Annotated in this window: 55 protein-coding genes (1 of these 55 running past the window's edge); 33 read left to right on the top strand and 22 right to left on the bottom strand. The window is 71.4% G+C overall.

Annotated features, from left to right (window positions below):
* The 6 genes from ACZ6ZP_RS07635 to ACZ6ZP_RS07610 form a co-directional block, all read left to right on the top strand.
* Nucleotides 1-480, top strand: the end of a protein-coding gene (locus ACZ6ZP_RS07635; protein ID WP_469405956.1) for a pyridoxal-phosphate dependent enzyme. Its footprint begins 510 nt before the window's first position; the window shows 480 of its 990 coding nt (coding positions 511-990); its start codon lies beyond the left edge, outside the window; it ends in the stop codon at nt 478-480.
* Between the two features lie 80 nt (nt 481-560).
* On the top strand, nt 561-1,388 hold the full coding sequence (locus ACZ6ZP_RS07630; protein WP_351158425.1) for a Rossmann-like domain-containing protein: 828 nt from the start codon (nt 561-563) through the stop codon (nt 1,386-1,388).
* Nucleotides 1,385-2,704 carry an MFS transporter gene (locus tag ACZ6ZP_RS07625; protein WP_469405953.1) on the top strand — a complete coding sequence of 440 codons (1,320 nt, stop codon included), beginning with the start codon at nt 1,385-1,387 and terminating at the stop codon, nt 2,702-2,704. The genes ACZ6ZP_RS07630 and ACZ6ZP_RS07625 overlap by 4 nt, the downstream gene beginning before the upstream one ends.
* Nucleotides 2,705-2,900: 196 nt before the next feature.
* Nucleotides 2,901-4,043 carry a FecCD family ABC transporter permease gene (locus tag ACZ6ZP_RS07620; RefSeq protein ID WP_469405951.1) on the top strand — a complete coding sequence of 381 codons (1,143 nt, stop codon included), beginning with the start codon at nt 2,901-2,903 and terminating at the stop codon, nt 4,041-4,043.
* 73 nt (nt 4,044-4,116) lie between these two features.
* Nucleotides 4,117-4,896, top strand: a complete 780-nt coding sequence (locus tag ACZ6ZP_RS07615; RefSeq protein ID WP_361468128.1) for an ABC transporter ATP-binding protein — start codon at nt 4,117-4,119, stop codon at nt 4,894-4,896.
* 51 nt (nt 4,897-4,947) lie between these two features.
* Nucleotides 4,948-5,970, top strand: coding sequence for an ABC transporter substrate-binding protein (locus ACZ6ZP_RS07610; protein ID WP_469405950.1), 1,023 nt, complete (start codon nt 4,948-4,950; stop codon nt 5,968-5,970).
* Between the two features lie 39 nt (nt 5,971-6,009).
* Here the strand turns inward: ACZ6ZP_RS07610 and ACZ6ZP_RS07605 are convergent, their stop codons facing one another.
* Entirely contained in the window at nt 6,010-6,501 is a 492-nt protein-coding gene (locus ACZ6ZP_RS07605) for a MarR family winged helix-turn-helix transcriptional regulator (RefSeq protein WP_469405948.1), read from the bottom strand.
* Between the two features lie 120 nt (nt 6,502-6,621).
* Here ACZ6ZP_RS07605 and ACZ6ZP_RS07600 point away from each other — a divergent pair, with 120 nt between their 5' ends.
* The 3 genes from ACZ6ZP_RS07600 to ACZ6ZP_RS07590 all read left to right on the top strand — a co-directional run bounded on the left by ACZ6ZP_RS07600 (nt 6,622) and on the right by ACZ6ZP_RS07590 (nt 9,158).
* Nucleotides 6,622-7,032 (top strand): organic hydroperoxide resistance protein, encoded by a 411-nt coding sequence (locus ACZ6ZP_RS07600; protein WP_351158413.1) that lies wholly within the window; start codon nt 6,622-6,624, stop codon nt 7,030-7,032.
* A gap of 103 nt (nt 7,033-7,135) precedes the next feature.
* Nucleotides 7,136-7,597, top strand: a complete 462-nt coding sequence (locus tag ACZ6ZP_RS07595; protein WP_351158411.1) for a hypothetical protein — start codon at nt 7,136-7,138, stop codon at nt 7,595-7,597.
* Nucleotides 7,598-7,829: 232 nt separating this feature from the next.
* Nucleotides 7,830-9,158 (top strand): M28 family metallopeptidase, encoded by a 1,329-nt coding sequence (locus ACZ6ZP_RS07590; RefSeq protein ID WP_351158409.1) that lies wholly within the window; start codon nt 7,830-7,832, stop codon nt 9,156-9,158.
* Nucleotides 9,159-9,236: 78 nt separating this feature from the next.
* On the opposite strand, the gene msrB is transcribed toward ACZ6ZP_RS07590, so the two are convergent.
* The 4 genes from msrB to ACZ6ZP_RS07570 form a co-directional block, all read right to left on the bottom strand.
* The gene (gene msrB / locus ACZ6ZP_RS07585; protein WP_249587096.1) at nt 9,237-9,644 is read right to left on the bottom strand and encodes a peptide-methionine (R)-S-oxide reductase MsrB; all 408 of its coding nucleotides are present in this window, start codon (nt 9,642-9,644) and stop codon (nt 9,237-9,239) included.
* A 45-nt stretch (nt 9,645-9,689) separates the two neighbouring features.
* Nucleotides 9,690-11,087 carry a UDP-N-acetylmuramate--L-alanine ligase gene (gene murC, locus ACZ6ZP_RS07580; protein ID WP_351158406.1) on the bottom strand — a complete coding sequence of 466 codons (1,398 nt, stop codon included), beginning with the start codon at nt 11,085-11,087 and terminating at the stop codon, nt 9,690-9,692.
* 107 nt (nt 11,088-11,194) lie between these two features.
* Complete coding sequence (locus tag ACZ6ZP_RS07575) at nt 11,195-11,668, bottom strand: indole-3-glycerol phosphate synthase (protein WP_351158404.1); 474 nt, start codon at nt 11,666-11,668, stop codon at nt 11,195-11,197.
* A gap of 144 nt (nt 11,669-11,812) precedes the next feature.
* A complete protein-coding gene (locus ACZ6ZP_RS07570; protein WP_351158402.1) occupies nt 11,813-12,577 on the bottom strand; it encodes a pyrimidine reductase family protein in 765 nt (254 codons plus the stop codon).
* Nucleotides 12,578-12,614: 37 nt separating this feature from the next.
* Between ACZ6ZP_RS07570 and zapE the strand changes: the two genes are divergently transcribed.
* Nucleotides 12,615-13,706 carry a cell division protein ZapE gene (gene zapE / locus ACZ6ZP_RS07565; RefSeq protein ID WP_469405944.1) on the top strand — a complete coding sequence of 364 codons (1,092 nt, stop codon included), beginning with the start codon at nt 12,615-12,617 and terminating at the stop codon, nt 13,704-13,706.
* Nucleotides 13,707-13,799: 93 nt separating this feature from the next.
* On the top strand, nt 13,800-15,164 hold the full coding sequence (locus ACZ6ZP_RS07560; protein ID WP_361467914.1) for an alkaline phosphatase PhoX: 1,365 nt from the start codon (nt 13,800-13,802) through the stop codon (nt 15,162-15,164).
* A 69-nt stretch (nt 15,165-15,233) separates the two neighbouring features.
* Here ACZ6ZP_RS07560 and sph read toward each other — a convergent pair whose 3' ends face one another.
* The 5 genes from sph to ACZ6ZP_RS07535 form a co-directional block, all read right to left on the bottom strand.
* On the bottom strand, nt 15,234-16,229 hold the full coding sequence (gene sph / locus ACZ6ZP_RS07555; protein WP_469405942.1) for a sphingomyelin phosphodiesterase: 996 nt from the start codon (nt 16,227-16,229) through the stop codon (nt 15,234-15,236).
* A gap of 240 nt (nt 16,230-16,469) precedes the next feature.
* The gene (locus tag ACZ6ZP_RS07550; protein ID WP_351158392.1) at nt 16,470-17,048 is read right to left on the bottom strand and encodes a TetR/AcrR family transcriptional regulator; all 579 of its coding nucleotides are present in this window, start codon (nt 17,046-17,048) and stop codon (nt 16,470-16,472) included.
* A gap of 55 nt (nt 17,049-17,103) precedes the next feature.
* Nucleotides 17,104-17,520 carry a RidA family protein gene (locus ACZ6ZP_RS07545; protein WP_351158390.1) on the bottom strand — a complete coding sequence of 139 codons (417 nt, stop codon included), beginning with the start codon at nt 17,518-17,520 and terminating at the stop codon, nt 17,104-17,106.
* A 59-nt stretch (nt 17,521-17,579) separates the two neighbouring features.
* Nucleotides 17,580-18,773, bottom strand: coding sequence for a Cmx/CmrA family chloramphenicol efflux MFS transporter (locus tag ACZ6ZP_RS07540; RefSeq protein WP_366462135.1), 1,194 nt, complete (start codon nt 18,771-18,773; stop codon nt 17,580-17,582).
* Nucleotides 18,774-18,916: 143 nt separating this feature from the next.
* Entirely contained in the window at nt 18,917-19,324 is a 408-nt protein-coding gene (locus ACZ6ZP_RS07535) for a VOC family protein (RefSeq protein ID WP_351158385.1), read from the bottom strand.
* Nucleotides 19,325-19,426: 102 nt separating this feature from the next.
* On the opposite strand from ACZ6ZP_RS07535, the gene ACZ6ZP_RS07530 reads away from it, so the two are divergent.
* Nucleotides 19,427-19,894: a YunG family protein gene (locus ACZ6ZP_RS07530; protein ID WP_469405939.1), complete on the top strand. Its 468-nt coding sequence runs from the start codon at nt 19,427-19,429 to the stop codon at nt 19,892-19,894.
* 96 nt (nt 19,895-19,990) lie between these two features.
* Nucleotides 19,991-21,247, top strand: coding sequence for a PucR family transcriptional regulator (locus ACZ6ZP_RS07525; protein ID WP_469405937.1), 1,257 nt, complete (start codon nt 19,991-19,993; stop codon nt 21,245-21,247).
* A 163-nt stretch (nt 21,248-21,410) separates the two neighbouring features.
* Here the strand turns inward: ACZ6ZP_RS07525 and ACZ6ZP_RS07520 are convergent, their stop codons facing one another.
* Nucleotides 21,411-22,721 carry an NAD(P)/FAD-dependent oxidoreductase gene (locus ACZ6ZP_RS07520; RefSeq protein WP_469405936.1) on the bottom strand — a complete coding sequence of 437 codons (1,311 nt, stop codon included), beginning with the start codon at nt 22,719-22,721 and terminating at the stop codon, nt 21,411-21,413.
* Between the two features lie 184 nt (nt 22,722-22,905).
* Nucleotides 22,906-23,472, bottom strand: coding sequence for a TetR/AcrR family transcriptional regulator (locus tag ACZ6ZP_RS07515; RefSeq protein WP_454429257.1), 567 nt, complete (start codon nt 23,470-23,472; stop codon nt 22,906-22,908).
* A gap of 105 nt (nt 23,473-23,577) precedes the next feature.
* Between ACZ6ZP_RS07515 and ACZ6ZP_RS07510 the strand changes: the two genes are divergently transcribed.
* The gene (locus tag ACZ6ZP_RS07510) at nt 23,578-24,789 is read left to right on the top strand and encodes a metal-dependent hydrolase family protein (RefSeq protein ID WP_469405935.1); all 1,212 of its coding nucleotides are present in this window, start codon (nt 23,578-23,580) and stop codon (nt 24,787-24,789) included.
* Nucleotides 24,786-25,640, top strand: coding sequence for an alpha/beta hydrolase (locus ACZ6ZP_RS07505; protein ID WP_351158373.1), 855 nt, complete (start codon nt 24,786-24,788; stop codon nt 25,638-25,640). Before ACZ6ZP_RS07510 ends, ACZ6ZP_RS07505 begins: the two co-directional genes overlap by 4 nt.
* Before the next feature lie 62 nt (nt 25,641-25,702).
* On the opposite strand, the gene ACZ6ZP_RS07500 is transcribed toward ACZ6ZP_RS07505, so the two are convergent.
* Nucleotides 25,703-27,145 carry a serine/threonine-protein kinase gene (locus ACZ6ZP_RS07500; protein WP_469405933.1) on the bottom strand — a complete coding sequence of 481 codons (1,443 nt, stop codon included), beginning with the start codon at nt 27,143-27,145 and terminating at the stop codon, nt 25,703-25,705.
* A 299-nt stretch (nt 27,146-27,444) separates the two neighbouring features.
* Between ACZ6ZP_RS07500 and ACZ6ZP_RS07495 the strand changes: the two genes are divergently transcribed.
* On the top strand, nt 27,445-28,389 hold the full coding sequence (locus ACZ6ZP_RS07495) for a polysaccharide deacetylase family protein (RefSeq protein ID WP_469405932.1): 945 nt from the start codon (nt 27,445-27,447) through the stop codon (nt 28,387-28,389).
* A gap of 28 nt (nt 28,390-28,417) precedes the next feature.
* Nucleotides 28,418-28,570 (top strand): hypothetical protein, encoded by a 153-nt coding sequence (locus ACZ6ZP_RS07490; RefSeq protein WP_351158366.1) that lies wholly within the window; start codon nt 28,418-28,420, stop codon nt 28,568-28,570.
* Between the two features lie 49 nt (nt 28,571-28,619).
* Here ACZ6ZP_RS07490 and ACZ6ZP_RS07485 read toward each other — a convergent pair whose 3' ends face one another.
* Nucleotides 28,620-29,288: an ABC transporter gene (locus ACZ6ZP_RS07485; protein WP_469405930.1), complete on the bottom strand. Its 669-nt coding sequence runs from the start codon at nt 29,286-29,288 to the stop codon at nt 28,620-28,622.
* Entirely contained in the window at nt 29,285-30,295 is a 1,011-nt protein-coding gene (locus ACZ6ZP_RS07480) for an ABC transporter ATP-binding protein (RefSeq protein WP_469405928.1), read from the bottom strand. Before ACZ6ZP_RS07480 ends, ACZ6ZP_RS07485 begins: the two co-directional genes overlap by 4 nt.
* Before the next feature lie 156 nt (nt 30,296-30,451).
* Here ACZ6ZP_RS07480 and ACZ6ZP_RS07475 point away from each other — a divergent pair, with 156 nt between their 5' ends.
* Complete coding sequence (locus ACZ6ZP_RS07475; RefSeq protein ID WP_351158357.1) at nt 30,452-31,198, top strand: aminoacyl-tRNA hydrolase; 747 nt, start codon at nt 30,452-30,454, stop codon at nt 31,196-31,198.
* Nucleotides 31,199-31,219: 21 nt separating this feature from the next.
* On the opposite strand, the gene ACZ6ZP_RS07470 is transcribed toward ACZ6ZP_RS07475, so the two are convergent.
* Nucleotides 31,220-31,585 (bottom strand): darcynin family protein, encoded by a 366-nt coding sequence (locus tag ACZ6ZP_RS07470; protein ID WP_351158355.1) that lies wholly within the window; start codon nt 31,583-31,585, stop codon nt 31,220-31,222.
* A 97-nt stretch (nt 31,586-31,682) separates the two neighbouring features.
* The gene (locus tag ACZ6ZP_RS07465; RefSeq protein ID WP_469405925.1) at nt 31,683-32,576 is read right to left on the bottom strand and encodes an NAD(P)H-binding protein; all 894 of its coding nucleotides are present in this window, start codon (nt 32,574-32,576) and stop codon (nt 31,683-31,685) included.
* A gap of 129 nt (nt 32,577-32,705) precedes the next feature.
* Between ACZ6ZP_RS07465 and ACZ6ZP_RS07460 the strand changes: the two genes are divergently transcribed.
* The 10 genes from ACZ6ZP_RS07460 (at nt 32,706) to ACZ6ZP_RS07415 (ending at nt 42,614) form a co-directional block, all read left to right on the top strand.
* Nucleotides 32,706-33,665 carry a LysR family transcriptional regulator gene (locus ACZ6ZP_RS07460; protein ID WP_469405924.1) on the top strand — a complete coding sequence of 320 codons (960 nt, stop codon included), beginning with the start codon at nt 32,706-32,708 and terminating at the stop codon, nt 33,663-33,665.
* A gap of 152 nt (nt 33,666-33,817) precedes the next feature.
* Complete coding sequence (locus ACZ6ZP_RS07455) at nt 33,818-34,570, top strand: TetR/AcrR family transcriptional regulator (RefSeq protein WP_399973025.1); 753 nt, start codon at nt 33,818-33,820, stop codon at nt 34,568-34,570.
* Between the two features lie 88 nt (nt 34,571-34,658).
* Nucleotides 34,659-35,108, top strand: coding sequence for a hypothetical protein (locus tag ACZ6ZP_RS07450; protein ID WP_469405922.1), 450 nt, complete (start codon nt 34,659-34,661; stop codon nt 35,106-35,108).
* A gap of 7 nt (nt 35,109-35,115) precedes the next feature.
* Nucleotides 35,116-35,808, top strand: a complete 693-nt coding sequence (locus ACZ6ZP_RS07445) for a TIGR03086 family metal-binding protein (protein WP_351158342.1) — start codon at nt 35,116-35,118, stop codon at nt 35,806-35,808.
* 99 nt (nt 35,809-35,907) lie between these two features.
* Nucleotides 35,908-36,675 carry a DUF4142 domain-containing protein gene (locus ACZ6ZP_RS07440; RefSeq protein WP_351158340.1) on the top strand — a complete coding sequence of 256 codons (768 nt, stop codon included), beginning with the start codon at nt 35,908-35,910 and terminating at the stop codon, nt 36,673-36,675.
* A gap of 109 nt (nt 36,676-36,784) precedes the next feature.
* Nucleotides 36,785-38,098 carry an MbnB/TglH/ChrH family RiPP precursor modification enzyme gene (locus ACZ6ZP_RS07435; protein WP_361467960.1) on the top strand — a complete coding sequence of 438 codons (1,314 nt, stop codon included), beginning with the start codon at nt 36,785-36,787 and terminating at the stop codon, nt 38,096-38,098.
* Nucleotides 38,099-38,108: 10 nt separating this feature from the next.
* Entirely contained in the window at nt 38,109-39,086 is a 978-nt protein-coding gene (locus ACZ6ZP_RS07430; RefSeq protein ID WP_366462143.1) for a TIGR04222 domain-containing membrane protein, read from the top strand.
* A 145-nt stretch (nt 39,087-39,231) separates the two neighbouring features.
* Nucleotides 39,232-40,086: a DUF4142 domain-containing protein gene (locus ACZ6ZP_RS07425; protein WP_468612374.1), complete on the top strand. Its 855-nt coding sequence runs from the start codon at nt 39,232-39,234 to the stop codon at nt 40,084-40,086.
* 41 nt (nt 40,087-40,127) lie between these two features.
* Nucleotides 40,128-40,889 (top strand): TIGR04222 domain-containing membrane protein, encoded by a 762-nt coding sequence (locus tag ACZ6ZP_RS07420; RefSeq protein ID WP_399973013.1) that lies wholly within the window; start codon nt 40,128-40,130, stop codon nt 40,887-40,889.
* A gap of 105 nt (nt 40,890-40,994) precedes the next feature.
* The gene (locus ACZ6ZP_RS07415; protein ID WP_383823670.1) at nt 40,995-42,614 is read left to right on the top strand and encodes an alpha/beta hydrolase; all 1,620 of its coding nucleotides are present in this window, start codon (nt 40,995-40,997) and stop codon (nt 42,612-42,614) included.
* A 3-nt stretch (nt 42,615-42,617) separates the two neighbouring features.
* Here the strand turns inward: ACZ6ZP_RS07415 and ACZ6ZP_RS07410 are convergent, their stop codons facing one another.
* The 3 genes from ACZ6ZP_RS07410 to hemG form a co-directional block, all read right to left on the bottom strand.
* The gene (locus ACZ6ZP_RS07410) at nt 42,618-43,019 is read right to left on the bottom strand and encodes an RNHCP domain-containing protein (protein ID WP_469405918.1); all 402 of its coding nucleotides are present in this window, start codon (nt 43,017-43,019) and stop codon (nt 42,618-42,620) included.
* Between the two features lie 159 nt (nt 43,020-43,178).
* A complete protein-coding gene (hemQ, locus tag ACZ6ZP_RS07405) occupies nt 43,179-43,898 on the bottom strand; it encodes a hydrogen peroxide-dependent heme synthase (protein WP_351158322.1) in 720 nt (239 codons plus the stop codon).
* Nucleotides 43,899-43,902: 4 nt separating this feature from the next.
* The gene (gene hemG, locus ACZ6ZP_RS07400) at nt 43,903-45,354 is read right to left on the bottom strand and encodes a protoporphyrinogen oxidase (RefSeq protein WP_469405916.1); all 1,452 of its coding nucleotides are present in this window, start codon (nt 45,352-45,354) and stop codon (nt 43,903-43,905) included.
* A gap of 141 nt (nt 45,355-45,495) precedes the next feature.
* On the opposite strand from hemG, the gene ACZ6ZP_RS07395 reads away from it, so the two are divergent.
* Both ACZ6ZP_RS07395 and ACZ6ZP_RS07390 read left to right on the top strand, forming a co-directional pair.
* Nucleotides 45,496-46,440, top strand: a complete 945-nt coding sequence (locus tag ACZ6ZP_RS07395) for a DUF4349 domain-containing protein (RefSeq protein ID WP_469405914.1) — start codon at nt 45,496-45,498, stop codon at nt 46,438-46,440.
* A gap of 37 nt (nt 46,441-46,477) precedes the next feature.
* Nucleotides 46,478-47,860, top strand: a complete 1,383-nt coding sequence (locus tag ACZ6ZP_RS07390) for an FAD-dependent oxidoreductase (protein ID WP_469405912.1) — start codon at nt 46,478-46,480, stop codon at nt 47,858-47,860.
* A 22-nt stretch (nt 47,861-47,882) separates the two neighbouring features.
* On the opposite strand, the gene ACZ6ZP_RS07385 is transcribed toward ACZ6ZP_RS07390, so the two are convergent.
* Nucleotides 47,883-48,860: a hypothetical protein gene (locus ACZ6ZP_RS07385; protein ID WP_361467983.1), complete on the bottom strand. Its 978-nt coding sequence runs from the start codon at nt 48,858-48,860 to the stop codon at nt 47,883-47,885.
* Nucleotides 48,861-48,925: 65 nt separating this feature from the next.
* Nucleotides 48,926-49,993, bottom strand: coding sequence for a uroporphyrinogen decarboxylase (hemE, locus tag ACZ6ZP_RS07380; RefSeq protein ID WP_351158308.1), 1,068 nt, complete (start codon nt 49,991-49,993; stop codon nt 48,926-48,928).
* Nucleotides 49,994-50,114: 121 nt separating this feature from the next.
* Between hemE and ACZ6ZP_RS07375 the strand changes: the two genes are divergently transcribed.
* The 3 genes from ACZ6ZP_RS07375 (at nt 50,115) to ACZ6ZP_RS07365 (ending at nt 53,145) form a co-directional block, all read left to right on the top strand.
* On the top strand, nt 50,115-50,783 hold the full coding sequence (locus tag ACZ6ZP_RS07375) for a DUF3000 domain-containing protein (RefSeq protein WP_351158305.1): 669 nt from the start codon (nt 50,115-50,117) through the stop codon (nt 50,781-50,783).
* A 328-nt stretch (nt 50,784-51,111) separates the two neighbouring features.
* A complete protein-coding gene (locus ACZ6ZP_RS07370; RefSeq protein ID WP_160507754.1) occupies nt 51,112-51,774 on the top strand; it encodes a response regulator transcription factor in 663 nt (220 codons plus the stop codon).
* A gap of 78 nt (nt 51,775-51,852) precedes the next feature.
* Nucleotides 51,853-53,145: an HRDC domain-containing protein gene (locus ACZ6ZP_RS07365; RefSeq protein WP_469405909.1), complete on the top strand. Its 1,293-nt coding sequence runs from the start codon at nt 51,853-51,855 to the stop codon at nt 53,143-53,145.
* Nucleotides 53,146-54,698: the final 1,553 nt, after the last annotated feature.

Genomic DNA, 54,698 nt, shown 5'->3' with positions numbered 1-54,698 from the left:
TCGACCGGCGCCATCGCCGGATATCTGCGGGAAGCGGGCCGCGATGTCTCACTCGTCGGCGTGCAGCCTTTCGGCAGCGTCACCTTCGGCTCGGAGCACGTGGCCGACCCGGACATGATCATCGCGGGTATCGGCAGCGCCATCGCTTTCGAGAACGTCCGGCACGACGCCTACGACCGCGTGCACTGGGTGAATTTCGACTGCGCGGTGTCCGGCGCGGTATCGCTCCTCAGAACCAGCGGCATCTTCGCCGGTCTCTCCGCCGGAGCCGCCTATCTGACGGCTCTCTGGGAACAGCGCCGCGACGATTCCCGTACGTACGTCTTCATCGCGGCGGACACCGGTCACCGCTATGTCGAGAGCGCCTACGCGAAACACGCGTCGGCGCCGGACATCGACACCTTGAAGCCGCATGAAATCACCTCACTCGACGAGCTGAGGCATCCCTGGTCGACCACTTCCTGGCGCGATCTTCCCTGACCGCGATCTCCACCGACCCCGATCTTCCCTGCCCGCGATCTTCCCTGCCCGCGTCCACCATCACACCGAAAGAACTCCCCATGTCTCTCCCCGAGCCGCGCACGCCCCACAACGTCGCGGAGCTCGTCGACGCCGTCCTGGCGGGCGACTACGGCCCCGATCCCAAGGACCTCTCCGTCACCAGCGCGTTCTGGCTGTACAACACCACCCGCCTCGCCGGCAGCCAAGTGACGTACCACAACCACTACTTGCTGCTCCGCGTCGGCACGGCCTTCGGCGCCTGCTCCTTCGAGGCCGGTGAACTCTCCCCGGACTTCTGCGAGAACGCGTCGGGCCACACCCTCGACAAGCTGCTGCGCGCCGAGTCCACCCCCGTCCGCATCGCGGCGCTCGACGCCTACCTCGCGCAGGTGAGCCCGCACCGGGACGCCGCCGACGCCGAGCGCGTCACGCTGCCCACCGGCACCCCCGAGGTCCGGGCGAAGGCCCGCGACGCCGCCATCGCCGGGCTGCTGGACATCGAGCCGGGCGCGAAGGTGGCGCTCATCGGCGTGGTCAACCCCCTCGTCGCGGCGATACGCGAGCGGGGCGGCGTCTGCCTGCCCTGCGACCTCAATCTCCGTACGACCCAGTGGGGCGACCAGATCACCGACGACATGACCGAGGTCCTGAAGGAAGCCGACGCCGTGGTCGCCACCGGCATGACGCTCAGCAACGGCACCTTCGACCTGATCCTCGCGCACTGCCGCGAGCACGAGGTGCCGCTGGTGGTGTACGCGCAGAGCGGCAGCGCCGTGGCCCGCGCGTTCCTGCCCGCGGGAGTCACCGGACTCTCCGCCGAGCCCTTCGCGTTCTCCCAGTTCAGCGCCGACGAGACGCCGCTCTACCGCTACAAGGAGGCGGCGTGAGCGTCGACTCCAAGGGCTCGACGGCCTCGGGTCCCGGCATGTCGGACACCTCAGAGGAGCAGACCTCCGAGGAGTACACCTCTGAGGAGCACACCTCCGAGGACGCGCTGCCGGGCGACCTGCGAATGGCCCGTGCGCTGTGGCCCGTCCTGGTCGCTTCCGCGGTCGGCCTGCTGCCCTTCACCGTCTTCAGTACGTATCTCGTGCCGATGGCCGAGGACGCCGACAGCAGCGTCGCCACGCTGGGCGGTCTGCGCGGACTCGGCGGTCTCGCCGCCCTGTTGGTGGGCACCGCGCTCGCCCCGCTGATCGACCGGGTGCGCAAGGAGTGGGCCGCCGCGGGCGGTCTCGCCGCGCTCGGCGTCTCCGCCGCCCTCGGCGCGAGCGGGGACTTCATCCTGCTCGCCGTGTTCTGCCTGCTAGTCGGCGCCAGTACGTCGGTCCTGAACCCGGCCCTGACGGCGGCCGCCGCCGACCGCTTCGGCTCCGGGAAGGCCGCGGGGCGCGCGGCGACGCTCGTCACGGCCACCCAGTCGATGACCGCGATGCTGGCGGCGCCGGTCATCGCGCTGCCCGCGCTGTTCTGGGGCTGGCAGGGCGACCTGTTCGCCGTGACCGGGGTGTCGCTGCTCCTCGCCGCCGTCTTCTTCGTACGCGGCAAGGACAAGCCCGTCGAGGAGAAGGGTGAAGCCCAACGCCTGGGCTACATCGCCTCGTTCAAGGCACTCGGGGCGATCCCCGGTGTCGTGCCGCTGCTGCTCATCGCGCTACTGCGCACCGCCGTGTTCATGGGCTACCTCTCCTATCTGGCGGCCTACTACGACGACCGGTTCGAACTCGACCCCGGGCTGTTCGCGTTCGTGTGGACGCTCAGCGGCGCGTCGTTCTTCGTGAGCAACCTCCTCACGGGGCGGATCACGAACTCCGCCGAGCCGAAGATCGGTACCGAGCGGATGCTGGCCATCGGCCTGGTCGCCGCGCTCGTCTCGGTCGTGGGCTTCTACTTCACGCACTGGCTGCCGCTCGCCCTTGCGATGACGTCCCTGCACGCGGCCAGCCACGCCGTCGTGGCCGCGTGCGTGGTCAGCCTGCTCGTGCGGCGCTGCGGGACCCAGCGGGGCGCGGCCCTGAGCGTGAACGCCGCGGGGATGAGCCTCGGGGTGTTCGTGGGCGCGGGCCTGGGCGGCCTCGGGCTCGGACTCGCCGGATATCCGGGGATCGCGGCGGCCTTCGGGGCGCTGGTCGTCGTGGCGCTCGTCGCGGCGGGGCTCGTGCTGAGGGCCGGACCGGTGGAAGAGGCGGAGCCCGCGGGCTGATCGGCCCGCTGGGAGGGCCGTGGTGGAACCCCCCGCGGGCCGGTGGGGGCTGGTCGCGCCCACGCGTCGGAGCCGTATATGTCACAGCCTCGCGCCCCCTGCGGGGCGCGACACGCGCCGACTTCGTCGATCCCTCCCAGCCCCTCGCTTCTCCCAACGCATCCGCCCCCACGCCGACTTGAAAGGACCGACCGCCATGCCTCCACCCGCGCTCTCCGCCACCGCAGCCGTCGCCACGGCGCCCGACGCACCCCCTCCCGAACGGCCGGCCAGGGCCAAGGGCATACGGAACCGACTCTCCTCCCGGGCGGGCCTGGCGGCGACCTGCGCCGCGCTCCTCCTCGCCCTCCTCGTCTCCGTCGTCGTGGCCATCGGCCTCGGCTCCGCCGTCGTCCCGCCGGGCGACACCGCCCGGCTGCTGTGGGCGGCGCTGAGCGGCGGGAGCATCGACTCCGACGAGGTGACGACGTATCAGATCATCTGGCAGATCCGCACACCGCGCGTGCTCCTGGCGGCACTTGTGGGGGCGGGCCTCAGCGCGGTCGGCGTCGCCATCCAGGCGCTGGTGCGCAACGCGCTCGCCGACCCCTTCGTCCTGGGCGTCTCGTCCGGGGCGTCGGTCGGCGCGGTCGGCGTCACGGTGACGGGCGGGCTCGCGGCGCTCGGCATCTACGCGGTGTCGGCGGGGGCGTTCATCGGCGCGCTCGTCGCCTCCGTCCTCGTGTACGTCGCCTCGGCGAGCCGCGGTGGCGGGCTCTCGCCGCTGCGGCTCGTCCTGACGGGCGTGGCGATGGCGCTCGGCTTCCAGGCCGTGATGAGCGTGATCATCTACTTCGCGCCGGACAGCGAGGCGACCAGCATGGTCCTGTACTGGACGATGGGCAGCTTCGGCGCCGCGAGCTGGGGCGCGCTGCCCGTCGTGGCCGCCTGCGTACTGCTCGGCCTGGCCGTGCTCTACCGCTACAGCAGGGCCCTCGACGTCCTGGCGCTCGGCGACGAGACCGCGACGAGCCTGGGCATCAGCCCCGACCGGCACCGCAAGGGCCTGCTCCTGCTCGCCTCGCTGATCACCGGGGTGATGGTCGCCGTGAGCGGGGCGATCAGCTTCGTCGGCCTGGTCATGCCCCATCTCGTACGCATGGTGGTCGGCGCCACGCATGCGCGGGTGCTCGCCGTGGCGCCGCTGGTCGGAGCGGTGTTCATGGTCTGGGTCGACCTGGTGTCGCGCGCCCTCGTGGCGCCGCGCGAGCTGCCGCTCGGGGTCATCACGGCGCTCGTCGGGGTGCCGGTGTTCATCGCGCTGATGCGGCGCAAGGGCTACATGTTCGGGGGCCGTTGAGATGAAGCCCACGGAACCCACCGAAGCCGCGGCACCCGCGGCGCCCATGGAGCCCGTGGAACCCGTGGAACCCATGGATCTCGTACTCGATGGCCTGTCCGTGACCATCGACGGCAAGCTCCTCGTCCGGGACCTGTCCCTGGAGGTGGGCGGCGGCCAGATCGTGGGCCTGGTCGGCCCGAACGGCAGCGGCAAGTCCACCGCCCTCAAGTGCGTCTACCGCGCGCTGCGCCCGAGCTCCGGCGTGGTCAGGGTGGGCGACGACGACCTCTCCCGGCTCGCGCCGCGCCGCAGCGCGCAGCTCGTCGCCGCGATGGCCCAGGACGGCGCGGTGGACCTCGACTTCACGGTGGAGGAGGTCATCGCCCTGGGCCGCGCGCCCCATCTGCGCGGGAACCAGGCACTCAGCGCGCGCGAACGTGACCTGTGCGCGCGGACGATGGCCCGTCTCGACCTGACCCGCCTCGCCGACCGCGGGGTCCTCACCCTCTCGGGCGGGGAGCGCCAACGCGTGCTGCTGGCACGGGCGTTGGTGCAGGAGCCGCGGATTCTGGTGCTCGACGAGCCGACCAACCACCTCGACGTACGCCACCAGATCGAGCTCCTCTCGCTGTTGAAGGGCTCGGGCCTCACCGTCCTCGTGGTCCTGCACGACCTCAATCTCGCGGCGGCCGCGTGCGACCGCATCGGGGTCCTTTCCGGCGGCGAGCTGGTGGCCGCGGGAACGCCGCACGAGGTGCTCACCACGGGACTCGTCGACGAGGTGTTCGGCGTCAAGGCCAGCGTGATCAGCCACCCCCTGACCGGCGACCCCCAGCTTCTCTACGCACTGACCCCGTCAACTCCCCTCTGACCTCAGCCCACCTCTGACTCCTCTGACCCCTCTGAAAGGCACCACGACGTCATGCTCAGAACACCACGTACATCCGCCGCCGTCGGCTCCGCGCTCGCCGTCACCCTGCTACTCGGCGGCTGCGGCGCGGAGGTCGACGCGGACTCCGGGAAGTCCGGGGACTCCGCGGGCTCCAAGGCGTCCGAGAAGGCCACCGTCAAGCGCTGCGGTGAGCCGGTCACGTACAAGACCCCGCAGCGCGCGGTGGTCTACGAGGGCGGCAGCGCGGACAAGATGTTCAGCCTCGGCCTGACCGAGCACGTCCACGGCTATGTGATGCCTCCGGCCAATCCGCCGGTCAGCGAGTCCCCTTGGGCGTCGGAGTACGCCAAGGTGAAGATGCTCAGCGACGACCTGCTCAACAAGGAGCTCGTCGTGGAGGCCAAGTCCGACTTCGTCGTCGCGGGCTGGAACTCGGGCTTCAGCGACCAGCGGGGCATCACCCCGGAGATCCTGGACAAGCTCGGCGTCCAGAGCTTCATGCACACGGAGAGCTGCTTCAACTACCCCAAGTACCCGGAGAAGGTAACCCCGTTCAAGGCGCTGTACTCGGACCTGGACCGCCTCGGCAAGATCTTCCAGGTCGAGAAGAAGGCGGACGAGGTCGTGGGCGGCCTCAAGAAGCGCGTGGCCGCCGTCGAGTCCAAGGCGCCCGAGGGCGACCCGGTCCCCACCTTCCTCTACGACTCCGGCACCGACCAGCCCTTCACGGCGGGCAGCCAGGTCCCGCCCAACGACATCATCAAGACCGCCGGCGGCGAGAACATCTTCGACGGCCTGGACGAGCGGTGGACCCAGGTGAACTGGGAGGCCGTCGCCAAGGCCGAGCCCGAGGTCATCATCATCTTCGACTACGGCGACATGCCCGCCAAGAAGAAGATCGACTTCCTGAAGAAGTCCCCGCACACCAAGGAACTGCCGGCCGTGAAGAAGAACAACTTCTTCGTCCTCGACTACAACGAGGGCATCAGCGGCCCGCGCAACATCGACGGCCTGGAGAAGTTCGGGAAGTACGTGCGGGAACTGAAGCGGTAAGGGTCCGCCGGTCCGCCCTCCCCCGAAATCCCGGTCGCCTCACTGAGCCTCGTCCAGAGCTCCCGTGAGGCGGCCGAGGAGGCCCTGGAGGGTGAGGATCTCCTCCACGGTCATCCCGGTCGACTCGAGGATGCGGCGCGGGACGGGCAGCGCGCGCTCGCGCAGCTCGGTTCCGGCATCCGTCAGCTGCACGGTGACCGAGCGCTCGTCGGCGGCGCTGCGCTCACGCCGTACGAGGCCCGCGGTCTCAAGGCGCTTGAGGAGCGGCGAGAGCGTGCCGGAGTCCAGGCGCAGCCTCTCGCCGATGGCCTTGACGGGCTGCGGGCCGTGTTCCCAGAGCACCAGCATGACCAGGTACTGGGGGTAGGTGAGGCCCAGGTCCTTGAGGGCATCGCGGTAGACGCCGCCGAAGGCGCGCGAGGCGGCGTGCAGCGAGAAGCAGACCTGGTGGTCGAGGCGCAGGAGCTCGGCGTCGTCGGGCACGTCGGGCATCTCGCGTCCGTGGGGCAGGGCGGTCGGCGATGACGTCATGGGTCCAGGGTACCTGGCACGCACTACTAAGTTGTGCACAACTAAATCGTGTGCAACCATTGCGGCAGAGCGAACGAATCCCGTTCTTCTCGTTCTTCGACCGAGGGAAGAGGACACCCCATGAACGCGCTGTACACCGCCGTCGCCACCGCCAACGGCCGCGAGGGCCGCGCCGTCAGCTCCGACGGTCAGATCGACCTCGCGCTCGCCATGCCCCCGGCCCTCGGCGGCAACGGACAGGGCACGAACCCCGAGCAGCTCTTCGCCGCCGGGTACGCGGCCTGCTTCGCCAGTGCGATGGGGGCGGTCGCCCGCGAGATGAAGGTCGACACCAAGGACGTCTCGGTGACCGCCGAGGTCTCCATCGGCAAGGACGACACGGGCTTCGGGCTCGCGGTCGTGATGCGCGTGGAGCTGCCGGACTCCCTGGCGGGCGAGACCGGGCAGCAGCTGGTCGAGGCGACGCACGCGTACTGCCCGTACTCCAAGGCCACGCGCGGCAACATCGAGGTCGAGCTCGTCATCGAGTAGTCCCGCGAGGGGATCGAACAGGAGAGGGCCGGACGGCGGGTACCGTAGAGGTACCGATCTCATGGGCCTCCTGGTGGGCTGCGTGAACCCCAGGAGGCCCAGCATGACGACGAACCGCGGACGCAAGGACGTGATCCGCAACCGGATGACGTCGACCGGAGAGTCGTACAACGTCGCCGCCCGCAATCTCAAGGCGATGAAGGACATGGGCGCCACCCGCGAGGCCGTCGTCACGCAGCGCTGGCAGCCCGCCGAGACCCTGGACGTGCCGTGCCCCTGCGGCGGCACCTGCGAGCCCGGCGAGAAGTGCGACCGCTGCCACGCCCGCCACCGCCACGTGGCCCGCTACCCCGGCAGCCGCACCGAGGTCGAGACCTGGGCGGACCGCTACGACTGCATGGGCTGCGCGTCCTCGTACACGATCCTGGTCGTCCTGCCGGGCCGCCCGTGGGGCATCACCGAGACGGTGATCCAGGGCGGCTCCGCCGAACCGGTGATCCGGGCCCGGGTCTTCCCGGGCGTGAAGCATCCGCTGCTGCGTCCGGAGACGCCCGACGAGGACTGAGTCGGACCGCCTGCACGCGTGTCCGGTATCCGAAACTGGCTGACCGGCATCTGACCGGTTTCCTCCCTTGACGGCGGGTCGACGCACCCCCAATATCAGGCAACGCACTTCGCGCCACTCACCTCACTTCAGGCTCAGCGCAGCTCAGTACAGCTCCAACGCCCTGCGGCATCCGCGTCGCAGGGCGTCAGTACGTTCCGTCCCCCTTGCTGTTCGGAATCCGGAGCCCCACATGAAACTCTCCAGACCCTCCCTTCCTCGCACCCTGAGACGGGCCACCGCCGGCGTCGCCGCACTCGCCGCCGCCGGGCTGATCGCCGCCACCGCGCCCGCGGCCCTGGCAGCCCCGTCCCCGACGCTCGCGGCCCCCGACATCCCGCTCGCCAACGTCAAGGCGCACCTCTCCCAGTTCCAGTCCATCGCCACGGCCAACGGCGGCAACCGCGCCCACGGACGCCCCGGCTACAAGGCCTCGATCGACTACGCGAAGGCCAAGCTGGACGCGGCCGGGTTCACCACCACCGTGCAGCAGTTCACCTCCAGCGGCGCCACCGGCTACAACCTCATCGCGGACTGGCCGGGCGGCGACCCGAACAAGGTCCTGATGGCGGGCGCCCACCTGGACAGCGTCTCCTCGGGCGCCGGCATCAACGACAACGGCTCGGGCTCGGCGGGTGTCCTGGAGACGGCGCTCGCCGTGTCACGAGCACAGCTCGAGCCGACGAAGCACCTGCGGTTCGCCTGGTGGGGCGCGGAGGAGCTGGGTCTGGTCGGGTCGAAGTACTACGTCAACAACCTTCCCGCCACGGAGCGTTCGAAGGTCTCCGGCTATCTGAACTTCGACATGATCGGCTCCCCGAACCCGGGCTACTTCGTCTACGACGACGACCCGGTCATCGAGAAGACCTTCAAGGACTACTACGCGGGCCTGAACGTCCCCACGGAGATAGAGACCGAGGGCGACGGCCGCTCCGACCACGCCAGCTTCAAGAACGTGGGCATCCCGGTCGGCGGCCTCTTCACCGGCGCGAGCCGTACGAAGTCCAGCGCCCAGGCCCAGAAGTGGGGCGGCACGGCGGGCCAGGCCTTCGACCGCTGCTACCACTCGTCCTGCGACACCACGGCGAACATCAACGACACCGCCCTGGACCGCAACAGCGACGCCATCGCCCACGCCGTCTGGACCCTCGGCACGGAGACCCCCGTCCCGCCCGGTGACTCGTACGAGAACACCACGGACGTCGCCATCCCGGACAACGGCGCGGCCGTGACCTCGACGGTGAACGTGACGGGCCGCACGGGCAACGCCCCGGCCACCCTCAAGGCGGACGTCGACATCCGGCACACCTGGCGCGGTGACGTGGTCGTCGACCTGCTGGCCCCCGACGGCACGGCGTACCGCCTGAAGAACTCCAGCAGCAACGACTCGGCGGACAACGTGATCGCGACGTACACGGTCAACGCGTCGAGCGAGGTGGCGAACGGCGCCTGGAAGCTGCGGGTGCAGGATGTGGCGGCGCAGGACACCGGCTACATCAACAGCTGGAAGCTGACCTTCTAGAGCACCTGCGCCACGAGCACGTACGACGGCGCCCGGCAGCGTCTCTCCGCTGCCGGGCGCCGTGATCGTGATCGGTGGCTAGCCCTCTTCGGGCGCCAGCGTCAGCGAGATCGAGTTGATGCAGTACCGCTGGTCCGTCGGCGTCGCATAGCCCTCGCCCTCGAAGACGTGACCGAGGTGCGAGCCGCACCGCGCGCACCGGACCTCCGTGCGCACCATGCCGTGCGAGGAGTCCTGGAGCAGCTCGACCGCGTCCGTGTCCTTGGGGTCGAAGAAGCTCGGCCAGCCGCAGTGCGACTCGAACTTCTCTTCCGAGGTGAACAGCTCCGCGCCGCACGCGCGGCAGGAGTAGACGCCCTTGGTCTTGGTGTCGGTGTACTCGCCCACGAACGCGGGCTCCGTGCCGGCCTGGCGCAGCACCGCGTACTCCGAGGGGCTCAGCTCCGCGCGCCACTGCTCGTCCGGCTTCTCGACGTCGTACGACATGAGACTGAACCCCTTACTGCTTGGATGTGCTGCTTCGACCTACGGCTACGGCTTCGACAGCTCTGCCAGAATCTGCGGGCCGAGGTCCGTGACGTCGCCCGCTCCCATGGTGAGAACGAGATCACCGGGGCGTGTCATTCCCGCCACGACCGCCGCGGCCTCGCTCTTGTCGTGCACGGCCCTGACGTCGGCGCCCGCCGCCACGGCCGCGTCGATGATCAGGGCGCTGGTGATGCCGGGGATCGGGTCCTCGCGGGCGGGGTAGATGTCGAGGACCACGGAGGCGTCCGCGAGGGCCAGGGACTGGCCCATCTCCTTGCCCAGCTCCTGGGTGCGGGAGAAGAGGTGGGGCTGGAAGAGGACCAGGAGGCGCGAGTCGCCCGCCGAGGAGCGCATCGCCTCCAGGTCCGCGGTCATCTCGGTGGGGTGGTGCGCGTACGAGTCGATGACCTGGACGCCCTTCGCCTCGCCCTTGAGCTGGAGGCGGCGCTTGACGCCGGTGTACGAGCCGAGGGCCGACGCGAGGTTGTGCGCGGGGATGCCGAGCGCGATGCCCGCGGCCAGGGCGGCCACCGCGTTGTGGGCGTAGTGACGGCCGGGGACCGAGACGGTGAAGGTCAGGAACTTGCCGTTCAGGATCACCGTGACCTCGCTGGTCAGACCGCGCGGGGTGATCTTGTGGATGCGCAGGTCGGAGCCCTCGGACTCGCCGTACGTGACGACCTTCAGGTCGCCCGCGTCGCGCACGCGCTTCGTCAGCTCCGCCGCGCCCGACTGGTCCGCCGCGATCACCAGGGTGCCGCCGGGGACGATCTTGCCGACGAAGGTCTCGAAGGACTCGTAGATCTCGTCCATCGACGCGTAGTTGGCGTGGTGGTCGAGCTCCACGTTCAGGACGATGGCGACCTCGGGCGCGTACTTGTGGAAGCTGCGGTCGCTCTCGTCCGCCTCGGCCACGAAGATGTCGCCGTCGCCGTGCAGCGCGTTCGAGCCCGGGGCGTCCAGGTCGCCGCCGATGGCGTACGAGGGGTTCAGGCCCAGGGTGGAGAGGGTGACCGCGAGCATCGACGTCGTCGTGGTCTTGCCGTGCGTGCCGGCCACCGCGATCGGGCGCAGGCCCTCCATGAGGGAGGCCAGGGCGTCCGAGCGGTGCACGACCGGAATGCCGAGCTCCGTGGCGCGGGCCAGCTCGGGGTTGTCGGCGCGGATCGCGGACGAGACGACCACGCAGGTCGCGTCGGACGCGAGGTGCGCGGCGTCGTGGCCGATGTGGACCGTGGCGCCCAGGGTGCGCAGGGACTCGGCGGTGGCCGACTCCCGCGCGTCGCTGCCCGCGACCTTGGCGCCGCGCTGGGCCAGGATCTTGGCGATGCCCGACATTCCGGCGCCGCCGATGCCGATGAAGTGCGGTCGGTCCATGGCGGTGGGCAGGCCGGGTGCCATACGTGTGTCTCCCCAAGAGTCCAGAAGTTACGGCAGATGAGCAGGGCCCAGACTATTGCCTCGGACATCCGGCAGGCACATCTGCGCCCCGCGAGGGGGCGAGGCCCCTAGTCCTCCGTGTGCGAGAACAGCTTCAGGACCGGTACGCCCACCTTGTGCCGCGCCCGCGAGGCCCAGTCCCGGTGGAAGAACTCCTCCACGTAGTGCGGGTCGGTCAGGACGATGACCTCGTCCGCGTCCGCCTCGTCGACCAGCTGCTTGAGCGCGTCGAGGGGGTGGTCCTCGATCAGCTGTCCCAGCGCCTCGCAGCCCGCGGCGCGCAGCGCCGTGAGGGAGACCTCCAGCGCCTTCTGCGCGGGGGCCGTGGCGTCCTGCCCCTCGGGAACGTCCCCTTCCCTCGCCGCCTCGTCGAGCTCCCCGAGAGCGACGTCGTCGATGGCCCGCAGCAGGCGGTCCGCCTGATCGCCGCGGGGCTGGAGCAGCACCCGGAAGGTGACCGTCTCGTCGCCGTGCAAGGTGGTGACGAACTCCACGTCGGCGGAGGTCAGGGCCTTCTCGATCATCAATACGCTTGTGAACACGACAGGCGCCCTTCTCATCCGTGGGCTGCCGAGAGTCTGTCTCGACAGCCCCTGCGGAAACCATCCTGCCCCGTGGCCGCACGGGGTCTGCGACTTTTAGTGTGCCCAACGGAAGCGAAACGGAACGGCCGATTCCGCTGATTGTCAGGTTCGACGGTATCGGGTGAAGAGGAACCCGGCCTCCTCCAGTACGGAAGCCAGTGCGAATTCCGTCGGCACCTCCACCGCGGACCCCCAGGAGATCCGCTGCGCGTCCCCCGCGGTGAGCATCGGGGACACCGTCAGACAGAGCTCGTCCAGGGCCCCCGCCGCCACGAACTGGCCGAGGAGCCGGGGCCCGCCCTCCGTGAGCAGCCGCGTCAGGCCGCGCTCCGCCAGAGCGGGTGCGACCCGCTCGGGCTCGACCGCCGCGCCCTCCCCCGCGAGCACCACCACGGCGCCCGCCTTCTCGGCCTCGGCGACCCGGTCGGCGGGCGCCGCGGCGCCCGTCACCACGAGCGTGGGCACCAGGGGCGAGGTGAAAAGCGGAAGGCCGAAATCCAGGTCCAGGCTCGCACTGACCACGGCGATCGCGGGCGCCACGGTCTGACCGGCCGCCGCCCTGCGCTCGGCGAAGGCTGCGCGTGCGCGTGAGGGCCGGTAACCCTCTTGGCGGACCGTTTCGGCACCCACGACCACGACATCGGCGATTCCGCGCAAGGTGCCGAAGATCCGCATGTCCGCGTCGCTGGAGATGGGCTGCGAGCGGCCGTCGTGCTGGGCCGCCCCGTCCAGCGTGGACACCATGTTGGCGCGCATCCAGGGGTCGCCGCCCGGAGGGTAGGCGTACGCGTCCGCCAGCTCCCCCAGCCCCCACTCTCGTACGGATGTTTCGTCTGTCTGGTCGGTCACAGGGAACAGGCGTCGCATGTCCAGCAGTCTTGCACGGCGCTTAGAGTTAGGAACCGTGTCGTCCTCCACCGCCGCCCCCGGGCAGAGCCCCATAGCCGAAGCGGCTCCCCTGTCGCTGTGCGCCCGCGCGCCCCACGTTCCCGCCGACCGTCTGGTCGCGGAGATGGTGCCGCCGCCGCGCTTCGACTCCGTCCGCTTCGATACGTACATCCCGGACCCGAACCAGCCGAGCCAGACCGAGGCCGTGCGGGTCCTGAGCGGCTTCGCGGCCGGGCTCGGCGGGGCGCACGCGTCCGGCGTCGGAAAGCGCCGCTGGTTCCAGAAGAAGGCCGCGGCGCCCACCGGACCCCGCGGCGTCTACCTCGACGGCGGCTACGGCGTGGGCAAGACCCACCTCCTGGCCTCCCTCTGGCACGCGACGCCCGCGGCGCCCGAGCAGAAGGCGTTCGGCACCTTCGTCGAGCTCACGAACCTGGTCGGGGCGCTCGGCTTCCAGCAGACCGTGCGCACCCTCAGCGGTCACCGGCTGCTCTGCATCGACGAGTTCGAACTCGACGACCCGGGTGACACGGTGCTCGTCTCCTCGCTGCTCGCGCGGCTCGTCGAGGAGGGCGTGGCGCTCGCCGCGACCTCGAACACGCTGCCGGGCAAGCTCGGCGAGGGCCGGTTCGCGTCCGCCGACTTCCTGCGCGAGATCCAGGGCCTGTCCACCCACTTCAAGTCGCTGCGCATCGACGGCGAGGACTACCGCCACCGGGGCCTTCCGGAGGCGCCCGCCCCGTACTCGGACGAGCAGGTCACCAAGACCGCGTACGCGACCGACGGCGCGAGCCTCGACGACTTCCCGCACCTGCTCGACCACCTCGCGCGCGTGCACCCCAGCCGGTACGGAGCGCTCACCGACGGGCTGCGGGCCGTCTGCCTCACCGACGTGACGCCCGTCCCCGACCAGTCGACCGCGCTGCGCCTCGTCGTGCTCGCCGACCGCCTGTACGACCGCGAGGTCCCCGTGCTCGCCTCGGGTGTCCCCTTCGACCAGCTGTTCAGCGAGGACATGCTCAACGGCGGCTACCGGAAGAAGTACTTCCGGGCGATCTCCAGGCTCACGGCACTGGCCCGGGACGCGGAGAGCCTCGTCAAGCCGTAGCGACTCACCGCTACGCGCGTGGTTCCCGCACGCCTAGGCGCGTGGTACACACATCCGGTCATGTTCCTGTCCGCCAGCAGGAGGTCGGCCTTTATGTCCACGACACGACGTCAAGTACTAGCTCGTACCGGTGCGGTGGGTGCGGGCATCGCCTTCACCGGCGCTCTCTCGGAGCTCTTCGCCGGGAGCGCCGCCGCGCAGGGCAAGGCAGGGTACGGGCCGCTGGTGCCCGACCCCGCCGGTCTGCTCGACCTGCCGAAAGGTTTCCGCTACAAGGTGCTCTCGCGGGAGGGCGCCGATCTGCCGTCCGGCGAGGGCAAGGTGCCGAGCAACTTCGACGGCATGGACGCGTTCCGCGGCAAGCGCGGCGGCGTCCACCTCGTCCGCAACCACGAGAACCGCCACAACGGCAGAGCCCCCGTGCCCACGGTCAAGGGACTCACCTACGACCCGATGGGCAAGGGCGGCTGTACGGCGCTCGCGCTCGACCGGCACAACAACGTCCTGAGCGAGCGCGTCGCGATCGCCGGGACCGCCGTCAACTGCGCGGGCGGCCCGACCCCTTGGGGCACCTGGCTGACCTGCGAGGAGACCGAGGACAAGGCCGGGACGAACGGCTACACCAAGGACCACGGCTTCATCTTCGAGGTCGACCCCGTCGACCCGCACCGCACCGGAGCCGTGCCGCTCACCGCGATGGGCCGCTTCCAGCACGAGGCGATCGCCGTCGACCCCCGGCGGGGCGTGGTCTACGAGACCGAGGACGCCTTCCTCAAGCCCTTCGGCCTCTTCTACCGCTTCCTGCCCAAGAAGCCCGAGGGCGGCCTCGGTTCGCTCCGCGCGGGCGGCAAGCTCCAGGCCATGCGGGTGCCGGGTGTGCCCGACCTGTCCGCGATCCAGGAGACGGGGGCGTGCTTCGAGGGCGTCGAATGGGTCGACGTACCGGACCCGCTCGCCGCCCAGACCCCCATCCGCCTGCAGGACTTCGGCCCCAAGGGCATCACCCACGCGCAGAAGCTGGAGGGCTGCTACTGGGGCGGGAAGTCCGTCTACTTCGTGTCGTCGTTCGCGCACAGCGCGGAAGGGTCCGCGGCCGACCACTTCGGCCAGATCTGGCGCTACGACCCCTCCGAGCGCCGCCTCACCCTCGTGATCGTCTTCGGCCCGAGCACCGACATCCAGCTGCCCGGCGAGTCCCCCGACAACATCTGCCTCGCGCCCAGCGGCGGCCTGATGGTGGCCGAGGACGGCGGGGGCGCGCAGCACGTGTACGGCCTGACCCGCCGCGGCGAGGTCTACGCGATGGCCCGCGGCCGGCAGAACATCGGCACCCCCGAAGAGCCCGAGTGGGGCGAGTTCGCGGGCGTCTCGTTCTCGCCGGACCACGACACGATGTACGTCAACTGCTACAACCCCGGCACCACGTTCGCCGTGACAGGACCCTGGCACAGGACCTGACCGGACGGGGTGCGCGGCGGACCGCCGCGCACCCCGCACAGGGCTCCAGGGCCTAGGAACCGATCAACTCTAGGAACCGATCACCGGATAGTGGTCGGACAGGTTGGTGTAGGTGTACTGCTTGCCCCAGCTGGAGACCGTCCAGGGCGCGCTCTGCTCCTTGACCACCTCGTTGTGCCAGGCGGCGGGGCGGGCGTGGCCCTTGCGGTGCAGGACGTAGTCCAGGTCCTCGCGCGGGTCGTCCGGGTAGCGCTCGGCGGCGATGGAGTTGTCCTGGGTGTCGAAGGAGTACGGGTGGCCGCTGCGGCCGTCGGCGGGGGCGAAGCCGCCGTCGGCGAGCATCGAGGCGTACTCGTCGCTGTGCGAGTCGACGTTGAAGTCGCCCGCCACGACGACCTGTTCACCCGACGGGATGTTCTTGGCGTCCAGGAAGGCGTCCATCTCCTTGAACTGCAGGGCGCGGGTCGCGGCCGCCTCGCCGGAGCCGCAGCCCGGGTCGGTGGACTGGGCGTGGGTGCCGACGACGTGCACCTTCGTGCCGTTGACGTTCAACTGGGCATAGACGAAACCCTTGTTGGAGTACGCGTCGGAGCCGCAGGCGTCCTTGTAGACGTACTGCTCCTTGCGCAGGATCGGCCACTTGCTCAGGACGGTCACCCCGCCGTCCTCCGGCGTCACCGAGGAGTACGCGCCGCCGGTGGCGTCCCAGCCGTTCTTGCTGCGGCCCATGACGGGGGTCTGGTGCGGGTAGCCGCCCGCGGCGTTGGCCTTCAGGGCGTCGGACGAGGAGTTGTCGAAGGCCTCCTGGAGGACGACCACGTCCTTGCCCTGGAAGAAGTCCGCGGCCGGTATCGCCTTGGCGCGGTGGTCCTGGCCCCAGTTCGGGTACAGGGTCTTGCTGAAGAGAAACGCGTTGTACGAGAGCACCTTGAGTGCGGGAGTGTCGACAGAGGCGGCAGGTGCGTCGGCGGCGGTCGCGGACGGGGCGACGGCGGCGAGCGTGGCCGCTGCGAGCACCGTGGTGATCGCGACGGCCTGAGTCCTGCGCAGCGCTGGGTGCGGCACTGAATCTCCTGTTGTGGGTGGGGGGTTGTGCGAGGGTCGTCGTGCACGTCGTCATGCACGATGTCGTGAACGTGCACGTGATGTGACTGATGTGGCGCCGCATATCCAATCAGCCGTGATTACTTCTGGGGATACTTCGTGTGAACAAAGATCCCGCCGCAGGTGCACGACGATTTTGTGCGACCCGCCAGGACCCGATGAGCCCACGTGACCGGAGTGGCGCGGGGCGCGGCGGGCCGCTCAGAGGTCGGCGAGCGTGCTCTCCACCGTGTCGAGCAGTACCTGCCGGTCGTCCTGGACGCGGGCGAGGATGCGCAGGCCGTAGTAGGTGCTCTGCACCCGGCGCGCGACGGCCACCGCGTCGGTGGTGGGACGGAGTTCGCCCGTGCGCGCGCCGGCCGCCACGACCGTGCGCAGCTCCTCCTCCACCCGGTCGAAACTGCGCCGGACGGCGTCCTTGACCTCCGGGTCGAGCCCGGCGATCTCGACGGCCGCGTTGATCGCGAAGCAGCCGCGCCCGTCCGCCTCGTCGAGGTCGGCGTCCACGGCGTGCACCATCATGTCCCGCAGCCGCTGTTTCGCCGGTCCTTCGCCCCGCAGGATCTCGACCTGCTCGGCGGTGCTGGTCTCGTAGTAACGCCGCAGAGCGCGCAGATAGAGCTGCCGCTTGCCGCCGAAGGTGTTGTAGAGGCTGGAGGGCCCGAGTCCGGTGCTCTCGCACAGCGCGCGCGTCGACGTGCCCTCGTAGCCGTGACGCCAGAACGTCTCCATGGCCGCGGTGATGACGCGGTCCTCGTCGAACTCTCGTGGCCTGGCCATGACCCCCACAGTACGGGTTTTGGAACACACGTACAAAACATCCGGAACGCCGTGGCTACGCGAGCGCGCCGATGCCCTCGATCTCGATCAGCCACTCGGGATCGGCGAGCGCGGCGACCTGGACGAACGACTCCGCCGGGAAGGGCGGTACGTAGAACTCCGCGCGGAGAGCGGCGAAGACGTCCTGGTGGGCGATGTCGGTGACGAAGACCGTGAGCTTCACGGCCTTGTCCGGACCGGACCCGGCGTTCGTCAGGACGGTGGCGAGATTGGCCAGCGCCCGGCGCGCCTGGGCCTCGAAGTCCCCGGCGCCCACCGTGTGACCGCGCTCGTCGACCGGGGCCTGCCCCGAGGCGAAGACGAGGTCTCCGACGCGGATGCCGAGCGAGATCCCGGCGGAGGCGTACCAGTCGGGGTCGGCGGTGACGCGGGTGCGGGCTCCCGACGGGCTGACTGCGGGGGTCTGTGACATGGCGTGTCTCATTTCTCTCGGTCGGGTCGGTGGCGTGTGGCGTGCGACGGCCTTCGTGGTCATGCGGTCACGCGTGTACGTTCCCGGGGCCGGGGCACGGCGTCCCGTCCCGCCCGCTGGAGTCGCGCCGCCCAGAGCACGGCCACCGCTCCGGCGGCGGCGAGCGCCGCGCCGACCCAGGCGACGGAGGCGTAGCCGAGACCGGCGTCGATGGTCATGCCGCCGAGGAGCGGGGCCAGGGTGTTGCCGACGTTGAACGCGGCCGTGTTGGTGGCGCCGACCAGCGTCGGGGCGGCCGGGGCGAGGGTGAACACCCGTGACTGGAGGGCGGGGTTGGTCACGTACCCGACGAGCCCGAGCAGGAAGACGAGCACGATCACGACGACGGTGGAGCGCGCCGTCAGCGCGAGCAGCGCGGAGAACACGGCGAGCACGCCGAGCCCCAGGCCGAGGGTCCGCAGCGGGCTCGCCTCGGCGGTCCGGCCGCCGATGACCAGGCCCACCATCCCGCCGACGCCGAACAGGGCGAGGACCGCGGGCACCCACCCCTCGGACACTCCGCTCACCTCGGTCAGCAGGGGCGCGAGATAGCTGAAGGTGACGATGACCGCGCCGAAGGCGAAGGCCGTGACGGCGTACGAGAGCCAGAGCTGGGGCCGCGCCATGCCGCGCAGCTCGGCCTTGACCGACGTACGCCCGGCTTCGGCCCGGCCGCCCGGGACGACCAGCAGCGTGCACACGAGGCTCACCACGGTGGCCGCGGCCACCGCCCAGAACGCGGCGCGCCAGCTGGAGTACTGACTCAGGAGGGTGCCGGCGGGCACGCCGACGACCGTGGCCAGCGTCAGGCCGCCCGCCACGATCGCGACCGCCTTCCCCTTGGCCGCGGGCGGCACGAGGGCGACCGCGGTGGCCACGGCCACGCCCCAGTACCCCGCGTACGCGAGGGCGCTGACCACGCGCGTGACGAAGAGGACCCCGTAGCCGGGCGCGAGCGCGCCGATCACGTGGGCGACGACGAAGGCCGCCTGGAGACTGACGAGGGCGGTGCGCCGGGGCCAGCTGAGGGTGGCCACCGCGAGCAGCGGCGCGCCCACGACCATGCCGATCGCGAAGGCCGAGATCAGCAGCCCCGCGTCCGGGATCGAGACGCCGAGGTCGGCGGCCATGCCCGGCAGTAGGCCGGAGAGCATGAACTCCGAGGTCCCTTGGGTGAAGATGCCGAGCCCAACTATGTACACCGCAGGCGGCATTGACGCCCCTCCTGATCACGACCGCTCTTTTGGAGCACTCGCTCCAAAACTGACGAGCAGGACGCTAGCACATTCTGAATCGATCGCTTCAAAACGTGGTGATCGATCGGGCACCAGGGCCAGGGGTCGCGGTCAGGACGCGGTCAGGGAGCCGCCCGGTCGCAGCCGGCCGCTTCGCCCGCCGCGCGCTCGGCCGCGCTGCGCAGCACGCAGAACTCGTTGCCCTCGGGGTCGGTGAAGACCACCCAGCCGGTGCCGTCGGGGTTCCGGCGGTCCGCCGCCACGGTCGCGCCCACCGCCAGGAGGCGTTCCACCTCTTCGTCCCGGGGAGTCTCGGGCTGGAGGCAGAGGTGGACGCGGTTCTTCTGGGTCTTCGGCTCGGAGACCTCGGCGAAGAAGAGGTGGAGTCCGGTGGGCAGGGCGATGGCCGCGGTCGATTCGCCCGGGAGGTCGTCGGCGTTGAGCGGGTGGCCCACCACCTTGCTCCAGAACCGCGCCAGTTCGTACGCGTCGGCGCAGTCGAAGGCGACGTTGAAGAGGGTCGAGCGCATGCGGGGAGCCCTTCGTCCGTGGCGGTGCGTGATCACGGGGATTGTGCTGCCGCGGGGCGTCAAGCGGTAGTCGTGCCGCGGGCGTTGTCAGTGGTGGGTGCCATGCTGATCGTCATGAATCCGCTGCCCCTGACCAGTGCGAGACCACTGACCCCGACCGGCGTCGACGCGGCACTGCGCGCCGCGTGGTCCGCCGACACCTGCTCGCCCGACGACGCCGCCCGCACCCCGTGGACCCCCGACAACCCGGCGTGGGGGCACTGCGACATCACCGCGCTCGTCGTGCACGACTTGCTCGGCGGCGTGTTGCTGGTCGGTGAGGTGTGGTCGGCCGACGGCGAGCAGCAGGGCTTCCACTGGTGGAACCGCCTGGCGAGCGGGGTCGAACTCGACCTGACGCGCGAGCAGTTCCTGCTGGACCAGCGGATCACGGAACCGCGCTCCGTGGAGCGACCGCCGGGTCGGCTGCCGCGCCGTCATGAGGAGTACGAACTGCTGCGGCAGCGGTTCACCGAGGCGATACCCCTGGCACCGGTGGCACCGGCCGCACCCGGCGGCTGGACTCCCTGACCTCGATGTGCGCCTTCGAGGCGCGGGCCGCTGGGCGCTGGGCGCGGCCAGGCTATCGATCTGTGGACAGTTCATGTCCCCAGATACAGTGCCGAGATGGTCTCGGAGCTGCAGCGGCTTGTCGACGCGTTCGGTGCCCGCCTTGGCCGCTCGATCGCCGTCGACGACGCGCGACTCAAGCTGCTCGCGTACAACGCGCACAGTGGCGACGTGGACGAGGCCCGGATCGAATCGGTCATGCACCGCGGTGTGTCGACCGCGCTGGTCGCGCACGTCTGCGAGCAGGGCGCTGCCCAGGCTTTCGATGTTTTCACTCTTCCGCCGTGCCCCCCGATCGGCATCACGATGGAACGGGTCGGTATGCCGATCCGCCACGACGACGTGCTGCTCGGCTTCGTATGGCTGATCGGCTCCGATGGCCCTGTCGGCGACCGGGCCGTCGAGTTGCTGCGCGAGGCGGCCGCGCAAGCCGCCCTCATCCTGCACCGCGGCCACCTTGGCCTCGAAGCGGCTCGCAGCCATGCCAGGGAGCTGGTCCGCGACCTGATCGCCCCGGACCAGACGCTCCGGACGGAGGCGGGTGTCGCGCTCGTCGAGGAGGAACACGCCGTGGCCGGCCCGGTCGCCGTCCTGGTGGCCATGGTGGGGGGCGAAGAGGGCGAGCCCCTGGCCGAAGACCGCCGTCTGGCCCTGGAGCTCGCAGTCGACCGCTGTCGACGGCGGCTCCCTCCCTCGCGCGGATTGGCCCTGACGCGTCCGGATCACGCGCTTCTGCTGACGATCTGGCCTGGGGCGCGTTCCCAGGTCGTCGAGCGCAATGCCGCCGAGCTTGCCGAGGTTCTGCGCGAAATGCTGGTCACGGAACTCGGCCTGGGACTGGCCCGCCTGTGCTGGGTGGGCATAGGCGGGCCTCGCCCCCGTCTGACCGAGGCCCGCTCTTCCTACGAGGAAGCCCGCTGCGCTGCCGAGGTCGCCCGCATCACGGGCACCCTGGGTCACGTAGTGGCTCATGGACAGCTGGGGGTGTACGCGCTCTTGGGCAAGCTCACCCCCGACCAGCTTGCCCAGGGCATCCACCCGGGGCTGCGCCCCCTGCTTTCGAACCCCGCGCACCGTGGGCTGGTGGAAACCCTGCGGGTCTATCTCGATCACGCCGGCGATGCCCGGCATGCCGCCACCGCCCTGCATGTCCACCGCTCCACCCTCTACAAACGGCTGCATCGCGTCGAGCAGCTCACCGGACTGCGACTGGACGTCGGCGACGACCGACTGGCCGCGCATCTCGGCCTGAAGACGGCAGAGTTGCACCCCCGCCTTCCGGCATCGACGAATGCGCCGGACGTGGTGTTCTGAGCACGGGCCGCAGCCGGGCAACGCAACGTTGACCGGATACCCGGCACCAGGTCAGCCGAGACGGTGTTCGGCCGGGTGTGCCTTCTCGCTGACGCCGCACAGGTGGTCGACCGCCGGGTACGGGCCATCCTCTTCGCCGGGGAACCCGGCTCAGCAACTGGCGTCAGCCGAGGACGGTGCCCGTGGACGGGGCCGGCCTGCGTCGGCGTGAGAACGCACCCAGGTCGATGGTCCGGCCGGTGTGCTCGCAGGTGTGCGTGAGCGCACTCCGGTCGTGGTCGTGCCCGCCTTCGACACCGTGGATCAGGGTGGTCATGAGGCGGCCCACCAGAGGGGCGTTCTTGAACTGATTGCCACTGGTGCCTATGGCCACGTAGAAGCCGGCAAGCTCGGTTCGGTCGTACACGGGGGTCCAGTCGTCGGTCACGTCGTATACGCCTGCAACACCTCGAGGCTTGTTGGGAACGCGCAGGCCGGGCAGTCGGCGAGCCGCCCGCGTCACCTGCGTCCTGAACCGCCACACGGTCGGAGTGGGACTCCCGTCGTCCGGATCGTCGAGCCATTCCAGCGGGTCGCACTCGGGTTCCGTGCCGCCGACGAGCAGGAACTCCCTGCCATCGGGCCGTATGTACGTGCCGAGGTCCATATCGGCCAGCACCGGTGCGTGCCCGTCGCCGGCGGCCTCGTGGTAGCCGGCGGGCGCCGCTACGTGGTGTACCTCCTGGCGCAGCGGCCGCAGACCGACGGTGAAGTCGCCGCCCACTCCGGCGAGCCGGTTGAGCTGTCCCGACCATGGGCCGGCCGCGTTGACGACCACCCCGGCGGACAGTTCGGTTCCATCGTGGAGGCGCACCCCGCGCACGCGTCCCCCGCGCCGCGTCACCGCGGCGACGGGAGTCTTCCACCGGAAGGCGGCTCCGTGTCGCTGGGCCGCCGTAGCAAGGTTGTGCGCGGCGAGTTGCGGGTCGTCGATGTAGCCGCCGTCGGGTGTGTGAAGAGCACCGAGCCGAGCGGGCGCGTCGGCGAAGAACTCGTCGTCGTCCACGGGACGGGGCGGGAAGTACCGGCCGGTGTCCACGGCGGGCCACCGCCGGGACAGCTCTCGTGCATCCCATTCCTCGTACGGGACACCGACCTTGTCGAAGTGTCGCGTGAACATGCCGCGGGGCGCGAAGTCCACGTCCAGCATGGTGACGCCGCAGCGGTTGAATGCCGCGAGGGGTTCACTGGCGGGTGCCTGGAGATGGTCGCGCCATGCTTCCCAGCAGTGACGGGACTCCCAAGCAGCGCTGACGCCCGCGATCGTGGGGTAGGTGAAGCGGACCACGGCGCTCGAGGCGCTGGTGGAGCCGTTGCCCGCGCCGCCGAACTTGTCGACCACGACGACCCGCAGGCCGCTCCGCACCAGTTCGAGGGCGATGGAGGATCCGATCACCCCGGCCCCGACAACGACTACGTCTGTGCTCTCAGCCATGTTCCAACCCGCCTTCTCCTTGCCGGACCAGACAGTTCCGCTGGCGGCGCGGAGGGTCGCCGCTCCGCCCGTCGTCCGCACATTACGCAGGTCAGAGACCTTGTTGCGGCGACTGTTGTCGCCACTTTCCGTCCTCGTATCCGACAGTTGTCGCGCGCCTGTGCGCCGATGTCCGTGGAACGGATCAGCCCTCTCTCATGCGCAGGATCAAGGTGACCGCGTCCTCCGAGCGGGTTCCGGGGGTCAGGACTTCCTGCAGGAGGAGGCCGCGCATCGCGGCAATGGTGACGGTGGCCAGATCCCGCGCTTCCTTCGCGTCGAGCCCTTCGCGTTCCGCGAGCGAGGACAGCATCACGGTCAGGTCGCCGATCGACTCCACGAACTCACGGAAGTCCTCGGGGCCGTACGCGGCCAGTCCGGCGACGTAGAAGAAGCCGCGGGTACGCGACAGCTGCTCCGGGCGGGTGTAGGCGCGCCAGATCGCCGCGACGAAATCGTTGAAGGTGCCCTGCTGCGCGGCCTCCAGGAGTGCCTCGTTGTCCCGGGATCGCTGCGCCGTGAGCATGGCGGCCAAGACACCCGAGAGCGACCCGAAGTGGTATCGCAGCAGGGCGTGGCTTGTCTCGATCCGGGCGGCGACCTCACGGAGCGACATCTCCGGCGGGGGAAGGGCCTCGCCGAAGGCGTCGAGAAGCCGTGCCAGGAGTCGCTCGCGCGCGCTGCCCTTGCGTTCCGAGGTTGACAGGATCACTCCCACGGTTTATCCATTGGAAAAGAAACTTTGCGGTCCGTGTTGCTTCGCACATGGTCGCAGCCGGCTCGCAACGACGGAGGATCGACCATGGGACCTGCTCATGTGGTCGGCGCGGCGGTCATCGACGGATCGGGGCGCGACCCCAGCAACCTCGACATCACCATCGAGAACGGCCGCATCACCCGGCTCGGCGCCTCCAGCGCGCACGGTGAGCGTCTCGACGCCGAGGGGCTGACGATGACGCCCGGTCTGATCGACGCTCACGTCCATCTGGGCCTGTCGAGCCCCATCCAGCCGCACTTCTCGTTTCAGATAAGTGCCGCCGAGGTCGCGGCGGACATCTTCGCCACGGCCGGCGCGACGCTCGACGCCGGCTTCACCACCGTTCGCGACACCGGCGGGATCGACGGCGGTGTCGTCACCGCGATCGCGAAAGGCAAGGTCAGAGGGCCACGCACCCTGTCGTGCGGACCGGTTCAATGCCAGATCGGCGGGCACGGCTACTACGGAGCCGAATGGGAACCCACCGAGCTGTGGAGCAGCCACCACATCCCCGGCCTGTGCGCCCTCTCCATGATGGCGGGCAACGCGGACGAGTTGCGGCACAACGTCCGCGAAGCCTTCCGTCGCGGAGCCTCCTTCCTGAAGCTCTGCGTCACCGGCGGAGTGGTGGGCGCACATGATCGACTGTCCGACACCCAGTTCACCGTGGAAGAGATCGCTGTCGCAGTTCAGGAAGCCGCGGCACGGAACACCTATGTGACCGTTCACGCCCACAACAACGAGGGCATACGCAATGCGGTCGAGGCCGGGGTGCGCTGTGTCGAGCACGGCACCAGCCTCGACGAATCCACAGCGGCCCTGATGGCCGCTCGCGAAGTCGCCCTCGTGCCCACGTTCGCTGTCGTCGAGCAACTGCTGCACGACACCGCCCAAGCCGGGCTCGCCGAGTCGACCCGCGACCGAGTCGAGGGCGTACGCGAGCAGATGACGAAGGCGCTCGCCGTCGCCAAGCACGCAGGAGTACGGATCGGGCTGGGTTCCGACCTCATCGGTCCGGCCCAGGGCCTTCGCGGCAGAGAACTCAGCCTGCGCGCAGCCCTCGAGACGCCGATGGAAGCGCTCGTGGCGGCGACCCGGACCAACGCCGAGATCCTCGGCCTGTCCGGCCAGGTGGGGGTCATCACTCCCGGCGCGCAGGCAGACCTCGTGCTGTGGAACGGCAACCCGCTCGAAGACCCGGAACTGTTCTCCGACCCCACCAACGCCGTCCTCGTGATCCAGGCCGGCCATATCATGAAGGACCTCAGATGAGCACCATGTGGCAGGGCTGCCTCGCCCACACCGACTACTTCGAGATGCGCTCCGGCGGTGGGCACGACTACGGGATCTGGGTCACCACGCCACCGCGCTACGACCCCGCCGCGGCACAAGTGCCTGTCGTGTACGTCCTCGACGGCAACTGGGCCGTGGGCATGACCGCCCCACTCATCGTCACGCAACTGGACCCCATGCAGTCTATCCAGCCCTACGTCCAGGTCAGCGTGGGCTACGCAGGCGAGGAAGCGGAGCAGTGGGAGCGGCTGCGCAACCGCGACCTCGTGCCCCCCGGCGAACCCATCGCGAAGGAGTACATCGATGCGGTGGAGACGGGGGTCGAAACCGGCACGATGACTCGCGGGCAAGCCGATGCCTACCTCGCTGAACTGAGCGACAGCCGCGGGGACATGTTCCTGGACTTCCTCACCGACGACCTGCACCCGCGGATCGAACGCGACTACGGCACAGCCCCGAGCGGTCACGGGCTCTTCGGCTACTCCTACGGCGGACTCTTCAGTCTCTACGCCTGGCTCACCAAGAGCACCTTCTTCGAGAGCATCGGCGCGGGCAGCCCCGGCATCGTCAACGCGGACAGTCAGGTCTTCGCCCGTCTTCACGCGATGGGTGACACCCTGCCTGCCACCAAGCTCCACGTGACCTTCAACGACCGGGAGATCCTCGGAGACATGGCGGTCTACCAGAATCTCGCGAAGAACACGGCCACGTTCCTTCACCGCCTGACCTCACGCAACGGCTCCGTCACCAGCGCACTCATGCACGAAACCCACGTGACCGGGCTGCAGGCATCGTTCCTCAGCTACCTCAGGACCTGCCGCGCCCAGTAGGCCTGGACGCCGCGGCAGCACTCCCTGGCCGCCGTGCTGGGCGGCGGCGCTCCGCGTCCCGCTCATTGCCGGCCGCACAAGGGGACCAGCTTCTGCTCCTCCTCCGAAAGGCTGGGGGCGGGAGTGCTGCCGCTCTTCGCGGACCGTGCCTGCTCGTTCTTCTTGCAGGCCGACGCCTGGACGGCGAGCTCCTCGATCTTCTCCTCCGACTCGTCGATGCCATCTTCGGTGATGGCCGACTCGACCTGCTTGCGCTGGTACGCCGGCAGGTACTTGAGCTCGATCTCGGGGTGGTCGTCCTCCACCGTCGACAGGCCCATCCAGCCAAGCTCCTTGTCGACTCCCCTGTACAGCGCCACGTGCCCCTCGTGGGCGCCGACGAAGTACTGCGTCTGCGTCCACCGGTAGCCGCCGTACAGGCCGCCGATGAGCGCGAGGGCCATTACGACGCCGAGCACCACTTCGCGACGGGGCTTGCGCCGCGCCGGTTCCTGTCGTCGGGGGCCGGTGGCTGCGGGCCTGGGCGGCGCCGTCCTCGCGGCGCCCCACACACCGCTGGAGGGCATCACCGCCATGGGGCGGCTCTCCGGCTCCGGGGGCGGGGTCGGAGTCGGAGTCGGAGTCGGAGTCGGAGTCGGAGTCGGGGGCAGGCTCGGGGTCGGGGTCAGGGTCGGGGTCGGCTTCGGTGCGCGTGACGTGAGCAGTTCCAGCGCCTCGGAAGCCGTCGGGCGGCCATCCGGGTTCTTCTCCAGCAGCCCCAGGATCAGGGGTGCGAGGCGGCCCGCGCACCGCAGAGGAGGGGCCGGTTCGTGCACGACCGCGTACTGCGAGCCGACGACGGTCTCCCGGCGGAAGGGCGACACCCCCTCCACCGCCTCGTAAAGAGTCGCCCCGAGCGAGAACAGATCGCTCGCGGCATTGCCCTTGTGTCCGCGGGCTCGCTCCGGGGAGAGATAGGGCGCCGACCCTATGACCACCCCGGTCACGGTCAGCCCCACATCGGCCTCGTTGAACGCGACCCCGAAGTCGGTGAGCAGGACTCTCCTGTCCGCCGTCACCATCACGTTGGCCGGTTTGATGTCACGGTGCACGATGCCCGCCCTGTGTGCCGCTTCAAGTGCCCTCAGGACGGCCGTGGCCACCTCTTCGACGGCATCCACCGTCAGGCGTCCCGCCCGGAGGCGCTCCTGCAGGGTGGCTCCGGTGACGAGCTCCATCACGATCCACGGCACGCCGTCCACGATGACGACGTCGTGCACGGTGACGATGCCGGGGTGGTCGCGCAGCCGCGCCGCGTTGCGGGCTTCACGTATGGCGCGCTCCAGGCGGTCCGCCCTGTCCGCGGGCGACATCACCGGCGGCAGGAACACCTCCTTGATCGCCACATCGGTCCGAAGCTGCACGTCATGGGCCTGCCAGACCCGCCCCATGCCGCCGGCACCCAGAGTCCGGACGAGCCGATAGCGACCGCCGATCAGCTGCCCGTGCTCCGCCCCATGTGCCACGGCCCCTCCGCCCCACGCCTGCAAGGACCTCAAGCTGCCAGCAGAATAGCCGCGGCCATCCCGCACGGTCGGCGCGATCGCTCAACTCCCCCTCCTCGTAACGGAATTCGGGGAAGGCGGGCCACAGAGACGCTCACCCGTCACGCGAGCAACCACTCGCCCGCCGCCGGTCCCTCTTGTTCGGAGCGGGACTCCGGTTGTTCGGAGCGGGACTCCGGGACGGACAGCGGTTCGGCCGTCCGGGGCAGTGTGGTTCGCTCTTCATCCTTTCATCCTTTTTGTGGCGATATGTTCGCCAGATGATCATCCTGACCCGGAGACCGGGTACCCGAAGACTGACCAGCGCCCGCGCCCTGACCGCCCTCACCCTCACAGCCCTCACCGCGCTCGCCGCCTGCGGCTCGGACCCGGCTCCGGGCAGCCGCGACCAGGCCGCGCGCCACTCGGCGAGCGCCCCGCCCCGCCCCGCGACCCTCGCCCCGGGCCCCGCGGGTCTCACCCCCGTCTTCAAGAACGGGCCCCGCACCAAGACGTCCGCCGCCCCTACCGTCGCCCTCACCTTCGACGCCGACATGACCGCCGATCAGGGGCCCCGCGCCGCGGCGGGCGAGCGGTTCGACAATCCGGCGCTGGTGGCGACGTTGCGCCGGCTGAAGGTGCCTTCGACGTTCTTCATGACGGGGCGGTGGGCCGAGGAGTATCCGGCGCAGGCCAAGGACATCGGCCGGGACCCGCTCTTCGAGGTCGCCAACCACTCGTACAGCCACTACGCCTTCACCGACCGCTGCTACGGCCTGCCGACCGTCCCCGCCTCCCGCATGCGCGCCGACGTGGAGCGCGCCTTCGCCGCCTTCCGCAAGGCGGGCGTCGAGCACCAGGTGCCGTACTTCCGCTTCCCCGGCGGCTGTTACGACAAGCGGGCGCTGCGCGCGCTGGCTCCCGGCGGCGTCACGGCCGTGCAGTGGGACGTGGTCAGCGGCGACGCCTTCGCCACGGACGCCGACGCGGTGGCCCGGCAGGTGCTCGACGGGGTGCGGCCCGGCTCGGTCGTCGTCATGCACTGCACGCGCAGCGCGGCTCCCACGACCGAGCGCGCCCTGCGCACGATCGTCCCGAAGCTGCGCGAGCGCGGCTTCCGGTTCGTCCGGGTGTCGGAGCAGATCCGGATGTCGGAGCAGAGCCGGGTGTCGGAGCAGAGCCGGGTGTCGGAGCAGAGCCGGACGGCCGCCGATACGCGCGGATAGCGCGGCCGGCGCGGATAGCCTGGTCTCCATGGACGACACAGCCGATGGCGCCACCAGCGACGACACCGCCGAGTGCGTGCTGTGCCGCAAGCCCACCGAGTACCCGGAGACACACAAGGGCGTGACGCTGTGCCCCGTGTGCGAGTGGCACGAGGCGCAGCGCACGGCCTGCTCGGGCTGACCCGCGCCCCCGGGCCCTCAGCCCTTCACTCATCCCCTGCGCGCATCACTCACCCCCTGCGCGAAGCCATCCCGCAGGCCACCCCCACCGCCGCCACCGCGAGCACCGCCGCCCCCGCGACCGGCAGCAACGGCACCGGCACCGCCCCGTCCCGCGACCCCTTGACCAGCGCGGTCAGGGTCGCCTTCGCCGGTGAGCCCGTGGTCACCAGGGCGAGCAGCGAGGCGAGCAGCATCACCGGGATCGCCCGCCCCGGCGAGCGCATCAGCGGCCCACTGGTGACGGCGCCGACGGCAGTGCCCAGGAGGGCGCTCACCAGCATCGCGAGGAGCCCCGCACCGCTCGCCGCGAGCCGGTTCACGGCCGTCCGGTGATCGGTGCTCGCCGAGTCGCTGATCAGCGCGACGACGACGGTGGCGACGGCGCCGAGCACGGCCGAGGCGAGGAAGGCGGAGAGCAGGCAGGCCAGCTGCGCCCGCCAGGGACCGGCCGCCGCGGCCACGCAACTGCGGGCGGCGGGCGGCTCGTTGGTGGCGCAGATCCGTACCAGCCAGGCGGCGACGGGCAGCAGCGCGGCGGCAGCGTACGCGAGGGAGTCGAGGACGGGCTGCCCGCTCTGTACGCCGACGGCGAGGAACGCGGCGTAGAGGATGACGGGGGCGAGCCAGCGCTGGGAGCGCAGGAGGAGGGCGGACTGGTAGTGGAGGAGGGCGTTCATCGGTCGTACACCTCGCTCGACGCGGGCGGAGTCGCAGGCAAAGCAGTGGGCGCGACAGAGGACCCGGCGGACGTGGGACCCGGCGCGGAGGACTCGGCGGACGCGGGACCCGGCGCGGAGGACTCGGCGGACGCGGGACCCGGCACAGCCTCCGAGACCGACACCACGTGCCACGGCGGTCGCGCCGCCAACAGCGCGCGCAGCGCGACGTCCGAGTGCGTCGCCGCCACCGTCAGCCGCAGCGCGCCCTCGGCGGAGTGCGAGGTGACGACACCGGGCAGGGAGGGCGGCGCGACCCCCGGCGGCCCCTGCGCCTCGATGACGGCCGAAGGGCGTTCCAGGGCGGCGGCATCCTGCGAAGTGCCGTCCGGCGTACGGAGGTTCACCGCCGATCCGGCCACCGCGTACGTCTCGTCGACCGTCCCCGAGAGCCGCCGCGGGTCATGGTCCACGAAGACGACGGCGCCGCCCCGCGCGACCCGTTCGGCCACGGCCCGGTCGAGTTCGTCGCGGGCCGCGGCGTCCAGGCCCGTCCACGCCTCGTCGAGCACGAGCAGCCCGGGCCCCGCGAGGAGCGCCTGGGCCACGGCGACCTTCTGGCTGCTGCCCTTGGACAGTTCCGACAGGGGCGTACGCGCGTGACTCCCGGCCCCGAAGCGCTCCAGCCACTCCTGCGCGCCCCGCTCGGCCGCGCCCTTCGCGAGGCCGTGGATGCGGCCCAGGTGCGTGAGGTAACCGGCGGCGGTGAACGGCAGCGCCGCGGGGAAGCGTTCGGGGACGTACGCCGTGCGCGGCCGTCCGAGCACGCGGCCCTCGGTCGGGGCGTCGAGCCCGGCGAGCACTCTCAGCAGGGTCGACTTGCCGGTGCCGTTCGCGCCCTCGATCCGCACCAGCGTGCCCGCACGGACGCCCAATGCGACTCCGCGCAGGACCCATGGCCCGCCCATGGCATAGCGCCGCCCCACCCCGTCGAGCCGCAGCGCGGCCCCAGCAAGATCACTGTCCATGCGGCCATCCTCGCGCAGGGGTCCGGCAGCACGGCAAGAGGTGCGGAGCGGCCGGGCAGGCAAGACGCGGTGAGCGGCCGGACAGGGGACGAGGAGAGCGAGGGCAAGGGGCAAAGCCCCCGCCGGGTCCGATCTTCCGCCTGGCAGACTGGACGCGTGAGCAGCGACGAGACCGCCGGGACCCCCCGGCCGCAGGACAGCCGAGAGCCCCAGGACAGCCCCTTCCGCGTGGAGCAGACGCCCCGCGACGAGGCGCCGCAGTACGTACTGCCGCTGGTGGCGCGCATCGAGCGCGCCGAGCCTCCGCACCGTACGGACGCCCTGGAGACCGCGGCCCGCGCGGTGCTCGTCATGCTCGGCGACGAGCGGTCGCTCGGCGAGGGCGAGTGGGCGCAGGCCATGCGGGACTGGCAGGACGCCCGTATCCGCAAGGTGGTGCGCCGGGCCCGCGGCGCCGAGTGGCGGCGGGCCGAGGCGCTCCCCGGCATCACGGTCACGGGCAAGTCGGCGCAGGTCCGCGTCTTCCCGCCGGTGCCGCTGGACGGCTGGCCCAAGGACCTGGCGCGGCTCCAGGTCTCCGGTACGGAACTGGACGACCCCGAGCCCTTGTCGCCCCCGGACGGTGCCGCCCCCGTCCTGTGGATGAGCCCCGATGTCGACATGTCGGCCGGCAAGGCGATGGCGCAGGCGGGGCACGGTGCCCAACTGGCGTGGTGGGAACTGTCGGACGAGGAGCGCGCGGCCTGGCGGGACGCCGGTTACCCGCTCTCCGTCCGCACCCCGGACGCCGCGCTCTGGCGCGAACTCGTGGCGAGCGGCCTGCCGGTGGTGCGGGACGCGGGCTTCACGGAGATCGCGCCCGGCTCCTGCACCGTCGTCGCCGACCACCCCGCCTTGCGTTGAGCGGGCCCCGCCCCGCTGCACTCAGGTACTGATGGTGGCCACGGCGTCGAGGCCGTAGGTGCGGGCGTAGCCGTTCTCGGTGCCGACGAGAAGGTCGACGATCTCGAAGTAGCGGTCCCAGAACGGGGTTTCGCGCAAAGCGTCGATGAGCAGCTGATAGGCCTCGTGGTCGTCGGCCTCCCAGACCCATACGTCGGTGACGCGGGTGGAGTAGAACTCCGTGTCGTAGAAGCGTGACCGGACACCGGTGGTCCTGGCCTTGATCGCGGGGATGACCTGGGTGCTGAACGCGTCCACCCGTTCCTGAACGGTCATGGCCAGCCACTCGGGCGTGGTCTTGACGAGCATGAACGCGGTGACCGGCGGTGCGGTGTTCTCGGCGGGCATTGCGGGCGCCTCCTGGGCGTCAGGTGTGCGTTGGATGTGCGTTGGATGTGCGTTGGAGATCAGCGAATGCGCGGCGGACGGCCGGGGGCGGTGGCCGTCAGGAGAGGACGGCGGGCTTGAGCGTCCGGGCGCACCACTCCTCGAAGGTGGTGGGCGAGGCGGTGTCCGGAGTACGGGCGACACCGTCGTCCAGGCCCTGGTCCTTGGCCCGCTTCATGTCGACGATGCCCTGGGCGAACGCCTCGTCGAGGCGGTAGCCGACGAGAGTGGTGTAGAGCTCGTCGAGCGGCTGGCGTTCGTAGCGGACGGGGCGGCCGAGCTGCTCGGTCATGATGCGGGCCAGGTCGTTGGGGGACAGGTCCTGCGGTCCGAGGACCGGGACGTTGTCGCTCCCCGTCCACGTGCGGTCGAGCAGCAGGCCCGCCGCGACGGCCGCGATGTCGGCGACGGCGACGAGAGGCGCCCTGCGGTCGGCGTCCACCGCATCGGTGAAGACGCCCTTCTCACGGATCGATTCGGCCTCCTCCAGGAGGTTCTCGAAGAAGGACGGGTTGGCCAGGGCCCGGTAGGCGACGCCGGTGTCCGCGATGAGGTCGTCCATGGCGAGGGAAGCGGTGACGAGTCCCGCGCGGTCGGCGACCGGGGTGCCACGGCCGAGCGCGGAGACGCCGACGACGTGGCCGACGCCGTGCGTGACGAGGGCCTTGGCGGCGGGGCGGGTGAAGCCGCGGTAGGCGTCCTCCGGGGTCAGGGAGGCGTCCGGGGGGACGAGCCAGAACACGGCGTCCGCTCCCTCGAAGGCGCGGTCGAGGACCTCGGGGTCGCCGTGCGAGCCGGTGACCACCTCGACGCGTTCGCGCACCGCGTCGGTGAGCCGGGCGGGATCGCGCACGATCACGCGCAGTTCCTCGCCGCGGGCGGGGGCGGAGTCCAGGAGCAGGGGCAGCAGCCGGCGGCCGATGTTCCCGGTGGGAGCAGTGATGACGATCATGGAAACCTCGTGGGTCGTGCCGGATCGGTACGTCCCTCATCCTGCGGAGGACCACGGTGTTGCCACAATGGGAACTTCGGCAAGTAATCATTGCCCGAAATGGAATTACAGGGGAATCACCTGAAGGGAATGACGCCCATGAGCAGCAGTCCGGAGCCTTCGGAACCCATCGTCGACGCCCATCTCGCCGTCGCGCTCGACGCTCTGCTGGCCGAGCAGAGCGTCACTCGTGCCGCCGCGCGCCTGCGCACGTCCCCCGCCGCCATGAGCCGCACGCTCGCCCGCCTCCGGCGCATCCTCCAGGACCCCCTCCTGGTCCGGGCCGGGCAGACGATGGTCCCCACTCCGCGCGCCCAGGCGCTGCGTGACGAGGCCGCCACGGTGGTGCGCAGGCTCGGAGCGCTGCTCGCCCCCGACGGCGGGGTCGACCCCGCTGCCCTGCGCGGCACCTTCACCCTCCAGGCCGCCGACCTGATCGGCGCGGCCCTGGCCCCCGGGCTGCTCAGGCTTGCCCAACAGGAGGCGCCCGGCGTCTCGTTGCGGTTCCGTGCCGAGGATCTAGAGGCCGGTCCCGCCCTCCGTGACGGCAGGATCGACCTGGAGGTCGGCTCCATCGACCACGTCGACCCCGAGACCCGGGTCGAGGAACTGGTCGCCCTGCGGATGGCGGCGGCCGTCCGGCCCGGACACCCCCTCACCGAAGGGACGTTGACCCCGGAACGGCTCGCCGCCGCCGAGCACGTCGTGGTGAGCCGCCGCGGCCGGTTCACGGGGCCGCTGGACGCCGCCCTGGCCGAGCTGGACCTCCAGCGGCGGGTCGTCGTCGTCCTGCCCAGCCACATGGCGGCGATGGCCCTCGCCGCCGGCAGCGACGTCGTCTGCCTCGTCCCCACCGCGCTTCCCGGCGCCGCCCCCACCCCCCTCACCGACCCGGCCACCACCCTCGGCCTGCGCCTCCTCGACATCCCCCTGCCCCTGCCGCCCCTGTCCGTCGGCATGGCATGGCATCCCCGCCAGGCGGCCGACGGAGGCCACCGCTGGCTCCGCGACACCGTCCGCAGGACGCTCCTCGCACCCGGGAGCCCGTGAACCAGGGAGCCGGGCCATCTGACGTGCGCGCCCACAAGCCCGGCGCCACGAGAGAGGATGTCCCTCGGGAAACGAAACGTACGACGGACTGGGCAACCAGACGGACTGGGCAACCAGACAGAGCACGACGGAACGGCGCTGAGGAGACCGGCATGGCGAGCGAGCTCGGCGTGAGCGAGGACGCGGGAGCAGGCGCGAGCCCTGGCGCTGGCGCGAGTCCTGACACCGGCGCGGGCCCCGCCACGCGCACGAGTGCCGGCGCGGCGGGCACCAAGCTCGACGGCCGTGTCGAGCGCGGCAACCAGACCCGGCGCCTCGTCCTGCGCCGCACGGTCGACATCGCCTCCGTCGAAGGCCTGGACGCGCTGTCGGTCGGCCGGATCGCCACCGAGCTGAAGCTCAGCAAGAGCGGGGTCTTCGCGCTCTTCGGCTCCAAGGAGGAGCTGCAGCTCGCGACCGTCCGCGCGGCGGCCCGCATCTTCCTGGACACCGTGGTGGAACCGGCCCGGCAGTCCCCGCCTGGCCTCGACCGCGTGTGGCAGCTGTGCGCGCGCTGGCTGGACTACTCGGAGCAGCGGGTCTTCCCCGGCGGCTGCTTCTTCTACGGGGTGATCGCCGAGTTCGACGCCCGCGAGGGTGCGGTGCACGACGCACTGGTCCGCGCCGACCGCGACTGGATCGGCCAGGTGGAGCACTGCCTCACCGAGGCCCGCGACACCGGCGGCCTGCACCAGGACACCGACGTCCCCCAGCTCGCCTTCGAGCTCATCGCCTTCTTGGAGACGGCGAACGCGCACTCGGTGCTGCACGGCGGACCGGCCGCCTACCGCAGGGCGGGCGTCGCCATCACGGCACGCCTGCGCGCGGCGGCGACGGACCCGTCACAGGTGCCTCAACTCCCCTGACGGCCCCGCGGATCGGGCTCCGCACGTAATCCGTACCGACTCCGAGAAACAAGTAGCACGACCGTTCGTTTAGATTTATGCTCACGCCATGCCTTCACCGATCGCGCGACAGATCACACGCTCCCCCTGGCAAGCGGGGCCCGAGGCACACACGCCGGGCCCGGTCCTGGTGAGCGTCACGGAGTTCACCGCCCACCGGCACACCCAGACCGCCCCGATCGCCCTGGCGGGGCTGCGTCTGCGCCGGACCTGGTCGGGGACGCCCGGCGCCGTCGGCATGTGGCTCTGGGCCGACCCGTGGCACAAGCGCTCGGGATCGGTCTCGTTCTGGATCGACCAGCGGTCCATGTACGCGTTCGTCGGGCGCCCCGACCACGTACGGATCGTCCGCGCGCACCGGGACCGGGGCACGATGCGCGCCACCGCCTGGACCGCGGACCGGCTCGACACGGACGCCGCCTGGGTCGTCGCGCACCCGCTGCTCGTCGACCCGGCCGCCTGGCCGGGCCCGGCCGTTCACGCCAAGGAAGGACCCTGATGACCTCATGAACGACGTCACGAACAACGCCATGGGCGACGCCACGAACGACCTCGTCGCACTCGACCGCACCGCCGTCCGGGAATCGGTCCGCGTCCTGCGCGCCGCCCGCGACACCGACTGGGAACGCCCCTCGCCCTGCGCCGGTTGGACGCTGCGCGACCTGGTGGCGCACATGACCGCGCAGCACCACGGATTCGCGGCGGCGGCGCGGGGCGCGGGCGCCGACCGTACGTACTGGATCGCCCCGGATCTCGGCCGCGACCCGTTCAAGGTCTACGACGAGTCGGTGCGGCACGTGCTGGCCGCGTTCGCCGAAGAGGGCGGAGCCGGTGCAGCGGGCGGAGCCGGTCAAGTGGGCTCAGACGGTGAAGTGGGCGTCCTGGAGCGGGGGTTCACCCTTCCCGAGATCGGGGGGACGTTCACGGGGCGGCTCGCCGTCGGCTTCCACTTCCTGGATTACGTGGTGCACTCCTGGGACGTGGCGGCGACCATCGGCGTCGGGCTCGACCTCCCGCGGCCGGTCGTGGAGGCCGCGCTCGACATCGCCCGCCGGGTGCCCAAGGACCCCGAACGCCGGGGCCCCGGCGCCGCGTTCGCGCCGGTCCTGCCCACGCAGGAGGACGCCTCCCCGCTGGAGGAGATGCTGGCCCTCCTGGGGCGCGACGCCGGATGGGCCCCAAGCCCCTCACACCGGTGAAGCAATGCGTTGAACATCACGCACGCCTCTTCCGTATCTCCTGGTACCAGGAAGTAGCTTGCCTCCACGGCAGGTTGACGGGCAGGGAGGCACGGCACATTGCGGCGCATCAACGGCACGGCTCTGATCATCGCGGCACTCGTGGCCACACTGGGCGCGCTCGCGTTCCCCATGTGGTCCTACGCCGACCGTTCGGGCACGGGGCCCGCCAACCTGGCCGCCGGATCGGTGGCCACGCAGTGGGGGCCCCTCTCGGCGGCCGACCGCGATCTGCTGGTCAAGGTGCGGCTCGCGGGGCTGTGGGAGCTGCCCGCCGGCCAGCAGGCCGTCGAGCGGGCGCCGACCGAGGCGATCAAGGAGGCCGGTGACCATCTGATCGTCGGCCACACGGACCTCGACAAGCGGGCCCGTTCGGTCGCGGCGCAGCTCGGCGTGGAGCTGCCGAACCAGCCCACCGCCCAACAGCAGGGCTGGCTCCAGGAGTTGACCGAGGCCAGCGGCGAGACGTACCAGCGGAAGTTCGTGAATCTGCTGCGCGTCGCGCACGGCAAGGTGTTCAGCGTGATCGCGCAGGTGCGCGACAGCACCCGCAACACCCTGATCCGGCAGCTCGCCAGCGACTCCAACCAGACGGTCCTGGACCACATCACGATGCTGGAGGCGACCGGACTCGTCGACTTCGACGACATCGCGAACGGCGGCGCCGCCACCGCGACGGCCAGCCCCAGCGGCCCGCCGCCGCCCTCCGGCGTCGCTCCCCCGGAGCCTCCGCCGGCCGGTCCGACCGGCGACGTGTCCACGACGTCGCGGCCCTCGCCCGCGCCGCCCGGAGAGGTCAACACGGACAGGCCGGAACCTCAAATGTAGCTCTGAACGTCCCTCCTCAGGGGTTCGCAAGCGTCTGTCGGGGCCATGACCCCTGCACACGTTCACAAGACACGGGCACGACGCGGGGTCTTGGCGGAGGAGGGGGAACATGAAGCACCTGGGGACCGGAATCGGGTGGCGTCCGGAGATCGCGGACGCCGTGGAACGGATGCCCGGCATCGACTGGGTCGAGGCCGTCGCGGAGAACCTGTGCCCCGGGCACCTCCCCGACTCCCTCCTGCGGCTGCGCGAGCGCGGCGTCACGGTGGTGCCGCACGGCGTCGCACTCGGCCTCGGCGGCGCCGACCGCCCCGACGAGACCCGCCTCGCCGCGCTGGCCGAGCGTGCGGAGGCGCTCGGCTCACCGCTGGTCACCGAGCACATCGCGTTCGTGCGTGCCGGGGGCCCGCTGACGGCCTCGCAGCCGCTGGAGGCGGGCCACCTGCTGCCGGTGCCGCGCACCCGCGACGCCCTGGACGTGCTGTGCGAGAACGTGCGCATCGCGCAGGACGCGCTGCCGGTGCCGCTCGCGGTGGAGAACATCGCGGCGCTGATCTCCTGGCCCGGCGAGGAGATGACGGAGGGGCAGTTCCTCTACGAGCTCGTGGAGCGCACGGGCGTACGCCTGCTCATCGACGTCGCCAACCTGCACACGAACCACGTCAACCGCGGCGAGGACCCCGCCAAGGCCCTGGACGAGCTGCCGGTCGAGGCCATCGCGTACGTCCATGTCGCGGGCGGCTTCGAGCGGGACGGCGTCTGGCACGACAGCCACGCCCACGCGGTCCCCGAGCCGGTCCTCGCGATCCTGTCGGACCTGGCGTCACGGGTGACCCCGCCGGGCGTCCTGCTGGAGCGGGACGAGAACTTCCCCGCGCCGCAGGAGCTCGAACGGGAGCTGGACGCGATACGGGCGACGGTGCGGACGCGGGCGCCCGCTTCCGGTGAGTGCGCCACCGGCACGGCGCCGGACGCCAGTGAGCCCACGGCACCGGACGCCGTCCCCGCCGCCGCCCGCCAGCGGCTCGCCCTCGCGCAGACCGCGCTGCTCTCCGCGCTCGTCGCGGGCACGCCCGCGCCCGAGGGGTTCGACCGGGCCCGGCTGACCGTGCAGAGCCGTGCGTTGACCGGCAAGCGAGCGGACGTCGTGGCGAAGGTGGCGCCCGAGCTGCCGGAGATCCTCGGCAAGGGCTATCGCGCGCAGTTCTTCGCGTACGCCCAGGCCCGGCCGATGACCGGCGGATACCGGCGCGACGCGATGGACTTCGCCGAGCGGCTGCTGCTCGCCGGGCAGCCCGAGGACGCGGAGGCGCGCGGCCGTCTCACCCGGTGGTGGCTCGAGCGCTCCGGTCCCGCGCCGCTGGACGCGCGGCCGGTCACGCGGTGGCTGCGCGCGGCGCGGTTCGCGCTGCGGCGGGGCTGAGGGGGCGGCCGTGGAGATCCTGTCCATCGGCTTCGCCCTGCTGGTCGCGGTCTCGTCGGCCGTCCTCCTCGTCGGCGTCTCCCGCGTCCGGCAGCCCGCGCCGCAGCAGCCCGACGCACGGCACGGAGCCGTGTTCGACCCCCTGGAGGCCGCCTTCCTGGCCAGTGGCCCGGGCCGGGTCGCGGACGCTGCGATCGCGGCCCTGCACGAGGACGGACGCCTGGTGGTCGCCTATCCCGGCGTCGTCGCGATCCGGTCGACCGAAGTCCGCAACCCGGTGGAGGGCGCGGTGCTCCAGGCCCACGCCGCCGCGCCGAGCGGCGCCCTGCACTGGCTGCGCATCGGCGTGATGCGCAGCCCCGCCGTCCAGGCGATCGGCGACACCCTGGCCCGGCGCGGCCTGCTGGTGCGCCCCGAGGCCCTGGCCCGCCTGCGGCGTCACAAGATCCGGCACAACGCCCTGAGCATCGCCGGGTTCTGTCTCGTCATCGCGGTGATCGCCGCCGAGGACGGCGACGGCCCCGGATGGGACCCCGTCAGCGCGTCGACCATCCTCCTGATCGTGGCCTGGGTGCTCGGCGCCCTGGTCGGCCGGCTCTGCAGCCGTGCCACCCGCACCCGGGTGACCGCCGCAGGCCGGACCGCCCTCGCGGAGTACCGCGCCGCCGGCGCGCAGGTGTTCGGCGCGGCGCACCGCGTGGCGGTGGAGGGCCTGGTCGGCGTGCTCGACCCCGAGCTGCAGGCCCAGCTGCACGCCGCGCACCGCGTCCGGCCGGGCAGTACGCCGGGCACGGCCGCGCCGTTCACCAGCTCCGGCGCGGGCACACCCGTGTGGTGCGGAAGCGGCGTAGGCGGATCGGCGTGCGGCGGCTCCGGCTGCGGGAGTTCCGGCGGCGGCTGCGGCGGCTCCTCCTCGTCCTGCGGCGGGGGCGGCTCCGGCGGAGGCGGTGGGGGCTGCGGGGGCGGCGGCGGAGGCGGCAGCTCCTAGCCCGCTGCCCGGGAGATCGCCGGGGGAACAGCGCCCGCCCGCATCCCATGCCCCTTACCCGTACGGCAGTTGACGTACTCCGGGCGGTATTCCGCAGTCGCCTCCCCGCGGCGCACTAACGTGCGGCGGTGCAACAGGAGGCGTCATGCGATCCATCAACGGCACCGGCCTCATCGTCGCGGGGCTCGTCGCGACGCTGGCCGCACTGCTCTTCCCTCTCTGGTCGTACGAGGACAGGTCGGGCACCGCCCTGGCCAGACTCGACGCGGAGAGCGTGTCGACGGAGTTCGGCCCGCTCTCCGCGCTCGACCGCGACTTCATCACCAAGGTGCGCCTCGCGGGCCTCTGGGAGCTCCCGGCCGGACAGCAGGCCGAGGCGCGCGGCACCAGCAAGGCCGTCAAGACGGCGGGCGAGCATCTCGTCGAGGGGCACACGTTCCTGGACGCGCGGGTCCGCGAGGTGGCGGCGCGGCTCAACCTGGAGCTGCCCAATCAGCCGACCTCGCAGCAGCGGGGCTGGCTCGACGAGATGAGCGACGCGCACGGCGACGCGTACGACGAGAAGTTCGCCAACATCCTGCGCGCCGCCCACGGCAAGGTCTTCTCGGTGGTCGCCGAGGTCCGCGCGACCACCCGCAACTCGCTGGTGCGCACGCTCGCCGACGACGCGAACACGACGGTCCTCGACCACATCACGGTCCTCGAAGGCACGGGTCTGGTCGACTTCGACGATCTGGCGCGCGACGCGGCATCGGGGCGCCCCGATCCGGTGACCCGTTCCCCCGCCCCGCCGGGCCCGGCCGAGTCCCCCGATCCGCCGACCCCGGTCTCCCCCTCCCCCACGTTCTCGCTGCCTCCACCGGCGTCCCGCCCCAAGCCCGAGGAGCGCGACGAGAACAAGGAGCGTGACGAGAACACGCCGCGCGACGAGGGCAAGGAGAAGCCCCGCTCGAAAGCGGAACGTCACGCACCCGCGCGGCCTCGTCCGCATGCTGGATAACCCGTGGCGCGGCCCCCACCGCCTCGCATACAACACCGGTCATGTTCTGGCTTCCGCTCCTTCTCGTGGCCTGGGTCGCGACGGGCCTGTCCTGTGCCCGGCTCTGCCTCACCGCGTACCGCGCGGCCCCGCACGGCGCGGCCCCGGGTGACCGCCGTGAACTGACGCTCTACGAAGCCGCGTTCCTCTCCGGCGGCCCCGCCCGCGTCACCGACCTCACCCTGGTGTCGATGGCCCGCACCCGGCGGCTGCTGCTCGCGCACACCGGCTGGGCGACGGTCGTCGACCCGGTGGGCTGCGACGAGATGGAGCGTTCCGTGCTCGGCGCGATAGGGCCCGCGGGGCAGTCGCCGATAGCTCCGGTGCGCAGGGCCGCGGCCGGCACCGAGGCGATGCGCGCCCTCGCCGACCGCCTCGTCGCGGCCGGGCTCGCCCTGCCCGAGGGCTCCTGGTCGGGAGTCGCGGGAGCGGTCCGGCAGGTGCGGGCCGCCGCGGCGGCGGTGATCGCGCTGGGGGCCGTCGCCCTCCTGATGCCCGCTCAGGCGCCGCCGGGAGAGGTGCACGTGGCTCTCTGGTTCGCGCTGCCCCTGGCCTTGAACCTGAGCTGCCTCGCCGTCGCCCGCTTCGAGATCCACCCCTACCCCCGCTGGGCCTCCCCCGCGGGCCAGCTCCTGCTGAGCGCGCTGCCCGCGCGCGGCGGCTCCGACCTCACCGCCGTCGCCGTACGCGGCACGCGCGCGCTCGCGGACCCGGAGCTGCGGGCGGCTTTCGCGCACCGGGATACGGCGCATCGGGGTCATTGAGCCCGACACGCCCGACACCGGCGGTGCGGTGCTTTACTTCGCCATTTACCGAACGAATCATCCCTTTTGTTCGAGCACGCACCGCCGAATGAAGGATGAAGCGCGATGAGAGCAGCAGCCGCCCTCTACGGAACCGCCGGATCCCTGGTCCTGACCGCACTCGTCGCCGCACCCACGGGAAGCGCGTCCGCGGCCGACACCTCCCCCTACCCCGAAGCCCAGGGCACGCTCGTCGCGGCCCAGCGCGCCACGGCGGCCGGTGTCCGCTTCGGCGCCTGCCCGGCGGCCGAGGGCCTGCCCCCGTCCGTCAAGTGCGGCACCGTCTCGGTGCCGCTGGACTACGCCCGCCCGGACGGCAAGCAGATCAAGCTGACCGTCAGCCGCACCAAGGCCACGCAGAAGGCCGAACCGCGGCGGGGCAAGGCCGTCAAGCGGCAGGGCGCCCTCGTGTTCAATCCGGGCGGCCCCGGCGGGTCCGGGATGTACTTCCCGATGGTCGGCATGATCCCCGAGTGGAAGCGCATCGCGGCGGCGTACGACCTCGTGGGCTACGCCCCGCGCGGTGTCGGCCGCTCGGCACCGATCTCCTGCCAGGACCCCAAGGAGTTCGCCAAGGCGCCGACGCAGGCTCCGACCCACCCCGACGCCGCGTACAAGCTCAAGCGCGTCAAGCAGGCCAAGGCGTACGCGGCGGGCTGCCTGGAGCGCTCCGGGGAGGCCGTGCGGCACTATTCGAGCCTGAACAACGCCCGTGACCTGGATGTGCTGCGGGCGGCGCTCGGCGAGAAGAAGCTGACCTTCATGGGCGCCTCGTACGGCACCTACTTCGGCGCCGTGTACGCGTCGCTCTTCCCCTCGCACGTGCGCCGCATGGTGTTCGACTCGGCGGTCAACCCCGCTCCCGCGCAGATCTGGTACCAGAACAACCTCGACCAGTCCGCGGCCTTCGAGCACCGCTGGGGCGACTTCCGCACCTGGGTGGCCAAGCACGACAAGACCTACCACCTGGGCAAGACGCCCGAGGCGGTCCTGCGCAGCTACGAGAAGGTGCGCACCGAGCTGGCCACCAAGCCCGCGGGCGGCAAGGTCGGCCCCGGCCAGTTGCAGTCGGCGTTCCTCCAGGCCGGGTACTACGACGACTACTGGCCGACGCGCGCGTCGGCGCTCTCGGCGTACCTGAAGGGCAACCCGAAGCCGCTCATCGAGCAGGCCGCGCCCGAGCCGAAGGCGGCCAAGGAGCAGGAGAACGGCAACGCGGTCTACACGGCCGTGGAGTGCAACGACGCGCCCTGGCCGACGGACTTCGGCACCTGGAACCGCGACAACTCGCTCCTCGCGCGCAGCGCTCCCTTCGAGACCTGGGACAACGCGTGGATGAACCTGCCGTGCGCCTACTGGCCCGCGCCCCGGCAGCAGCCGGTGGACGTCGGCACGGAGAGGGGTGAGCTGCCCCCGACGCTGATCCTGGCCGCCGAGCGCGACGCGGCGACGCCGTACGCGGGCGCCCAGGAGCTGCACCGCAGGCTGGGCGACTCGGTCCTGGTGACCGAGCGGGACGCGGGCACGCACGGCATCGGCGGCGGCCCCAACAAGTGCGTCAACGGACACATGGAGGCGTACCTCCTGGAGGGCAGGCTCCCCGTGCGGCGCGCGGCGTGCGCACCGCACAAGGAGCCCGAGCCGCTGTCCGGCACGCGGGCCGCGGCTCTTCCCAAGGAGCACTAGCCGCTACAGGGCCCCGAGCCGTTCCAGCGGGAACGGCGGCTGGGCCAGCGGGCGCACCGCGAGCCTGGTCAGCGGCAGGGCGTTGTCGTCGCCCGCCGTGCGGTTGGCGTGCAGGACACCGCAGTGGGTGCAGCGGTGACGAGGACCCGCCCCCAGTCTTAAGGACCGGGGGGACCCCCGGCCGTCTCCGCGCACGGAGATGGCGAGAGGTTCCATCCGGGCTCCGCACTCCGCTGCCCGGTCGCCGGGGGTGTCGTCGAGGTGACGGCTCCACAAGCAGTTCGGGCAGTGGTTGCGGTGGTCGGTGCCGGGGGCGGTCATCGGTACGTCGAGACCGCACTGGAGGCAGCGGAAGGACTGGGCGCGCGCTTCAGTGCGGGCCCGCCGAGAGGTGTTGCGGGACATGGTGAGGATGACTCCTGAGCGTTGCGGAAGGGGATGACTCCGAGCTGTTCCGCAGGGCCCTGGGCATACACGCACCATCTTTCGTTCTCGGCTTCGACCTCTCGATGAAACGCTCACCGGGCGGGCACGGCAACCGAATTAACGCGGCGGCCGAACTGCCTAGGCGAGGCCCGCCACGAGGTCGGCGACCGACTTGCGGCGGCCGGTGTAGAACGGCACCTCTTCGCGGACGTGCATGCGGGCCTCGGAGGCGCGCAGGTGCCGCATGAGGTCGACGATGCGGTACAGCTCGTCCGCCTCGAAGGCGAGGAGCCACTCGTAGTCGCCGAGCGAGAACGAGGCGACCGTGTTGGCGCGCACGTCGGGGTAGCCGCGGGCCATCATGCCGTGGTCCTTGAGCATGCGGCGACGGTCCTCGTCGGGCAGCAGGTACCAGTCGTAGGAGCGCACGAAGGGGTAGACGCTGATGTAGTTGCGCGGCGTCTCGTCGGCCAGGAAGGCCGGGATGTGCGACTTGTTGAACTCGGCGGGGCGGTGCAGCGCCATGTTCGACCAGACCGGCTCCAGGGCGCGGCCCAGCTTGGTGCGGCGGAAGAGGTTGTAGGCCTCCTGAAGCTCGTCGGCCGTCTCGGCGTGCCACCAGATCATGACGTCGGCGTCGGCGCGCAGCCCCGACACGTCGTACGTGCCGCGGACGGTGATGTCCTTGGCGGCGAGCTGGTCGAACAGCTCCTGGACCTCGTCGGCGTAGCCGGCGCGGTCCTCGGGGAGCAGGTCGCGCAGCTTGAAGACGGACCACAGGGTGTAGCGAATGACCTCGTTGAGGTCCTTGGCCTTCTTGCCTGCGTTGGGGCTCTTGGCGGGGGCGTCGTCACTCATGACCCTATTCTCCTCCGCCGCCGTGCAGGCTCTGCACCGGGTTGGCGGTGAGCTCCTGCACACCGGCCAGGTCGCCGCCCAGCTGGTCGACGGCCGCGTAGGCGCTCGCGATGCACGCGGGGATGCCCACTCCGTCGTACGCGGCTCCGCAGACGGCGAGGCCGGGCAGCTTGGCCACGTGCTCGCGGACGCGGGCCACGCGCGCGTGGTGGCCGACGGGGTACTGCGGCAGGCCGTCGTGCCAGCGGGTGACGCGGGTGGCGACGGGCTCGGCGTCGAGGCCGATGGCCGCGCGCAGGTCGCGCCGGGAGAGGGCGATGAGGTCGGCGTCGTCGCGCCCCAGGATCGCCGTTTCGCCGTACCGCCCCACTGAAGTGCGCAGAACCAGCAGGTCGGGGTTCTCCTCGGCGATCCAGCCCCATTTGCGCGAGGCGAAGGTGGAGGCCTTGATGGTGTGCCCGTCGACGGGCGGCACGAGAAAACCGCTGCCTTCGGGGAGGTCGGTCTCGCTGCGGCGGTAGGCGAGGGTCATGAGGGCCATGGAGGCGTACTCGACGGTCGCCAGCTCGGCCGCCGCGGCGGGCGCCTCGACGCCCAGGAGCGCGGCGGCGGCGTAGGCGGGCACGGCGACGACCACGGCTTCGGCGTCGAGGGTCCGCTCCGCGGTGCTCACCTGCCAGCCATCGGGGGTGCGCCGCAGCTCGGTGACCGGCGCCCCGGCGCGGATCTCGCCGCCCCGCGCCCGCACCGACTCCGCGACGGCGAGCGGCAGTTGGCCGACGCCGCCCTCGATGCCCATGAAGACGGGTCCGGTCTGCTGGTTCTTCGCGGCGCGGGCCTGGATCTCGCGGACGCCCTCCGTGAGCGAGGCGTGCGTGCGGGCGGCCTCGAAGAGCTGCGGGACCGCCGAGCGCATCGAGATGCGGTAGGCGTCGCCCGCGTACACCCCGCCGAGCAGCGGCTCCACGAGGCGGTCGACGACCTCGCGGCCCAGGCGCGCGGCGACGTACTCGCCGACCGCGACGTCGTCCCCGACCTCGGTGGGCGGCAGGTCGCGGTCCTCCTCGATGCGCCGCAGGCCCTCGTCGGAGAGCACCCCGGTCAAGGCCGAAGCGTCGCCGGGCACGCCCATGACGTGGCCCTTGGGCATCGGCCGCAGGGCCCCGCGGGTCCAGATCGCGGCGGTCGCGGTGGCGGGCGGCTGGAGCCGGTCGGCGAGGCCCACCTCGCGGGCGAGGGCGACGGCCTCGGGGCGGCGGGCCAGCATCGACTCGGCGCCGAGGTCGACGCGGACGCCCTCGATCGCGCCGGGGAGCAGCTTGCCGCCGAGCCGGTCGGAGGCCTCCAGGACGGTCACGCGGGCTCCGGTGTCGAGCAATCGGTGGGCGGCTGCCAGCCCGGCGATCCCGCCACCGATGACGACGACATGACCCGTACGTGTGTCCGTTTCGCGCATGCCCCCCACTCTACGAGCCGCGCGACACGACGCGTACGAGTCCCGACCGTGACCTCATCGGGACCGGTCGGACACCATCGTTTCGCCCCTCCCCGGCGTCAAAGGAGCATCAGCGACCACGAACCTCGGGGGTACGTCGAGATGCTCGCGACCGGCACATCAAGGCACCGCACCGTCCAGGCACTCTCGGCCGTCCTGCTCGCGGCGGCACTCGCGCTCACCGGGTGCAGCGCGGGCGGCGACGGCGGCGGGGACAGCGACAAGGCGGCGGGCAGCGCCGCGCGGGAGGACGCGGCCGCGTCCGGCAACCAGGACGACAAGGGGGTGGCCGGGGGCGGCCGGGCGGATCAGTCCGGCAAGAAGAAGCCGCCCGAGCTCACCGGCACGCACATCATCCGCACCGCCACCCTGACCGTCCGCGTCAAGGACGTGCCGAAGGCCCTGGACGAGGCGCGCGCGGCGGCCACCGACGCGGGCGGCGTCGTCGGCGACGAGACCACCGACCGCGACGGCCGCGGCCACGAGCGCTCCCGCATCGTGCTGCGCGTCCCGCAGGACCGGTACGAGGAGGTGCTCACGGCGCTCGAAGGAACCGGCAAGCTGATCGAGCGCAAGGCCAAGGCGCAGGACGTCACCGAGCAGGTCGTCGACGTGGAGAGCCGCGTCAAGTCGCAGCGGGCGAGCGTGGAGCGCGTGCGGGAGCTGATGGACAAGGCGACGAAACTGAGCGATGTCGTCACCCTGGAGGGCGAGTTGAGCAGCCGCCAGTCCGAACTGGAGGCGCTGCTCGCCCAGCGTTCCTCGCTGAAGGACCGTACGAGCATGTCGACCATCACGCTCTCGCTCAGCGAGACGGCAGTGAAGAAGGTAGACGCGGGCGACGACGACCCGACGTTCTTGGACGCCCTGTCCGGTGGCTGGAACGCCTTCGTGACGATGCTGCGGTGGCTCGCGGTCGCCATCGGCGCGATCCTGCCGTTCGCGGCGGTGGCGGCGCTGTTGTTCCTGCTGTGGCAGCGCCTGGTGCGGCCCCGGCTGCCGCGGCGGCCCGCGGTGGCACCGGCGCGCGGGGGTGACGAGGACTAGAGGTCCGTCAACTGCCGCCGCGTCGTAGCGTGTCCGTATGAGTAGCGCGAGAGAGCGACTGGTGGTCATCGGGGGTGACGCGGCGGGCATGTCCGCCGCGTCACAGGCACGCAGGCTCAAGGACCCGAAGGAGCTGGAGATCGTCGCGTTCGAGCGCGGCCACTTCACCTCGTACTCGGCCTGCGGCATCCCCTACTGGGTCGGCGGCGACGTCCCTTCGCGGGACGAGCTGATCGCGCGTACGCCCGAGGAGCACCGGGAGCGCGGCATCGACCTGCGGATGTGCACGGAGGTCATGGAGATCGACCCGGAGGGCCGCCGGGTCCGCACCCGGGACCTGGAGTCCGGCGCGGAGGACTGGACGGCGTACGACAAGCTCGTGATCGGCACGGGCGCCCGGCCCATCCGCCCGGCCCTGCCCGGCATCGACGCCCCCGGCGTGCACGGCGTGCAGACCCTGGACGACGGCCAGGCGCTCCTGGACACGCTGGCCCGCACGCCGGGCCGCAGGGCGGTCGTCATCGGCGCGGGCTACATCGGCGTCGAGATGGCCGAGGCGCTGATCCAGCGGCGCTACGAGGTCACGGTCGTCAACCGCGGCGCCGAGCCGATGTCGACGCTCGACCCGGACATGGGCCGCCTCGTCCACGACGCGATGTCCGGCATGGGCATCGAGATGGTGAACGGCGCCGAGGTCACCAAGATCCTCACCGGCGACGACGGCCGGGTCAGGGCGGTGGCCACCGAGGACGCCGAGTACCCGGCGGACGTGGTGGTGCTCGGCATCGGGGTGCGCCCCGAGACGGGTCTCGCACAGGCGGCGGGCCTGCCGCTGGGCCGGCACGGTGGGCTGCTCACGGATCTGGCGATGCGGGTGCGCGGGCACGAGAACATCTGGGCGGGCGGCGACTGCGTCGAGGTACTCGACCTGGTCTCGGGCCGCGAGCGCCACATCGCGCTCGGTACGCACGCCAACAAGCACGGCCAGGTCATCGGCTCGAACGTGGGCGGGAGTTACGCGACCTTCCCCGGTGTCGTCGGCACGGCCGTCAGCAAGGTCTGCGACCTGGAGATCGCCCGCACGGGCCTGCGCGAGAAGGAGGCGCGGGCGGCCGGACTTCAGTACGCGACGGTGACCATCGAGTCGACGAGCCGCGCGGGCTACTACCCCGGTGCGGCCGTGATGACCGTCAAGATGATCGCCGAGCGCCTCACGGGAAAGCTGCTCGGCGTCCAGATCGTCGGCCGCGAGGGCGCGGCCAAGCGCGTCGACATCGCGGCCGTGGCCCTGACGGCGCGGATGACGGTGGACCAGATGACCGCGCTCGACCTCGGCTACGCACCGCCGTTCTCGCCGGTGTGGGACCCGGTTCTGGTGGCGGCGCGCAAGGCGGTCGCTGCGGTGCGGAAGGCGGGCTAGGCAGGCGGGCCTGACCGGCGCGCTAGGCCCCGAAGAGGGCCGCGCGCCGCTCCCGCAGCCGTGCGAGGGTCTCGCGTGCGGTGGCCGCGGTGAAGGCCGGGCACAGGAGCGTGTCCAGCGGTGCGCCCCACCCGCTGGACCGGTGCTCCTTCTCGTAGACCTCGCGGCCGGCCGGGCTGCTGAGATGGAGGCCGACCCGGACGGCGTCGGGGCCGCCGCTCGGCAGGCCGGGATGCCCGTCGTGCGCGCACGACGCGTCGGAGAGGTGCGCGAGGGCCTCTTCCAGGCCCGCGGCCAGCCCGTCGAGGACGGGCTTGGACCGCATCATGTCGGAGACGGCGTACCAGGACACGGCCGTGGTGACGATGACGAGGCCCGCACGGTCGTCGGGGTCGGTGGCCCGGCCGAGCGCGTCGCCGACGTACGCGATCTCGCGGTCCACCTCGGTGCCCGGCCGGGGGCAGCCGTGCAGGATGGCCGAGAGCGAGTCGATGTCCTGCTGGATGTCGTCGGGAAGGCGCGGCGGGACGCCGGTCGCCGAGCCGGGTTCGATGAAGTCCATGGCGATCCGCGCGAAGCCCGCGACGTTGAGCGGGCAGAGCCACTCGTCGCGCGGGCGCTCGTCCTCGTCCCACTCGGCGCTCTCGTCGGCCGCGGCCGACAGGATGTCGCGGAGCCAGAAGAGATGGTCCTCCAGCTCGTCCTCGGCGTACGGATGTCCTTCGTGGGCGCACGGCCGGTCCTTGAGCGCCTCGTCGGCGGCCTTCGCGGCGGCGAACACGGCGCCGGGCACGTCGTCGCCCGGCAGCCAGCCGACGTACGGCAGCATCATCACCAGCCCGAAGGTCCACTGATGCGCGAGCTCACCGCCGGGGTCCGCGGCGAGCTCACGGGCGCATTCCAGGACGATCCGGTCCATCTCCGCGTCGCCGCGGCGCTGGTAGTCGTCCTGGACTCCGCCCCAGGACTCGACGAGATCACCGATCTTCATCGCGGACACGTCTCGTCCCCCTCCTCACCCGTCACATTCAGGCGAGATTTTCGGCCAACTACGGACCGGCTCCGTCAGCGCGCGGTCCGCGTGTGGACATGCTCCACGAGCCGCGTCAGCGCGTCGGGGTCCGTGGCCGGCAGCACGCCGTGGCCGAGGTTGAAGATGTGCCCCTCAAGGCCGGCCGCGGCGTCCAGGACCTCGTCCGTCTTGGCCTCGATCGCCTCCCGCGTGGAGAAGAGGACCGCCGGGTCGATGTTCCCCTGGAGCGCCTTGCCGGGACCGACCCGCCGGGCCGCCTCGTCCATCGGGACGCGCCAGTCGACGCCCACCACGTCGGCGCCCGCCTCGCCCATCAGGCCGAGCAGTTCACCGGTGCCGACACCGAAGTGGATGCGCGGCACGCCGTACGGGGCCACGGCGTCGAAGACCTTTTGCGACGCGGGCATCACGGAGCGCCGGTAGTCGGCGGGGGCCAGCGCGCCCACCCACGAGTCGAAGAGCTGCACGGCGCTCGCGCCCGCCTCGATCTGCACCTTCAGGAAGGCGCCGGTGATCTCCGCGAGGCGGTCGAGCAGGTCGGCCCAGAGCTGCGGGTCGCCGTACATGAGCGCCTTGGTGTGCTCGTGGTTGCGGCTCGGGCCGCCCTCGACGAGGTAGCTCGCGAGGGTGAAAGGCGCACCGGCGAATCCGATGAGCGGGGTGGACCCCAGCTCGGCGGTCAGCATGCCGATCGCCTGCGTCACGTAGCTCACGTCGTCCGGCGTCAGGTCCCGCAGCTGGGCGAGGTCGGCGCGCGAGCGGATGGGGTTGGCGACGACCGGGCCGATGCCCGGCTTGATGTCGAGGTCGATGCCGATGGCCTTGAGGGGGACGACGATGTCGCTGAAGTAGATCGCGGCGTCGACCTTGTGGCGGCGCACCGGCTGGAGCGTGATCTCCGTGACCAGCTCCGGCATCATGCAGGACTCCAGCATGGCCGTGCCCTCGCGCACCTTGCGGTACTCGGGAAGTGAGCGCCCCGCCTGCCGCATGAACCAGACCGGCGTGTGCGGCACGGGCTCGCGCCTGCAGGCCTTCATGAAAGCGGAGTCGTACGTCGCTGCGTTCTGCTGGCCCGCGGGGCTGTTGTTGGCACTCACCCGGAAAGTCTCGCACGGGCCCGTGCGCCGCCCGCCCCGAGGGACACCCTGCCTTGACCGGGGCCCCTCTCACGGGTGTCTCTCCCTGCGCGAAGCCGCCGTTCCCCTTAATCTTCCCCGCATGGCTGCGGCTCAAGGACAACGGTCGGACGGCGCTGGCGAAATGGAAAGTACGGAGGGGAAGGTGGCGGAATCGGCTCCGTTGCCCTTTCGCGCGGCGGTCGAGGCGCTGCGCGGGGCACGGCTTCGGCCTGAGATCGAGATCGACCCGACGCGGCCTCCACAGCGCCTGGCCCCGCATGCGTACGCCCTGGAGGCGGCGGTGGTCGACGGCGACGAGGACCTGGCGGACGGACGTCTGGTCCTGCTGCACGACCCGGCGGGGCACGACGCCTGGCAGGGCACGTTCCGCCTCGTCACGCTCGTGCGCGCGGAGTTGGAGCCGGAGATGGCGGCGGACCCGCTGCTGCCGGAGGTCTGCTGGTCCTGGCTGACGGGCGCGCTGCAGGCGCGCGGTCTGGCCTGCGGGGAGCCGAGCGGCACCGTCACGCGGGCGGCATCGCACTACTTCGGCGGGCTCTCCGAGCGGCCGTCCGCCTCGCAGATCGAGATCCGGGCGTCGTGGACGCCGCGCGAGGGGCCGGGCGGTACGCCGGACACGGCGGCGCATCTCGCCGCGTGGTGCGATCTGCTCTGCCAGGTGGCGGGGTTGCCGCCGGTCAACCAGGGCGGGCACGGCGAGGGGTCCGTGGTGTCGCTGCCGCAGCGACGGGGGCCGCAGACGCCGTGACCTACGGCGGGATGCGGCCGGAAGGTCTGTAAGCCGGAGGGGGCTGGCAGGGAACGCCCCGGACCGGATGGAACCGGACAGAACCGGACGTGGCTGGATGCGGCTGGGCTGAACGGTCACGCGGATGAGCGAATGTGAACGACTGCGATTCGGGTTGATCTTCGGATGATCGATCATGTGTCCGAATGGTCCGAATTGTTACTCACCAAATCGTGATCATTCTCTAAAGGCGGGCGGGTTTGGTGCCGAAGACCTTGGTGACCTTGAAAGCACGGTTCGTCCCGGCTTCATCCCCGAGCCGGTTCAGTCCCGCACCCCAGGAGGCCTGGTGTCCGTTCTCCTCGAGCAGCCCGCAAGCCTGGTCGCCTACCGCCCGAACAAGCCGACCGCCATGGTCGTCGTGGCCGACCCGCGCGTCCGCTCCACCGTCACCCGCCACCTGTGGGCCCTCGGTGTACGCGACGTGATCGAGGCCTCGTCGATCGCGGAGGCTCGTCCCCGCATCGGCAACCCCCGTGACATCTGCGTCGCAGACGTCCACCTCCCCGACGGCTCCGGCCTGACGCTCCTCTCAGAAACCCGCGCGGCGGGCTGGCCGAACGGCCTCGCCCTCTCCGCCGCCGATGACATCGGCGCCGTACGCAACGCCCTCGCGGGCGGCGTCAAGGGCTACGTCGTCACCGGTACCCGCAACAATGTCGGTCTCCCCACCCGTCCCGGCGCCGCGCCCATCGGTTCGGCCGCCGCCCGAATGCACCGCCGCCCGCCCGGCGCCCCGAGCCACCCCGGTGGCTACCGCGAGCTGTCCGGCCGTGAGGTGGAGGTCCTCCGCCTGGTCGCGGAGGGCCAGTCGAACAAGGCCATCGGCGTCTCGATGGGGCTCTCGGCGCTGACCGTGAAGAGCCACCTCGCCCGGATCGCACGCAAGCTCGGCACGGGAGACCGGGCCGGGATGGTAGCGGTGGCCCTGCGCACCGGAATCATCCACTGACTCATTTACACCCCTCGCGCGCCCGTCGACGGAACGTTCCGTCGACGGGCGCTGTGCATACACAGATACCCTTGACAGGTGACCGACGCCCAAGAGACCGCAGCAGACAGTTCACTGCGAACCACCGGAGGCGGCCCTCCGGACGACGTCGAAACGGCGCCGATCCCTTTGCTCGAGCCGCGTGATGGCATTCCTCCGGTGGTCGCCGACGCAACCTCGCTCGCCGAGGTGATCGCCGCTTTCGCGGCAGGAAGTGGCCCCGTGGCCGTGGACGCCGAACGCGCGTCCGGCTACCGGTACGGCCAGCGCGCCTACCTCGTGCAGCTGCGCCGTGAAGGCGCGGGCAGCACCTTGATCGACCCCGTCGCCTGCCCCGACCTGTCGGAGCTCGGCGAGGCGATCTCCGGTGCCGAGTGGGTGCTGCACGCAGCCACTCAGGACCTGCCCTGCCTGCGCGAAATAGGCATGATCCCCACCAGCATCTTCGACACCGAACTCGCCGGGCGCCTCGCCGGTTTCCCCCGGGTCGGCCTCGGCGCGATGGTCGAGGGCGTGCTCGGCTTCGTCCTGGAGAAGGGCCACTCGGCGGTCGACTGGTCGACACGCCCGCTGCCCGACCCCTGGCTTCGCTACGCGGCGCTCGACGTCGAGCTGCTCGTGGACCTGCGGGACGCGCTGGAGAAGGAGCTCGACCGGCAGGGCAAGCTGGAGTGGGCCCGCGAGGAGTTCGACGCGATCTCCTCCGCGCCGCCGGCTCCGCCGCGGGTCGATCCCTGGCGCCGTACTTCGGGCATGCACAAGGTGCGCCGCCGTCGCCAGATGGCGGTCGTACGCGAGTTGTGGACCGCCCGCGACAAGGTCGCCCAGCGGCGGGACGTGTCGCCCGGCAAGGTGCTCAGTGACGGCGCGATCGTGGAGGCGGCGCTCGGGCTTCCGCCCAACGTGCACGCGCTCTCCGGGCTCACGGGCTTCGGGCACCGGATGGGGCGCCGTCAGCTGGAGCAGTGGCAGGCCGCGGTGGACCGGGCCAAGGCCCTGCCCGACTCGGAGCTCCCGCAGCCCGGGGCGACCGTTTCCGGACCTCCGCCGCCCCGCTCCTGGGCGGACCGCGACCCGGCCGCCGCGGCGCGCCTGTCCGCGGCGCGGTCGGCCGTCTCGGCGCTGGCCGAGGAGTTGAACATGCCGCAGGAGAACTTGATCACTCCGGACACGGTACGAAGGGTCTGCTGGGAGCCGCCGGCTCAGGTGGACGCGGATTCCGTGGCCGGGGCGCTTGCCTCGCACGGTGCGCGGCAGTGGCAGATCTCCCAGGTGACCCCGGCCTTGGTAACGGCCCTGACCCAGCCCCCGACGACCACCCCTCCGGGGTAACCACCACCTGACGCCGCGCCTCTCAGTGACAGCCACCCCCACGTGGCGCCGCCCCTCCCAAGTGACCGCCACCCCCACCTGACGCCCGGACCGCCGCTCAGCGCGGTTCTCCCCCACCCACCCACCCGTTCACCCCGCAGTGCAGGGGTGAGGGGCGGGTGGGTGGTCCGCGTCACTGGGCAAACTGCGCGCCGACATCCCCAAATCCCCAAGCCGCCGCTCCGCGGCGAATCTCGCCCACCCACCCACCCGATTACCCCGCAGTCGAGGGGTGAGGGGCGGGTGGGTGGTTCACGCCGGGGGTGGGGTGGAGCCTCACAGACAGCCACGGCCGGGGCCCCCTCTGATCGCTGCGGGGTGGGGCCGCTGACCTTTACGGGCGTGGGGGCAGCTGACCGTTACGGGCGTGGGGGCCGCTGACCGTGACGGACGGGGGGCCGCTGATCGTTGCGGGGGAGGAGGGTTCGGCTGACCGTTGCCAGGCGGATAGCTCAGCTGACCGCGGGGGGCGAAGCTCAACTGCCCGTTACGGGGCAGATAGGCGAGCTGACCACTGCGGGAGGCGGAGGCTCAACTAACCGCTGCGGGGGGGGTGGGAGCTCCGCCTGACCGCTGCGGGAGGGCGAAGGGCTCAGTCGATCGCTACAGGGCGGAGGCTCAACTGGCCACTGTGGGAGGCGAAGGCTCAACTAGCCGCTGCGGGGGGATAGCTCCGCCGACCGCTGTGGGAAGGCGGAGGGCTCAGCTGCCCGTTACGGGGCGGAGGGCTGATTGATCGTTGCGGGCAGGGAGCTCAGCTGACCGTTGCGGGGATGTTCGCCTGTACCGCCGCTTCGCGGCGGGTCTGTCCCACCCGCCCATCCGATTGCCCCGCGGTGCCGACGGATGCCGAGTAATGGGCGGGCGGGTGGGGAAAATCCGCCGCGAAGCGGCGGGACAGGAGTGTCACCACCGGCCCGCAGGGGACAGAGGACGGCACCTGGCGGACGCCGGGATCGGGCGGGCAGGCGGGACAGGGGTGCCCATCACCGGCTCGCAGGGGGCAGGGGGGCGGCACCAGGGCGGACGCCGGGTGATCGGGTGGGTGGGTGGGGAACATCCGGCGCGGAGCGGCGGGACAGGGGTGTTACCACCGGCCCGCAGAGGACCACTCGCCCACCCCCGCCACGACGCCAGGCGGACGCCGGGTGATCGGGTGGGTGGGAGGGAGGCATCCGGCGCGAAGCGGCGGGACAGGGGTGCCATCAGCCGCTCGCAGGGGACACAGGGCGGCACCAGGGCCGACGCCGGGTGATCGGGTGGGTGGGTGGGGAACATCCGGCGCCAAGCGGCGGGAACAGGGCGCCACCGGCCCGCAGGGGGCAGCACCAGACGGGCGCCGGGTGATCGGTGGGGAGACATCCGGCGCCAAGCGGCGAGAACAGGGCGCCACCGGCCCGCAGGGGGCAGCACCAGGCAGGCGCCGGGTGATCGGTGGGGAGACATCCGGCGCCAAGCGGCGAGAACAGGGCGCCACCGGCCCGCAGGGGGCAGCACCAGGCAGGCGCCGGGTG

This window comes from Streptomyces sp. NPDC054047 (genome assembly GCF_055585065.1).
This window is presented reverse-complemented; position numbering and strand designations above follow the sequence as displayed.

What these genes read in the sequence shown, in the direction of transcription:
- ACZ6ZP_RS07445 (WP_351158342.1), top strand. Translation starts at nt 35,116, where the DNA reads ATGAACGACGTCACGAACAACGCCATGGGCGACGCCACGAACGACCTC.
- hemQ (WP_351158322.1), bottom strand. Translation starts at nt 43,898, where the DNA reads ATGAGTGACGACGCCCCCGCCAAGAGCCCCAACGCAGGCAAGAAGGCC.
- ACZ6ZP_RS07420 (WP_399973013.1), top strand. Translation starts at nt 40,128, where the DNA reads ATGTTCTGGCTTCCGCTCCTTCTCGTGGCCTGGGTCGCGACGGGCCTG.
- ACZ6ZP_RS07375 (WP_351158305.1), top strand. Translation starts at nt 50,115, where the DNA reads ATGGCTGCGGCTCAAGGACAACGGTCGGACGGCGCTGGCGAAATGGAA.
- hemG (WP_469405916.1), bottom strand. Translation starts at nt 45,354, where the DNA reads ATGCGCGAAACGGACACACGTACGGGTCATGTCGTCGTCATCGGTGGC.
- ACZ6ZP_RS07530 (WP_469405939.1), top strand. Translation starts at nt 19,427, where the DNA reads ATGCTGATCGTCATGAATCCGCTGCCCCTGACCAGTGCGAGACCACTG.
- ACZ6ZP_RS07410 (WP_469405918.1), bottom strand. Translation starts at nt 43,019, where the DNA reads ATGTCCCGCAACACCTCTCGGCGGGCCCGCACTGAAGCGCGCGCCCAG.
- ACZ6ZP_RS07630 (WP_351158425.1), top strand. Translation starts at nt 561, where the DNA reads ATGTCTCTCCCCGAGCCGCGCACGCCCCACAACGTCGCGGAGCTCGTC.
- ACZ6ZP_RS07415 (WP_383823670.1), top strand. Translation starts at nt 40,995, where the DNA reads ATGAGAGCAGCAGCCGCCCTCTACGGAACCGCCGGATCCCTGGTCCTG.
- ACZ6ZP_RS07535 (WP_351158385.1), bottom strand. Translation starts at nt 19,324, where the DNA reads ATGCGCTCGACCCTCTTCAACGTCGCCTTCGACTGCGCCGACGCGTAC.
- ACZ6ZP_RS07435 (WP_361467960.1), top strand. Translation starts at nt 36,785, where the DNA reads ATGAAGCACCTGGGGACCGGAATCGGGTGGCGTCCGGAGATCGCGGAC.
- ACZ6ZP_RS07485 (WP_469405930.1), bottom strand. Translation starts at nt 29,288, where the DNA reads ATGAACGCCCTCCTCCACTACCAGTCCGCCCTCCTCCTGCGCTCCCAG.
- ACZ6ZP_RS07610 (WP_469405950.1), top strand. Translation starts at nt 4,948, where the DNA reads ATGCTCAGAACACCACGTACATCCGCCGCCGTCGGCTCCGCGCTCGCC.
- ACZ6ZP_RS07505 (WP_351158373.1), top strand. Translation starts at nt 24,786, where the DNA reads ATGAGCACCATGTGGCAGGGCTGCCTCGCCCACACCGACTACTTCGAG.
- ACZ6ZP_RS07425 (WP_468612374.1), top strand. Translation starts at nt 39,232, where the DNA reads ATGCGATCCATCAACGGCACCGGCCTCATCGTCGCGGGGCTCGTCGCG.
- ACZ6ZP_RS07460 (WP_469405924.1), top strand. Translation starts at nt 32,706, where the DNA reads ATGACGCCCATGAGCAGCAGTCCGGAGCCTTCGGAACCCATCGTCGAC.
- ACZ6ZP_RS07590 (WP_351158409.1), top strand. Translation starts at nt 7,830, where the DNA reads ATGAAACTCTCCAGACCCTCCCTTCCTCGCACCCTGAGACGGGCCACC.
- ACZ6ZP_RS07525 (WP_469405937.1), top strand. Translation starts at nt 19,991, where the DNA reads ATGGTCTCGGAGCTGCAGCGGCTTGTCGACGCGTTCGGTGCCCGCCTT.
- ACZ6ZP_RS07480 (WP_469405928.1), bottom strand. Translation starts at nt 30,295, where the DNA reads ATGGACAGTGATCTTGCTGGGGCCGCGCTGCGGCTCGACGGGGTGGGG.
- ACZ6ZP_RS07390 (WP_469405912.1), top strand. Translation starts at nt 46,478, where the DNA reads ATGAGTAGCGCGAGAGAGCGACTGGTGGTCATCGGGGGTGACGCGGCG.
- ACZ6ZP_RS07470 (WP_351158355.1), bottom strand. Translation starts at nt 31,585, where the DNA reads ATGCCCGCCGAGAACACCGCACCGCCGGTCACCGCGTTCATGCTCGTC.
- ACZ6ZP_RS07550 (WP_351158392.1), bottom strand. Translation starts at nt 17,048, where the DNA reads ATGGCCAGGCCACGAGAGTTCGACGAGGACCGCGTCATCACCGCGGCC.
- ACZ6ZP_RS07495 (WP_469405932.1), top strand. Translation starts at nt 27,445, where the DNA reads ATGATCATCCTGACCCGGAGACCGGGTACCCGAAGACTGACCAGCGCC.
- msrB (WP_249587096.1), bottom strand. Translation starts at nt 9,644, where the DNA reads ATGTCGTACGACGTCGAGAAGCCGGACGAGCAGTGGCGCGCGGAGCTG.
- ACZ6ZP_RS07570 (WP_351158402.1), bottom strand. Translation starts at nt 12,577, where the DNA reads ATGCGACGCCTGTTCCCTGTGACCGACCAGACAGACGAAACATCCGTA.
- ACZ6ZP_RS07395 (WP_469405914.1), top strand. Translation starts at nt 45,496, where the DNA reads ATGCTCGCGACCGGCACATCAAGGCACCGCACCGTCCAGGCACTCTCG.
- ACZ6ZP_RS07490 (WP_351158366.1), top strand. Translation starts at nt 28,418, where the DNA reads ATGGACGACACAGCCGATGGCGCCACCAGCGACGACACCGCCGAGTGC.
- ACZ6ZP_RS07560 (WP_361467914.1), top strand. Translation starts at nt 13,800, where the DNA reads ATGTCCACGACACGACGTCAAGTACTAGCTCGTACCGGTGCGGTGGGT.
- ACZ6ZP_RS07520 (WP_469405936.1), bottom strand. Translation starts at nt 22,721, where the DNA reads ATGGCTGAGAGCACAGACGTAGTCGTTGTCGGGGCCGGGGTGATCGGA.
- ACZ6ZP_RS07465 (WP_469405925.1), bottom strand. Translation starts at nt 32,576, where the DNA reads ATGATCGTCATCACTGCTCCCACCGGGAACATCGGCCGCCGGCTGCTG.
- ACZ6ZP_RS07600 (WP_351158413.1), top strand. Translation starts at nt 6,622, where the DNA reads ATGAACGCGCTGTACACCGCCGTCGCCACCGCCAACGGCCGCGAGGGC.
- ACZ6ZP_RS07620 (WP_469405951.1), top strand. Translation starts at nt 2,901, where the DNA reads ATGCCTCCACCCGCGCTCTCCGCCACCGCAGCCGTCGCCACGGCGCCC.
- murC (WP_351158406.1), bottom strand. Translation starts at nt 11,087, where the DNA reads ATGGCACCCGGCCTGCCCACCGCCATGGACCGACCGCACTTCATCGGC.
- ACZ6ZP_RS07595 (WP_351158411.1), top strand. Translation starts at nt 7,136, where the DNA reads ATGACGACGAACCGCGGACGCAAGGACGTGATCCGCAACCGGATGACG.
- ACZ6ZP_RS07450 (WP_469405922.1), top strand. Translation starts at nt 34,659, where the DNA reads ATGCCTTCACCGATCGCGCGACAGATCACACGCTCCCCCTGGCAAGCG.
- ACZ6ZP_RS07540 (WP_366462135.1), bottom strand. Translation starts at nt 18,773, where the DNA reads ATGCCGCCTGCGGTGTACATAGTTGGGCTCGGCATCTTCACCCAAGGG.
- ACZ6ZP_RS07545 (WP_351158390.1), bottom strand. Translation starts at nt 17,520, where the DNA reads ATGTCACAGACCCCCGCAGTCAGCCCGTCGGGAGCCCGCACCCGCGTC.
- ACZ6ZP_RS07615 (WP_361468128.1), top strand. Translation starts at nt 4,117, where the DNA reads ATGGATCTCGTACTCGATGGCCTGTCCGTGACCATCGACGGCAAGCTC.
- ACZ6ZP_RS07605 (WP_469405948.1), bottom strand. Translation starts at nt 6,501, where the DNA reads ATGACGTCATCGCCGACCGCCCTGCCCCACGGACGCGAGATGCCCGAC.
- ACZ6ZP_RS07455 (WP_399973025.1), top strand. Translation starts at nt 33,818, where the DNA reads ATGGCGAGCGAGCTCGGCGTGAGCGAGGACGCGGGAGCAGGCGCGAGC.